At 60.0% G+C, this 56,070-nt stretch carries 56 protein-coding genes and 2 pseudogenes (2 of these 58 only partly in view); 31 read left to right on the top strand and 27 right to left on the bottom strand.

All coding sequences use genetic code 11. The features are described 5' to 3' along the window. A protein-coding gene (locus NL123_RS07080) for a dermonecrotic toxin domain-containing protein (protein WP_494357483.1) crosses the window boundary here: on the top strand, positions 1-2,124 show its end. The gene continues 3,774 nt to the left of window position 1, outside the view; the window shows 2,124 of its 5,898 coding nt (coding positions 3,775-5,898); its start codon lies off the left edge, out of view; it ends in the stop codon at positions 2,122-2,124. 9 nt (positions 2,125-2,133) lie between these two features. Here NL123_RS07080 and argR read toward each other — a convergent pair whose 3' ends face one another. The 7 genes from argR to acs form a co-directional block, all read right to left on the bottom strand. Next, positions 2,134-3,114 (bottom strand): transcriptional regulator ArgR, encoded by a 981-nt coding sequence (argR, locus tag NL123_RS07075; RefSeq protein WP_122576195.1) that lies wholly within the window; start codon positions 3,112-3,114, stop codon positions 2,134-2,136. A gap of 145 nt (positions 3,115-3,259) precedes the next feature. Continuing rightward, the gene (locus NL123_RS07070) at positions 3,260-4,024 is read right to left on the bottom strand and encodes an ABC transporter ATP-binding protein (RefSeq protein ID WP_003214336.1); all 765 of its coding nucleotides are present in this window, start codon (positions 4,022-4,024) and stop codon (positions 3,260-3,262) included. 27 nt (positions 4,025-4,051) lie between these two features. Next, entirely contained in the window at positions 4,052-5,164 is a 1,113-nt protein-coding gene (locus tag NL123_RS07065; RefSeq protein ID WP_494357482.1) for a succinylglutamate desuccinylase/aspartoacylase family protein, read from the bottom strand. A gap of 1 nt (position 5,165) precedes the next feature. Next, the gene (locus NL123_RS07060; RefSeq protein ID WP_124418298.1) at positions 5,166-5,864 is read right to left on the bottom strand and encodes an ABC transporter permease; all 699 of its coding nucleotides are present in this window, start codon (positions 5,862-5,864) and stop codon (positions 5,166-5,168) included. After that, entirely contained in the window at positions 5,861-6,550 is a 690-nt protein-coding gene (locus tag NL123_RS07055; protein WP_010208305.1) for an ABC transporter permease, read from the bottom strand. Before NL123_RS07055 ends, NL123_RS07060 begins: the two co-directional genes overlap by 4 nt. Positions 6,551-6,641: 91 nt before the next feature. Then, positions 6,642-7,427: an ABC transporter substrate-binding protein gene (locus NL123_RS07050; protein WP_084301307.1), complete on the bottom strand. Its 786-nt coding sequence runs from the start codon at positions 7,425-7,427 to the stop codon at positions 6,642-6,644. A gap of 651 nt (positions 7,428-8,078) precedes the next feature. Further along, a complete protein-coding gene (acs, locus tag NL123_RS07045; RefSeq protein WP_248483826.1) occupies positions 8,079-10,034 on the bottom strand; it encodes an acetate--CoA ligase in 1,956 nt (651 codons plus the stop codon). A gap of 413 nt (positions 10,035-10,447) precedes the next feature. Here acs and NL123_RS07040 point away from each other — a divergent pair, with 413 nt between their 5' ends. From NL123_RS07040 to NL123_RS07025, 4 genes and pseudogenes are all read left to right on the top strand, one after another. Further along, entirely contained in the window at positions 10,448-10,717 is a 270-nt protein-coding gene (locus tag NL123_RS07040; RefSeq protein WP_092242420.1) for a DUF2790 domain-containing protein, read from the top strand. Between the two features lie 555 nt (positions 10,718-11,272). Further along, positions 11,273-12,523 carry a ribonucleotide-diphosphate reductase subunit beta gene (locus NL123_RS07035; protein WP_093529834.1) on the top strand — a complete coding sequence of 417 codons (1,251 nt, stop codon included), beginning with the start codon at positions 11,273-11,275 and terminating at the stop codon, positions 12,521-12,523. 71 nt (positions 12,524-12,594) lie between these two features. Next, positions 12,595-12,759: pseudogene (locus NL123_RS07030) on the top strand (HNH endonuclease); the annotation flags it as partial. 72 nt (positions 12,760-12,831) lie between these two features. Beyond that, entirely contained in the window at positions 12,832-13,476 is a 645-nt protein-coding gene (locus tag NL123_RS07025; RefSeq protein WP_248483828.1) for an HAD-IB family hydrolase, read from the top strand. Positions 13,477-13,555: 79 nt separating this feature from the next. Here NL123_RS07025 and NL123_RS07020 read toward each other — a convergent pair whose 3' ends face one another. Further along, positions 13,556-15,100: a Fic family protein gene (locus NL123_RS07020; RefSeq protein ID WP_248483830.1), complete on the bottom strand. Its 1,545-nt coding sequence runs from the start codon at positions 15,098-15,100 to the stop codon at positions 13,556-13,558. Between the two features lie 271 nt (positions 15,101-15,371). Further along, entirely contained in the window at positions 15,372-16,331 is a 960-nt protein-coding gene (locus NL123_RS07015; protein ID WP_494357481.1) for a LysR family transcriptional regulator, read from the bottom strand. Positions 16,332-16,524: 193 nt separating this feature from the next. Between NL123_RS07015 and argH the strand changes: the two genes are divergently transcribed. From argH to NL123_RS06985, 6 genes are all read left to right on the top strand, one after another. Continuing rightward, positions 16,525-17,952, top strand: a complete 1,428-nt coding sequence (argH, locus tag NL123_RS07010; protein ID WP_494357480.1) for an argininosuccinate lyase — start codon at positions 16,525-16,527, stop codon at positions 17,950-17,952. 105 nt (positions 17,953-18,057) lie between these two features. Further along, entirely contained in the window at positions 18,058-18,936 is an 879-nt protein-coding gene (locus NL123_RS07005) for an amino acid ABC transporter permease (RefSeq protein WP_248483836.1), read from the top strand. A gap of 24 nt (positions 18,937-18,960) precedes the next feature. Further along, positions 18,961-19,725, top strand: coding sequence for an amino acid ABC transporter ATP-binding protein (locus tag NL123_RS07000; RefSeq protein ID WP_016974699.1), 765 nt, complete (start codon positions 18,961-18,963; stop codon positions 19,723-19,725). A 25-nt stretch (positions 19,726-19,750) separates the two neighbouring features. Next, positions 19,751-20,572, top strand: a complete 822-nt coding sequence (locus tag NL123_RS06995; RefSeq protein ID WP_248483839.1) for an ABC transporter substrate-binding protein — start codon at positions 19,751-19,753, stop codon at positions 20,570-20,572. Between the two features lie 148 nt (positions 20,573-20,720). Beyond that, on the top strand, positions 20,721-21,890 hold the full coding sequence (locus NL123_RS06990) for an MFS transporter (RefSeq protein ID WP_494357479.1): 1,170 nt from the start codon (positions 20,721-20,723) through the stop codon (positions 21,888-21,890). A 54-nt stretch (positions 21,891-21,944) separates the two neighbouring features. Further along, positions 21,945-22,892 carry a hypothetical protein gene (locus tag NL123_RS06985; protein WP_248483843.1) on the top strand — a complete coding sequence of 316 codons (948 nt, stop codon included), beginning with the start codon at positions 21,945-21,947 and terminating at the stop codon, positions 22,890-22,892. 6 nt (positions 22,893-22,898) lie between these two features. Here the strand turns inward: NL123_RS06985 and NL123_RS06980 are convergent, their stop codons facing one another. After that, on the bottom strand, positions 22,899-23,549 hold the full coding sequence (locus NL123_RS06980) for a DUF6933 domain-containing protein (RefSeq protein ID WP_494357478.1): 651 nt from the start codon (positions 23,547-23,549) through the stop codon (positions 22,899-22,901). A 377-nt stretch (positions 23,550-23,926) separates the two neighbouring features. On the opposite strand from NL123_RS06980, the gene NL123_RS06975 reads away from it, so the two are divergent. Next, the gene (locus NL123_RS06975; protein WP_494357477.1) at positions 23,927-24,307 is read left to right on the top strand and encodes a helix-turn-helix domain-containing protein; all 381 of its coding nucleotides are present in this window, start codon (positions 23,927-23,929) and stop codon (positions 24,305-24,307) included. A 113-nt stretch (positions 24,308-24,420) separates the two neighbouring features. Here the strand turns inward: NL123_RS06975 and NL123_RS06970 are convergent, their stop codons facing one another. The 3 genes from NL123_RS06970 to NL123_RS06960 all read right to left on the bottom strand — a co-directional run bounded on the left by NL123_RS06970 (position 24,421) and on the right by NL123_RS06960 (position 27,933). Continuing rightward, complete coding sequence (locus NL123_RS06970; protein ID WP_494357476.1) at positions 24,421-25,920, bottom strand: amidase family protein; 1,500 nt, start codon at positions 25,918-25,920, stop codon at positions 24,421-24,423. Positions 25,921-26,034: 114 nt separating this feature from the next. Further along, positions 26,035-26,526, bottom strand: a complete 492-nt coding sequence (locus tag NL123_RS06965; RefSeq protein ID WP_494357475.1) for a hypothetical protein — start codon at positions 26,524-26,526, stop codon at positions 26,035-26,037. Between the two features lie 357 nt (positions 26,527-26,883). Continuing rightward, positions 26,884-27,933 (bottom strand): MBL fold metallo-hydrolase, encoded by a 1,050-nt coding sequence (locus NL123_RS06960; protein WP_248483854.1) that lies wholly within the window; start codon positions 27,931-27,933, stop codon positions 26,884-26,886. Positions 27,934-28,056: 123 nt separating this feature from the next. Between NL123_RS06960 and NL123_RS06955 the strand changes: the two genes are divergently transcribed. The 5 genes and pseudogenes from NL123_RS06955 (at position 28,057) to NL123_RS06935 (ending at position 32,111) form a co-directional block, all read left to right on the top strand. Beyond that, positions 28,057-28,683, top strand: coding sequence for a TetR/AcrR family transcriptional regulator (locus NL123_RS06955; RefSeq protein ID WP_494357474.1), 627 nt, complete (start codon positions 28,057-28,059; stop codon positions 28,681-28,683). Positions 28,684-28,876: 193 nt separating this feature from the next. Next, positions 28,877-29,935, top strand: coding sequence for a diguanylate cyclase (locus NL123_RS06950; RefSeq protein WP_494357473.1), 1,059 nt, complete (start codon positions 28,877-28,879; stop codon positions 29,933-29,935). Between the two features lie 261 nt (positions 29,936-30,196). Then, positions 30,197-30,919, top strand: a pseudogene (locus NL123_RS06945) (PAS domain-containing protein); the annotation flags it as partial. A gap of 117 nt (positions 30,920-31,036) precedes the next feature. Continuing rightward, on the top strand, positions 31,037-31,516 hold the full coding sequence (locus NL123_RS06940) for a methyl-accepting chemotaxis protein (protein WP_375166119.1): 480 nt from the start codon (positions 31,037-31,039) through the stop codon (positions 31,514-31,516). Between the two features lie 76 nt (positions 31,517-31,592). Then, positions 31,593-32,111, top strand: a complete 519-nt coding sequence (locus NL123_RS06935; RefSeq protein ID WP_058427265.1) for a DUF1003 domain-containing protein — start codon at positions 31,593-31,595, stop codon at positions 32,109-32,111. On the opposite strand, the gene NL123_RS06930 is transcribed toward NL123_RS06935, so the two are convergent. Next, positions 32,108-32,986 (bottom strand): LysR family transcriptional regulator, encoded by an 879-nt coding sequence (locus tag NL123_RS06930; protein ID WP_494357472.1) that lies wholly within the window; start codon positions 32,984-32,986, stop codon positions 32,108-32,110. The two genes, NL123_RS06935 and NL123_RS06930, sit on opposite strands and share 4 nt — an antisense overlap. A gap of 80 nt (positions 32,987-33,066) precedes the next feature. On the opposite strand from NL123_RS06930, the gene NL123_RS06925 reads away from it, so the two are divergent. Beyond that, positions 33,067-33,768, top strand: a complete 702-nt coding sequence (locus NL123_RS06925) for a CTP synthase C-terminal region-related (seleno)protein (protein WP_494357471.1) — start codon at positions 33,067-33,069, stop codon at positions 33,766-33,768. Further along, the gene (locus NL123_RS06920) at positions 33,765-34,088 is read left to right on the top strand and encodes an antibiotic biosynthesis monooxygenase family protein (protein WP_494357470.1); all 324 of its coding nucleotides are present in this window, start codon (positions 33,765-33,767) and stop codon (positions 34,086-34,088) included. The genes NL123_RS06925 and NL123_RS06920 overlap by 4 nt, the downstream gene beginning before the upstream one ends. Here the strand turns inward: NL123_RS06920 and NL123_RS06915 are convergent. Beyond that, on the bottom strand, positions 34,085-34,408 hold the full coding sequence (locus NL123_RS06915; RefSeq protein ID WP_032891062.1) for a DUF2025 family protein: 324 nt from the start codon (positions 34,406-34,408) through the stop codon (positions 34,085-34,087). The genes NL123_RS06920 and NL123_RS06915 overlap by 4 nt on opposite strands. Positions 34,409-34,640: 232 nt before the next feature. On the opposite strand from NL123_RS06915, the gene NL123_RS06910 reads away from it, so the two are divergent. Then, entirely contained in the window at positions 34,641-35,768 is a 1,128-nt protein-coding gene (locus tag NL123_RS06910; protein ID WP_248483866.1) for a glycerophosphodiester phosphodiesterase family protein, read from the top strand. A gap of 86 nt (positions 35,769-35,854) precedes the next feature. Beyond that, positions 35,855-36,163: a PepSY domain-containing protein gene (locus NL123_RS06905; RefSeq protein WP_494357469.1), complete on the top strand. Its 309-nt coding sequence runs from the start codon at positions 35,855-35,857 to the stop codon at positions 36,161-36,163. A gap of 46 nt (positions 36,164-36,209) precedes the next feature. Here the strand turns inward: NL123_RS06905 and NL123_RS06900 are convergent, their stop codons facing one another. Next, a complete protein-coding gene (locus tag NL123_RS06900; RefSeq protein ID WP_494357468.1) occupies positions 36,210-37,838 on the bottom strand; it encodes a methyl-accepting chemotaxis protein in 1,629 nt (542 codons plus the stop codon). Between the two features lie 263 nt (positions 37,839-38,101). Between NL123_RS06900 and NL123_RS06895 the strand changes: the two genes are divergently transcribed. Together NL123_RS06895 and NL123_RS06890 are read left to right on the top strand one after the other, a co-directional pair. Continuing rightward, on the top strand, positions 38,102-39,124 hold the full coding sequence (locus NL123_RS06895; protein WP_058423173.1) for a transporter: 1,023 nt from the start codon (positions 38,102-38,104) through the stop codon (positions 39,122-39,124). A 173-nt stretch (positions 39,125-39,297) separates the two neighbouring features. Further along, complete coding sequence (locus tag NL123_RS06890) at positions 39,298-40,914, top strand: inorganic phosphate transporter (protein ID WP_494357467.1); 1,617 nt, start codon at positions 39,298-39,300, stop codon at positions 40,912-40,914. A 49-nt stretch (positions 40,915-40,963) separates the two neighbouring features. On the opposite strand, the gene NL123_RS06885 is transcribed toward NL123_RS06890, so the two are convergent. The 3 genes from NL123_RS06885 to NL123_RS06875 are packed head-to-tail and all read right to left on the bottom strand — an operon-like array spanning position 40,964 to position 43,630. Beyond that, positions 40,964-41,938 carry a 5-oxoprolinase subunit C family protein gene (locus tag NL123_RS06885; protein WP_248483872.1) on the bottom strand — a complete coding sequence of 325 codons (975 nt, stop codon included), beginning with the start codon at positions 41,936-41,938 and terminating at the stop codon, positions 40,964-40,966. Beyond that, positions 41,935-42,813 carry a 5-oxoprolinase subunit B family protein gene (locus NL123_RS06880; protein WP_494357466.1) on the bottom strand — a complete coding sequence of 293 codons (879 nt, stop codon included), beginning with the start codon at positions 42,811-42,813 and terminating at the stop codon, positions 41,935-41,937. The genes NL123_RS06885 and NL123_RS06880 overlap by 4 nt, the downstream gene beginning before the upstream one ends. Positions 42,814-42,871: 58 nt before the next feature. Beyond that, a complete protein-coding gene (locus tag NL123_RS06875; RefSeq protein ID WP_494357465.1) occupies positions 42,872-43,630 on the bottom strand; it encodes a 5-oxoprolinase subunit PxpA in 759 nt (252 codons plus the stop codon). 120 nt (positions 43,631-43,750) lie between these two features. Here NL123_RS06875 and NL123_RS06870 point away from each other — a divergent pair, with 120 nt between their 5' ends. Beyond that, on the top strand, positions 43,751-44,668 hold the full coding sequence (locus tag NL123_RS06870) for a LysR family transcriptional regulator (protein ID WP_494357464.1): 918 nt from the start codon (positions 43,751-43,753) through the stop codon (positions 44,666-44,668). Here the strand turns inward: NL123_RS06870 and NL123_RS06865 are convergent. After that, positions 44,665-45,561, bottom strand: a complete 897-nt coding sequence (locus NL123_RS06865) for a LysR family transcriptional regulator (RefSeq protein ID WP_494357463.1) — start codon at positions 45,559-45,561, stop codon at positions 44,665-44,667. The two genes, NL123_RS06870 and NL123_RS06865, sit on opposite strands and share 4 nt — an antisense overlap. Before the next feature lie 106 nt (positions 45,562-45,667). Between NL123_RS06865 and NL123_RS06860 the strand changes: the two genes are divergently transcribed. Beyond that, positions 45,668-46,426 (top strand): SDR family NAD(P)-dependent oxidoreductase, encoded by a 759-nt coding sequence (locus tag NL123_RS06860; RefSeq protein ID WP_248483882.1) that lies wholly within the window; start codon positions 45,668-45,670, stop codon positions 46,424-46,426. Here NL123_RS06860 and NL123_RS06855 read toward each other — a convergent pair. Beyond that, a complete protein-coding gene (locus tag NL123_RS06855) occupies positions 46,325-46,837 on the bottom strand; it encodes a multidrug/biocide efflux PACE transporter (RefSeq protein ID WP_071496625.1) in 513 nt (170 codons plus the stop codon). The genes NL123_RS06860 and NL123_RS06855 overlap by 102 nt on opposite strands. A gap of 89 nt (positions 46,838-46,926) precedes the next feature. Here NL123_RS06855 and NL123_RS06850 point away from each other — a divergent pair, with 89 nt between their 5' ends. Beyond that, positions 46,927-47,781: a LysR family transcriptional regulator gene (locus NL123_RS06850; RefSeq protein WP_494357462.1), complete on the top strand. Its 855-nt coding sequence runs from the start codon at positions 46,927-46,929 to the stop codon at positions 47,779-47,781. A 413-nt stretch (positions 47,782-48,194) separates the two neighbouring features. On the opposite strand, the gene NL123_RS06845 is transcribed toward NL123_RS06850, so the two are convergent. From NL123_RS06845 to NL123_RS06830, 4 genes are read right to left on the bottom strand one after another with little or no spacing between them, the layout of a single operon-like run. Continuing rightward, positions 48,195-49,403, bottom strand: a complete 1,209-nt coding sequence (locus NL123_RS06845) for an RNA polymerase sigma factor (RefSeq protein ID WP_494357461.1) — start codon at positions 49,401-49,403, stop codon at positions 48,195-48,197. After that, positions 49,400-49,876 carry an SRPBCC family protein gene (locus NL123_RS06840; RefSeq protein ID WP_248483893.1) on the bottom strand — a complete coding sequence of 159 codons (477 nt, stop codon included), beginning with the start codon at positions 49,874-49,876 and terminating at the stop codon, positions 49,400-49,402. The genes NL123_RS06845 and NL123_RS06840 overlap by 4 nt, the downstream gene beginning before the upstream one ends. Positions 49,877-49,910: 34 nt before the next feature. Next, the gene (locus tag NL123_RS06835; protein ID WP_016978318.1) at positions 49,911-50,255 is read right to left on the bottom strand and encodes a YciI family protein; all 345 of its coding nucleotides are present in this window, start codon (positions 50,253-50,255) and stop codon (positions 49,911-49,913) included. 42 nt (positions 50,256-50,297) lie between these two features. Further along, complete coding sequence (locus NL123_RS06830; protein WP_494357460.1) at positions 50,298-50,717, bottom strand: YybH family protein; 420 nt, start codon at positions 50,715-50,717, stop codon at positions 50,298-50,300. 148 nt (positions 50,718-50,865) lie between these two features. Here NL123_RS06830 and NL123_RS06825 point away from each other — a divergent pair, with 148 nt between their 5' ends. From NL123_RS06825 to NL123_RS06810, 4 genes are read left to right on the top strand one after another with little or no spacing between them, the layout of a single operon-like run. Next, the gene (locus NL123_RS06825; RefSeq protein ID WP_494357459.1) at positions 50,866-51,384 is read left to right on the top strand and encodes a GNAT family N-acetyltransferase; all 519 of its coding nucleotides are present in this window, start codon (positions 50,866-50,868) and stop codon (positions 51,382-51,384) included. Between the two features lie 42 nt (positions 51,385-51,426). Beyond that, on the top strand, positions 51,427-51,681 hold the full coding sequence (locus NL123_RS06820; protein ID WP_248483899.1) for a helix-turn-helix transcriptional regulator: 255 nt from the start codon (positions 51,427-51,429) through the stop codon (positions 51,679-51,681). After that, on the top strand, positions 51,674-52,882 hold the full coding sequence (locus NL123_RS06815) for a type II toxin-antitoxin system HipA family toxin (protein WP_494357458.1): 1,209 nt from the start codon (positions 51,674-51,676) through the stop codon (positions 52,880-52,882). The genes NL123_RS06820 and NL123_RS06815 overlap by 8 nt, the downstream gene beginning before the upstream one ends. 38 nt (positions 52,883-52,920) lie before the next feature. Continuing rightward, on the top strand, positions 52,921-53,526 hold the full coding sequence (locus tag NL123_RS06810; RefSeq protein WP_248483903.1) for a pyridoxamine 5'-phosphate oxidase family protein: 606 nt from the start codon (positions 52,921-52,923) through the stop codon (positions 53,524-53,526). Between the two features lie 41 nt (positions 53,527-53,567). Here NL123_RS06810 and NL123_RS06805 read toward each other — a convergent pair whose 3' ends face one another. Continuing rightward, a complete protein-coding gene (locus NL123_RS06805) occupies positions 53,568-54,050 on the bottom strand; it encodes a GyrI-like domain-containing protein (RefSeq protein ID WP_248483905.1) in 483 nt (160 codons plus the stop codon). A gap of 195 nt (positions 54,051-54,245) precedes the next feature. On the opposite strand from NL123_RS06805, the gene alaC reads away from it, so the two are divergent. Further along, on the top strand, positions 54,246-55,463 hold the full coding sequence (alaC, locus tag NL123_RS06800; protein WP_494357457.1) for an alanine transaminase: 1,218 nt from the start codon (positions 54,246-54,248) through the stop codon (positions 55,461-55,463). A gap of 119 nt (positions 55,464-55,582) precedes the next feature. Here the strand turns inward: alaC and NL123_RS06795 are convergent, their stop codons facing one another. Then, positions 55,583-56,070: the 3' portion of a GntP family permease gene (locus tag NL123_RS06795; RefSeq protein WP_058423189.1), read on the bottom strand. 865 nt of this gene lie beyond the right edge of the window; only the last 488 of its 1,353 coding nucleotides appear in the window; its start codon lies beyond the right edge, outside the window; its stop codon occupies positions 55,583-55,585.

Raw genomic sequence — 56,070 nt, 5'->3', positions numbered from 1 at the left:
AGTATCGAGGCCCTGCCTGAACTGGTCGCCCTGGACCTGTCAAATACCGGCATCGAGCGCCTGCCGGCCGGCCTGCTAAGCCGTACGGAGCTACAAGCCGCTATCTTGAACGACAACCGGATCAGCACGTTGCCGCAGGCCATGTTCGAATTGTCGGCCGAGTCCAGCCGCCGTTTCGACCTGTCGCGCAACCCGCTCTCACGGGCGACGCTGGAGAAGGTCAAGACCTACTACCAGGCACACGGCACCTACCTGGAGGCCAATGCCCTGCCCGCCGACATGCGTGACGCACAACGGCTGTTTCCGACGTTCCGCGACGAGCAGATCAACCGGTTCATCTTCGACCTGCCGGGCGACATCGAGGCCGGCAGAGTGGCCCTGGCGCAATTGGCCGCCGACTATCAGACCCTGACCGAGGAACTCCAGACCTGGGCCCGGGCCCCCGCCCTCTCCGACGTAGAGCGCGGACGCCGAACCGTGCTCAAGGAACTGCTGGAACGCAGTTGGCGGCGCGAAACCCCGCAACAGACCCGCTGGCTCAACTCCCTGGAAATCTCAAGCGCCCTGGCCGGTGAGCTACCGCAGTTGAGCATCCGCTTCGAGCATATCGGCGGCATTCGTATCGAGGGTAACGGTCGCCCCCTGCACCTGGATCACTTCCTGTCCAGCTTCAACAAGCTGAACGTTGTCGACATCAGCGACGCGCCGCTGGGGGATATCCCCGCGCCGTTGTTCAACCTGCAACGCCTGGAGTTTCTCGGCCTGCCCCGATGCTCGATCACGCTGTCCGCCACTTCCGTGCGGGGGCTGGAAGGGTTGAACCGCCTGGCGTTCCTGGACCTCAACCACAACCCACTGGGACTCATGCCGGACTTCAACCGACTCCCTCAACTGAGCCGCGTGCACCTGCGCAACACCGGCCTGCGCGAAGTGCCGACCGGCCTGCTGAGCAGCGAACTGCATGCGGCGGTTGACCTGAGCAACAATGCCATTGAGGACCTGCCTGCGAGCCTCTCTGATTTGCCCGACGCGATCGCCCGGGGCGTTGACCTGTCGGGCAACCCGTTGTCCGGGCAGGCATTGGAACGGATCAAGGCCTATTGCCAACGCACCGGAGAGTTCTTCAGAGCCAGGGTTTCCGACGCTCAGCGCGCACGCGTGCAACAGCTCTACCCGACCTTCATCGCCAGCGAGGCCGATCGTTTCAGCTTCAAACTGCCAGGCACGATGAGCGACATAGACGCTGAAATGCGCGAGCTCGAAGAGGAATACCGCCAGCTGGACACCGACCTGGATGAATGGATTGTCGATGTGCCGACGCACCACCCGATCCTCGACATCCCCCTGGACGAACAGACACGCGCCGAACAGCAATTGGTAAGGCGCAATTTCAAGACATTGCTCAAACAAGCCTGGCGTTATGAAAGCCCCGAAGACGAAGAGAGCCTCGATGACGATCTGACCCATGCAGTGACACTCGAAACGCCGATACTCGGCGCACTGCCACAACTCAATGCGCGCTTCGAGCATGTGACTTCGTTCGAACTGATCAGCGACGGCACAACCACCGAAGTCGACGGCACCCTCAGGGGGTTCCCCGAGCTGCAGACACTGACCCTCAACAGATGCTCATTGCAAACCCTGCCGACGTCGATTTTCAGCATGCCGCACCTGTCCTCCCTGGACCTTGCCGAATGCCGACTGAGCTTGACGCCCGAAAGTGCGCGCTCACTGGAAAACTTGAATGGCATTGAATTCCTCGACCTGAGCAACAACCCTCTGGGCCACGCGCCAGCTGTCAGCCGTTTGTATCAGCTGAGCTCGCTGCACCTGCGCGATGCCCAATTGCGTGAGGTTCCCGAGGGAGTATTCCAACTACCGTCCCTGCATACGCTGGACCTGAGCAACAACCTGATCGAGACGTTGCCCGAGGCCATACTGGAAGTCGCAACAACCCTCGACAACGACTCCGACCTGCGCGGCAACCCGCTGTCTGAGCACAGTCTGGAATTGTTGCGGCAGTACTACCTGCGCACCGGTTTTGCCCTGTATGTCCAGGCGGCTACACGGGATGCCGCGGGCAACCGGTTGATTCCACCGCAGGGCCCGCCAGAAGAGGAGTGAAGCAGGCGTTCAACCGCGTTCCGACGGCACCGATGACAGTTCGAACGGGCTGCTGCTGCGCCGCTGGTTGCGGTCTTCACGGGGGGTGGCGCCGAAGAAATTGCGGTAGGCGCTGGAGAAATGCGGCCCCGAGGAGAAGCCGCACGACAGGCCGATCTGGATGATCGACTTGCTGGTTTGCATGAGCATCTGGCGGGCCTTGTTCAGGCGCAGTTCCAGGTAGTACTGGCTGGGGACGCGGTTGAGGTATTGCTTGAAGATGCGTTCCAGTTGTCGTCGCGACACGCAGACGTGCTGGGCAATTTCGTCGGTGGTCAGCGGTTCCTCGATGTTGGCTTCCATCAGCAACACCGCCTGGGTCAGCTTCGGATGGCTGGAACCCAGGCGGTTTTGCAGCGGGATACGCTGGCGTTCGCCGCCTTCGCGGATACGCTCTACCACCAGTTCCTCGGACACCGCACCGGCCAGTTCCGCGCCGTGATCACGGGCCAATACCGCCAGCAACAGGTCGAGCACCGACATGCCACCGCAGGCGGTGAGACGGTCGCGGTCCCAGTCGAACAGATGGCTGGTGGCGATGACCTTGGGGAAGCGCTCGGCGAAATCGTCCTGCCAGCGCCAATGCACGGCAGCACGGTAGCCATCGAGCAGGCCGAGCTGGGCCAACGGATACACACCGGCCGACAGACCACCGATCACACACCCGGCTCGCACAAGCTGCTTGAGCGCAGTGCTCAGTTGCGAGGCAATGACAGTAGGTGGCTCATCCGCCAGCAGGAACAGCTTCTGGAAACCCTCGAGCTTGCCGGCCCACGGCTCGCCCGGCAGTTGCCAGGCACCTTCGGTGGCCGGTTCTGCAAGCAGGAACGACAGCTCGTAGACCACATCCGGATGCACCCGCTGGGCAACGCGCAAGGCCTCCTCAGCCAGCGCAAGCGTCAGGGCTTTTGTGCTGGGCCAAATCAGGAAACCAATTTTGTGGGCGGTCATGGAGTGCTATCCGAAGCCAGTAACAGTAATGAAGACAAGGGCCAATGCTAGCCCGTAATCGAGTACAAATCTCAAAAACGATGCATATCCAATGTGGGAGGGGGCTTGCCCCCTCCCACAGGGGTTACCTATTCACAGGAGGTCATTATTTCAGGCTGCCGGACAGGAACTGTTGAAGGCGCTCGGACTGCGGGTTCACCAGCACTTCCCGCGGGTTGCCACGCTCTTCGACGATGCCTTTGTGCAAGAACACCAACTGGTTCGACACCTCACGGGCAAAGCCCATTTCGTGGGTCACCACCACCATGGTGCGGCCTTCCTGGGCCAGGTCCTGCATCACTTTGAGCACTTCGCCGACCAGTTCCGGGTCCAGCGCCGAGGTGGGTTCGTCGAACAGCATCACCTCCGGTTCCATCGCCAGGGCGCGGGCGATGGCCACGCGTTGCTGCTCGCCGCCGGACATGTGGCCGGGGAACGCATCCTTGCGATGACCCACGCCGACCTTGGCCAGGTAGTGTTCGGCTTTTTCACGGGCGTCTTTCTTCGACATGCCCAGCACGTGCACCGGCGCTTCCATCACGTTTTCAAGCGCGGTCATGTGCGACCACAGGTTGAAATGCTGGAACACCATGGACAGGCGCGAACGCATGCGCTGCAACTGTTTAGGATCGGCAGCCTTCATGGCGCCGTCCTTGTTGGCCACCAGCTTCAACTCTTCGTTGTTGAGCAGGATCTTGCCGGCGTGGGGTTGCTCCAGCAGGTTGATGCAGCGCAAAAAGGTACTTTTGCCCGAACCACTGGAACCGATGATGCTGATCACATCACCGGCCGCAGCGGCCAGGGACACACCTTTGAGCACTTCATGACTGCCATAGCGTTTATGCAGGTCTTGGACTTCAAGTTTGTACATGCGGTCGGTTCTCACAAAAACAGGTGGTCAGTCGTTGAGCAAGCGCCCGTGACGCAGCGCTTCGCGCCCCGCCACCTTGGCCAGCCAGAAACCCGCTTGGGCATAACGTAGCCGTTCAACGGCAAACAGCACCCCCGAGGTGCCCGCGCAGATCGTGCTGACGCGGTCTTCCAGGGGGTCAATCACTTCAAAAATCGGCTCGCCTTTTTCGACCACATCACCGGCTTTACGCAGGTAACTGATCACCCCGGCATGGGGCGCGAACAACAATTCGGTGCCTTCAAACGGCAGGCCTTCGCACGGCTCGTACAGTGGCGCCGGCCATTCGCCCTTGATCAGGCCCTGCTCGGCCAGGAACGCGAGGATGCCTTCGGCGTGGAAGATCGCTTCGTCGCGGCCCGTGTCAGCCTGGCCACCCAACTCCAGTGTCGTTGCCAGGCAGGCCAGCGGGACCTGTGCCGCGGGAAACGCCTGGGACAAGCGCAGCCACGGCAGCGAGCAGGCTTCATCAAACGAACTGCCGCCGGAGTCTTCCGCCAGCAGGCCGACCTTCACATTCAAATGCGCCGACAGCGAACGCCACTGCGGCCAGTGCTGCGGCAGTGCATACATGTGCAGTGCGGCTTCGGCGTCGCAATGCAGGTCGAGCACCACATCGGCGGTGCAGGCGTGGCTCAGCAAGATGCGCTGCATGCCTTGCAACTGGCTGCTTGGCTCGGGCAACGCGCGGAGTACATCGCTCATCGCCTGACGGATCAAACGCACATTGGCGTGGGGGTCATCACCCAACCTGTCGCTGAGCAACGCGGCAACCGGCTCGCTCAACTCGACAAAATCACGGTTGAAGTTCTTGCCACTGCCCACCTCGAAACGCCCCTGGTGGCTGCCTTGCAGCAGTTGGCCCAGGCCCATCGGGTTGGCGACTGGCACCAGCTCGATCACGCCATTTAGCGCACCTTGCTGTTCCAGTTCGACGAGACGCTTTTTCAGCTCCCACGCGACGCGCATGCCGGGCAATTCGTCGGCGTGCAGGCTAGCCTGGATATAGGCCTTGCGCTCGCCCTTGCCGAAACGGAACACGCTCAGTTGGCGCTCGCAGCCCAGGTGACCCCAGGGCAACCGGTGATCGATACGTTCCATATCAGTGCTTCCGTGGCGCCAGGTAGCTCAGCCAGCGGCGCTCGGCCAACTTGAACAGGCGCACCAGGATGAAGGTCAGGCACAGGTAGAACACACCGGCGGTGATATACGCCTCGAACGGCAAGTAGAACTGCGCGTTCACGGTGCGTGCGGCACCGGTGATGTCGATCAGGGTGACGATGGAGGCCAGGCTGGTGGTCTGCAGCATCATGATCACTTCGTTGCTGTACTGCGGCAGCGCACGACGCAGGGCCGACGGCAGCAGGATACGGCGGTACAGCTTGTAGCGCGACATGCCCATGGCCTTGGCCGCCTCGATCTCGCCATTGGGCGTGGCCTTGAGGCTGCCGGCAATGATCTCGGCGGTGTAGGCGCTGGTGTTGATCGCAAAGGCCAGGCACGCGCAGAAGGTGGCGCTGGACAGCAGTGGCCACAGGAAACTCTCGCGCACCGCCTCGAACTGGGCCAGGCCGTAGTAGATCAAGAACAGCTGCACCAGCATCGGCGTGCCGCGAATCACGTAGGTATAGAGCCAGGCCGCACCATTGACGATCGGCTGCTTGGACACGCGCATCAGGCCCAGGGGCAAGGCCGCGAGCAGACCGAAGAACAGCGAGATGGCGAGCAGTTTCAGGGTGGTCACCAGGCCGCCGAGGTACAGCGGCATGGCCTCCCAGATGACGTTGTAGTCGAAGATCATAGATCAGCCGCCCTTACGCCTACCGAGTAGCGCTTCTCAAGATGACGCAGGGCCAGCAACGACACGCTGGTGATCACCAGGTACATCGCCGCCACTGCGAGGAAGAAGGTAAAAGGCTCGCGGGTGGCGTCTGCCGCCTGCTTGGCCTTGAACATCATGTCTTGCAGGCCCACCACCGAAATCAGCGCGGTGGCCTTGGTGAGTACCAGCCAGTTGTTGGTGAAACCGGGGATGGCCAGACGGATCATCTGCGGCACCATCACCCGGAAGAACACCTGGAAACTGCTCATGCCATACGCCAGGCCGGCTTCGGCCTGGCCCTTGGGAATGGCCATGAAGGCGCCACGGAAGGTTTCCGAGAGATAGGCGCCGAAGATGAAACCCAGGGTGCCGATACCGGCGGCCAAGGGGTTCAAGTCGATATAGTCGTCATAGCCGAGCATCGGCGCGACGCGGTTGAGCAGGTCCTGGCCGCCGTAGAAAATCAGCAGGATCAGTACCAGGTCGGGGATCCCGCGGATCACCGTGGAGTACAAGTCACCCAGCCAGGCCAACCAGCGCACCGGCGACAGGCGTAACGCGACCCCGATCAGACCCAGAACAATGGCCAAGGCCATGGACGACAAGGCGAGCTGAAGCGTCAACCATGCGCCATCGAGGATGACGGCCCCGTAGCCTTTCAACATGATTCAGGTCCTCGAAAAGGGGGATGAAAAAATGGCGCAAACCTCAGGAATTCTGTTGCTTGCGCCATTTGGGACAGACAGCTGCGACGAGTTACTTAGGGTCAGCGCCGTAAATATCGAAGTCGAAGTACTTGTCCTGGATTTTCTTGTATTCGCCGTTGGCACGGATCGCCGCGATGGCCGCGTTGATCTTGTCCAGTTCGGCCTTGTCGCCTTTACGCACAGCGATACCGATGCCGTCGCCGAAGTACTTGGCGTCGGTGAACTGCGGGCCCACGAACGCGTAGCCTTTACCGGCCGGGGTTTTCAGGAAGCCGTCTTGCAGCAGGGTGGCATCAGCCACGGTACCGTCGAGGCGACCGGCTTCCACGTCCAGGTAGATTTCGTTCTGCGAGCTGTAAGGCACAACCGTGACGCCTTTAGGGGCCAGGACTTCCTTGGCGAAACGATCGTGGATCGAACCACGTTGCACACCGATCTTCTTGCCTTTCAATTCATCCAGGCTGTCGCTGACGGTGGTGCCTTCCTTCATCACCAGCTGCGCTGGGCTCAGGTAGTAGCGGTTGGTGAAGTCCACGGACTTCTTGCGGTCGTCGGTGATGGACATGGACGACAGGATCGCGTCGATCTTGCGCACTTTCAGCGCAGGGATCAGGCCGTCGAATTCCTGCTCGACCCACGTGCACTTGACTTTCATCTCTGCGCACAGGGCGTTGCCGATGTCGTAGTCAAAACCGACGATGCTGCCATCCGGCGCCTTCGAGGCAAACGGAGGGTAAGCCGCTTCGATACCAATCTTCAGGGGCTTTTCATCAGCGAAAGCCTGCATGGACAGCACGGACAGCGCCAGGGCGCCCAACAGCACGAGTTTCTTCATCTTGGGACTCCATCGGTATAGGGCAAAACAGCAGTATGAGCCATGGCCCACGATGCGGCGTAAGGGAAACCGAATAGCGGTGCTGCGTCCTACACCGATTCAACATCGGAGACGACGAGCGAGTGATCGGCATTCTAACGACAGGCTGGAAGCCGATATTTCCTCAATGCGACAACAATTTACAGAAGCACCGAGAAAGCGGATCCAACTCATTGACAGCCTCTGGATTTTATGCAGAGACAAAAGACATTAAACCTGTAGACGCTGCAAATTGCGGGCCTATTATTCGCAAACCCTTCTGGCACGGCAAGTCTGGCGTTTAATCTTATTTCCTGGGGTGTCTGGAATGGGGTTTTTCGGGGCGCAGACGTAGCACATTGCCTCAGGTTTGGGCGCGAGGTTACACATTGAGGGTTGGCGGTAACATTCAGAAACGCCCTACACGAAAAACCGATATTTATTTGACTGGCGTGGATCCCATGTGGGAGGGGGCTTGCCCCCGATAGCGGTGTGTCAGTGAAAGGCATTTCAACTGAACCACGGCAATCGGGGGCAAGCCCCCTCCCACACTGGATCTCCGGTGCTTTTGAGGCCGCTCAAAAAAGCCCCACCCGGCTTACACCGGGTGGGGCGTTATCTGACTATCCCGCCTTACGCGACGTTCATGGTCTTGTGCGTCTCGATCAAATGCGCCACCACACCCGGGTCCGCCAGGGTGGAGATATCCCCCAGCCCGTCGTACTCAGCCGTGGCAATCTTGCGCAGGATACGCCGCATGATTTTCCCCGAACGCGTCTTTGGCAAGCCCGGCGCCCACTGGATCACGTCCGGCGAAGCAATCGGCCCGATCTCCTTGCGTACCCAGTTTTTCAGCTCCAGACGCAGCGCCTCGTTCGGCTCTTCGCCGTTTTTGAGGGTGACATACACATAGATGCCCTGGCCCTTGATGTCGTGCGGCACACCCACCACCGCCGCTTCGGCGACTTTAGGGTGGGCAACCATGGCACTTTCGATCTCGGCGGTGCCCATGCGGTGTCCGGACACGTTCAGCACGTCGTCCACACGGCCGGTGATCCAGTAGTAACCGTCTTCGTCACGACGCGCACCGTCACCGGTGAAGTACATGCCACGGAATGTCTTGAAGTAGGTGTCGACAAAACGGTCATGGTCGCCGAACAGGGTACGTGCCTGGCCTGGCCACGAATCGAGGATCACCAGGTTGCCTTCGGCCGCGCCTTCAATCAGGTTGCCCAGGTTATCCACCAACGCCGGCACCACGCCGAAGAACGGCCGTGCCGCCGAACCCGGCTTGAGCGCATGGGCGCCCGGCAGCGGGCTCATCATGTTGCCGCCGGTTTCGGTCTGCCACCAGGTATCGACAATTGGGCAACGGGATTGGCCGACGTTCTTGTAGTACCAGTCCCACGCCTCTGGGTTAATTGGCTCACCCACCGAACCGAGCAGGCGCAGGCTGGAGCCGTCTGCGCCTTCGCACGCAGCAGTACCGGACGCCATCATGGCGCGGATCGCGGTCGGGGCGGTGTAAAGGATATTGACCTTGTGCTTGTCGACGATTTTCGCCACCCGCGTGATGTCCGGGTAGTTCGGCACGCCTTCGAACAGCACGGTGGTCGCGCCGTTGGACAGCGGCCCGTAGACAATATAGGTGTGGCCGGTGACCCAGCCGACGTCGGCGGTGCACCAGTAGATTTCGCCCGGGCGGTAGTCGAACACGCGCTCGTGGGTCAGGCCGGCGTACAACAGATAGCCGCCGGTGGTGTGCTGCACGCCCTTGGGCTTGCCGGTGGAGCCGGAGGTGTAGAGGATGAACAGCGCTTCTTCAGCACCCATCTCCTTGGGCGCACACACAGTGCCCGCTACTTTCATCAGGTCTTCGTACCAGATGTCACGGTGCTGGTTCCACTTGATCTGGCCGTTGGTGCGCTTGCACACGATGACTTTCTGGATGCTGCTGGTTTCCGGGTTGGTCAGGGCGTCGTCGACGTTGGCCTTCAGCGGAATCTTCTTACCGGCACGAATACCTTCGTCGGCAGTGATCACCACCTTCGACTTACAGTCGATGATGCGACCGGCCAGGGCCTCCGGCGAGAAACCACCAAACACCACGGAATGAATCGCACCGATACGGGTACAGGCCAGCATGGCGACCACGGCTTCGGGGATCATCGGCATATAGATAGTCACCACGTCGCCGCGGTGCACATCCTGACCGCGCAGGGCGTTGGCAAACTTGCAGACTTCCTCGTGCAGCTCGCGGTAGGTGATGTTGCGGCTCTCGGCAGGGTCGTCGCCCTCCCAGATGATCGCAATTTGATCGCCACGCTCAGCGAGGTGACGGTCCAGGCAGTTGTAGGAAACGTTCAGGGTGCCATCGGCGAACCACTTGATGTCGACGTGGTGATCGTCGAAAGAGGTCTGCTTCACCGTGGTGAAAGGCTTGATCCAGTCAAGGCGCTTGGCTTGCTCGCGCCAGAAGCCATCGGGGTTGACCACCGACTGCTGGTACATGGCCTTGTAGGTCGCCTCGTCGGTCAGCGTGTTGGCTGCTACTTCGGGGCGAACGGGGTACAGGGAAGCCGCACTCATCTTTCTTACCTCGGTGACATAGTTGTTGTTGTATGGCCCTGTTGTAGCCGGGGCCGACCTATAGAACCATTCGACGATGGTAGTAACAAGCCCCTACAAATTGCCCTGATATCCCCGTTTGCACCTCTAGCCCGCGGGCCGTGGCGCTTTGCGGCTTTGTGAAAAAAGCTTTACCACAGGATTGTTACAAAAACCGCCAATAGTGTTTATCAAAAGCACGGGTATATGAATATAACGTGAGGGCCTAAAATCACTTCCGCCAACAAGGCACTGTAGTTAAATACAGCAGTGATTAACAACGCAACAGCCCCCACGAAGGCAACGTTAATCCGAACTTCCCAACTCTTAAGTTACACACGTGGCCTCACAAGGGCCCCGTGACCCCTTTCGCCCTGAAGAAGGTAAATAGAGAAATGAAAGCTTTAGTAGTTATGGCCCTCAGCAGCTTGTGCGCCACCGCCGCCCTGGCCGACGAAGCCCCGACTGACGTAGCTGGCAGCAACCCTCCGATCGTTGAAGACTACACTTACAGCACCCATCTGGATGTGGCAAAAGTACTGTCCATGAGCAGTATTCCGGAAGTGTGCGAAGTGGTACCGGTGAAGATGGAATATGAAGACTCACAGGGTCAGCGTCATATTCTTAATTACCACGTGATGGGCAACGGTTGTTCTAACGGATAATCACCTGATTAGTTCGAACTTATTCGCCGCAAGAAATTGTTCTTGCGGCAAAGCACCGACCCCGCCCCAATGTGGGAGGGGGCTTGCCCCCGATAGCGATAGCCGCCACACCACCTCTATAAAGCCTGACGCTTCACGCCTCTCTGCGCCCCACAAAAAACATCCCACCGCCCGTCAAAAAAATCCAACCCCAGCAAAGCCTTATAAATCCGCACTCTGGCCGAAAAACACGCCATTCTGGCCGCTCTCCGTGACCATCCGCGCCAACACAAACCGGTTTTTTTCCCCTACAATGCGCGGGTAAATCGGGCCTGCAATATCCCTTTACACTGGGACGAAAAGCCAGACCTGAGGCCCCCCGCGTGAGCTTGCATCTATCGCTCCGCACCTCAGCCTCAAGCAGATCACCCGTAGCCCTATTCCGTTTAATGCCTGCGCGAGCTGTTGCAACAAACGATTCCTTAAGATCCACCGCGGCCCTGGGGGCCGTGTGAACACCCAACCATCCGGTTTCACACGGGCACCTTTGAGCCCTCACGCAGGAGACGACACGTCATGCTGAGCTGGGACGAATTCGACAAAGAAGAAGAAGGCGAAGTGGCCACCAAAGGCGCCAACGCCGGCCACGCCACCGAAGCCAACATGGACCGCCTCGACGGTGCCGGCGCTGCCGCCGCCATCGAAGCCCGCGCCGTCACCGCCAGTGACTCCGCCGCCATCGTCCGCGCCAAGGCCGCCCTCGACAAACTCGACGTCGCCGAAGGCCTCGCCGAACTCGAAGGCGCCTCCGCCCGTGTCGCCGTTGACGAAAAGCGCATGATCAACTGCCGCGCCGACCTCAACCAACTCGTACCCTTCAAGTACGACTGGGCCTGGCAGAAGTACCTCGACGGCTGCGCCAACCACTGGATGCCGCAAGAGGTCAACATGACCGCCGACATCGCCCTGTGGAAAAACCCCGAAGGCCTGACCGACGACGAGCGTCGCATCGTCATGCGCAACCTGGGCTTCTTCTCCACCGCCGACTCCCTGGTTGCCAACAACCTGGTGCTGGCCGTGTACCGCCTGATCACCAACCCGGAGTGCCGCCAGTACATCCTGCGCCAGGCCTTCGAAGAAGCGATCCACACCCACGCCTACCAGTACTGCATCGAATCCCTGGCGATGGATGAAGGCGAGATCTTCAACATGTACCACGAGATCCCATCGGTCGCCAAAAAGGCCGCCTGGGGCCTGAAGTACACCCGCTCGATCTCCGATCCGAAGTTCGAAACCGGCACCGTCGAGACCGACAAAGAACTGCTGCGCAACCTGGTCGCCTACTACTGCGTGCTGGAAGGCATCTTCTTCTATTGCGGCTTCACCCAGATTTTGTCGATGGGCCGTCGCAACAAAATGACCGGCGTGGCCGAGCAGTTCCAGTACATCCTGCGCGATGAGTCGATGCACCTGAACTTCGGTATCGATGTGATCAACCAGATCAAGATCGAAAACCCACACCTGTGGGATGCCGAGATGAAGGAAGAAGCGACCCAGATGATCCTGCAAGGGACTCAGTTGGAGATTGAATACGCTCGCGACACTATGCCTCGCGGTGTATTGGGCATGAACGCGGCGATGATGGAGGATTACCTCAAGTTCATTGCTAACCGTCGTCTGTCGCAGATTGGCCTGAAGGAAGAGTATCCAGGCACGACCAACCCGTTCCCGTGGATGAGCGAGATCATGGACTTGAAGAAAGAGAAAAACTTCTTCGAGACCCGTGTGATCGAGTACCAGACTGGCGGCGCGCTGAGCTGGGATTGATTCCTAAGCCAAGCAACCCCATGAAGCCCTGACGTGTTCAGGGCTTTTTTGTGCGCGGTGAATTGCTACTTCTTGAAGCACATCAGGCTGACCACCTCGCCCAGAAGGGTTCGGATCGCACCACCAATGCTGTAGCCTTGTGCCCCAATTGCCATCAGCGTTGTCACCGGTCGAGTGACCGGGATGCCTTCACCGAAGGGCTTTACGCCAAAGTCGGAAGATTGGCACGGGAGTAGACTCCCGCTGTCACACCTGATGCACACTCAATAAATACCCGATAGGACCGAGGCCAACCCGTGAACCCAGACATGCTCGAAGCCGGCCCCGCTGACGCCAAAGTACTTTCCGTCTTTGACTTCGACGGCACCCTGACCCACCACGACAGTTTCGTGCCCTTCCTCAAGTTTGCCTTTGGCCCCGGCGAGTTCTACGGCCGGATGCTCAAGCTGGCGGTGCCGGGGCTGCGCTTTCTGGTGCGGCAGATCAGCCGGGATGAGTTGAAGGCGCAGTTGATCCGCACCTTTATGACCGGGGTGGAGAAGGCATGGGTGCAACAGAAAGCCGAGGAGTATTGCCAGAAGACTTGGGCGCGGCTGATGCGGCCGACAGGGGTGCTGTCGGTGGAGCAGGAGTTGGGATCCGGGGCGGAGGTCACGTTGTGTTCGGCGTCGCCGGCATTGGTGTTACAGCCGTTTGCCAATCGGCTCGGGATCAAGTTGATCGGCACTGAGCTTGAGGTGGTCGACGGGGTGTTGACCGGCAAGCTCACCGGGAATAACTGCCGATGCGAGAACAAGGTGCTGCGGCTTGAGGCGGTGTACGGGGATTTGGGCGACTATCGGCTGCGGGCCTGGGGCGATACGCGTGGGGATCGGGAGTTGCTGGCGGCGGCGCAGGATGCGCATTTTCGGCATTTTCATGCGAAGAAGAAGCGGGCTCGGTTGCAGCGATGATGCGGGTGGGTGGGGTTGGCGGGTAGACCGAGGGTCGCGCACTAGCATGGGGTGCCAGTGCGCGGATGGCCCATTCCGATCAATCGTCACCGCTACCCAATTCTTGATCTTCAAATGTGGATCGCACCGCTTCCACAACCCGTTCGGCTAGGTGAATCACTTCCAGCTGCGGATAAGCTTTCTTCAATTTCCCCGATACCTGCCAGCCATTTTCCTTTAACGACCGAATGACTCGGTTTGCGTCCTGATCAGGCATTTCCAGCACTTCTTTTAGCCGTTCCTGGGCGCGCTGAAAGATGACCAACACACGCGCTTCATCAGCCATCTCTATACGAACCGTGTGCGCCACTACCTGTGCCGTATACAAGACTTGTTCGGTCAAGTCGGGGTAGCGCCACGCGAATTGCGCATCGTCGTAGTCATCGAAGACCAGATTGCTGCGGGTTCCGTCCTCGTAGACTACAAGTTCTCCAAATCGATAGGAGCCAGCGTAGCGTTGCATGAATGGCCGCGAAAATGCCTCCAGCGTACGATCGTAACGCGCCCGGAAATCAATCGAACTTGTGATTGTGGCCGACACTGGCAAGATTACGCCTTCAGGCACCGCCTTATCACGGATCAAGGTATCGTTGATCAGAAAGCGATGGATCCGACCATTGCCGTCTCGCATGGGGTGGATATAGACAAAAGCAAAAGCGATTACAGCGGTCCGGGCCAGCGGCTCAGCGCCCCGTGTTGCCAACTCGAATGCTTTCAAGCCGTCGAGCAATTGCATTAGCACCTCAAATGGCGGCGCAATGTAGTGAACGATATCCTCGCGCATAGTGGCCTGCCCCACGAAGACCGGTGAGTGCCGCAAGCCCAGCCCTAGCGCCTCTTCCCCCAAAATACCGGCTTGCAAGGTGTGCAGGCTTTCATTACTCAACGGATTCTCGATGTGACCACAGTACTTGGCGATCACGTGGGCAAACCGCTGGATCCTGTCGGCTTTGTCTGCCTCTCTCTCGATCAAAAAGCTGGCACGCGACTCCTTGAACGTCAGCCAACTCGCCGTGCGCATCAGGATATCAGCGCCAAAGGTCTGGTTCAGCTCCCCCAGTGCTGCGCCCAGATCAAACTGCAACGCTTCTTGCACGGCTTCGGTGCGACGGATCAAGGGGGAGAACGCAGGTACGCCGGGAAGATTATCGTTGATGCGCCAGCGCCTTATACGCAAAGGCTCAACGCGGGTCAGGTAATGCTGTGATGAAACAGCATCGACATAGCCGCCATTGGTAACATCTGGTACATCAAGGTGCAGTCCGGTTAACCACTCGTACAGGAATCCGGTGCGGCGGGCATATTGACCAAAAGGCGTTTGCCGGCACCAGGCTTCGACGGGCTCAGGGCCGGCTGCAGCAAATAGGCGAGCGAAGAATTCGAGGTGAATTTCTTCGTACTTGAGCCCGAACTCGAAATGCCCTGCAAAGTCGTCCGAGGGTTGGTAGCTGAGGGGGTACTTACGCTCGACATGTCCATTGCTCTCGTGGCTCATGCGGGTCGTACCGATTGCCGATTCGACGCGCAGTGGCTGTGCCAGCGAGATACGGTAGCGGTCAGCGAGTGCCTTGAAGCCTACCTGCATGGTCGAATCCCCTAACGAACCCTAAAAAACGATAACTATTAGGGAATAGTAGGCGAAAACGATAATTTTGTGAGTACGAAAACGCTAATGCGCTCTTAAATTTGCTAACAAATCAGCAATTTCATTTGAAAACGATAACAACCTAAAGGGAAGCGATCCGAATGAATGGGGCCGTCAGGAGACCGAGGCGATCCCTTCGAAGCCTCGCTGGGGCTCGACAGCTCCCACAGTTGATCTCTGTCGCTCGGAGGGACGGTGTTCGGCTTGAGTGTTATGCCGTGGCTTTAAGGTCCACGCCCAACGCCGTCGCAAAGGCTTTTACCATCGGGCTGCGCGGGGCGTTGTGGCGCAAGATGAGGTTGAAGGCAGTGCTCAGGTGAACTTGCTCCGGGCACAGTGCGCGCAGGCGCCCTTCTCTTACCAAGGGCATAGCGTAGTGTTCGGGCAAGAAGCCGAGGAAACGGCCAGTAAGGATCAGGATCGCGACGGCTTCGACTTGTGAGGCCGAGGCGGACTGGCTGTCGTAGTTGACGAAGTTGGCCTTGTCGCGGTGGATCGCATACCGATGGTTCACCACTTCGTATTGGCGCAAGACCTCGGGCGTGAGGTCGTTTGCGTCGAAGAGTGGGTGTCCTACGGCACAGTAGGCGTGGGCCTTTTCTTCATACAGCGGGAAATAATCGAATTCTTCGCGGCGCTGGTACACCGGCACGATACCGACGATCAGCCGTCCTTCGACCACGCCGCGTTCAACTTCGTCCAATTGCGAGGCATGTAGGCGCAATCTAATTTTCGGCGACTCGCTATGTAATTTCCCCAGCGCAGTAATGAGTGGGGAATTAACGTCGGACACGGTGTTATCAATTACGCCCACACTAAGGTCGCCAATAAGCTCGTTTTGCGCCGAACTAAGCTTGTCGCGAAAACTGTCTACCGAGGTAAATAACTCGATGGACGCCTGATACACCAACTTGCCTTCTTCGGTCAGGCCAAACCCTTCTCGGCCCCGGGTGCACAGGCGCATGCCGATGCGGATCTCGAGGTCGGAGATCTGTTTACTGATGGCCGCCAGGCCCACGTTCAGCTCGTTTTGCGCGGCGCTGAAGCCGCCGGCTTCGACTACGGCCATGAACACGCGCAGCAATTTGAAGTCCAGCCCGCTCAGTTGCAGGGGCGGTCTTGTGCCGGGTTTGGGTGGCAGGTTTCCAGAAGTGGAAAGTGGGGTTTCCATAATACGCGTTGACCTCAAGTGCCATATTCAACAGGCTTCAACCCAATCCTTGAACATAGCCAGGCGGCGATAATGAACATAAACATCCGCCCTTTGCAACCTTGAATACGGCGCGTCAGACGCTGGTTCAGTCTAGTTGAAAACTTATTTTTACTGCCTCCGACTCTTCTAAAAACAAGCGTGAGGAACATCCATGTCCCAGCCCACCGACCGCCTTTGGGGCGCTCGTTTCAAGACCGGCCCATCTGCTGCATTGGCCGCGTTGTCGCGTTGCCCTGAGCGCTATTTCCGCCTGACGCCCTACGACCTGGCCGGCTCCCGCGCCCATGCCCGTGAGTTGCAACGCGCTGGTCTGCTGGATGAGTCGGAGACCCTGCGCACCCTCGACGCGCTGGACGGTATTGGTGCGGACTTCGCCGCCGGCACGCTGCATCCGACCCGGGATGACGAGGACGTGCACACCTTTATCGAACGCGTATTGACTGAACGCCTCGGCGTCCTGGGCGGCAAGCTGCGTGCCGGGCGTTCGCGTAATGATCAAACCGCCAATGACCTGCGCCTTTTCCTACGCGACCATGCGCGCACCATCACCACCGAGGTGTTGGGTCTGCAGCAGGCGTTGGTGGAACAGGCCGAGCAACATGTGGAAAGCATCTGTCCTGGGTTCACCCACTTGCAGCAGGCGCAACCGATTGTGTTCGCCCACCACTTGCTGGCTCACGCCCAGTCGATGTTGCGCGATGTGCAACGCCTGGTGGATTGGGATACGCGTACGGCGTTGTCGCCTTTGGGGGCGGCAGCGATGGCCGGTTCGGCGATTGCACGCCAGCCTGAGCATTCGGCCAAGGAAATGGGCTACACCGGGCCGTGCGAAAACTCCATCGACGCTGTCGCCAGCCGTGACCATGTGGCGGAGTTCCTGTTTGTGGCGGGCATGCTCGGGGTGAATATTTCGCGCCTGTCCGAAGAGTTTTGCCTGTGGTCTTCGCGGCAGTTTCGCTGGGTGGTGCTGGACGATGCCTACGCCACTGGCAGCTCGATCATGCCGCAGAAGAAGAACCCGGATATTGCCGAGTTGGCGCGGGGCAAGGCTGGGCGCTTGATTGGCAACCTGACCGGGTTGATGTCGACGCTCAAGTCATTGCCGCTGTCGTACAACCGCGATTTGAGTGAAGACAAGCACAGCGTGTTGGACAGTGTGGACACCTTGCTGCTGGTGCTGCCGGCGATGGCCGGGATGGTTGCGACCATGAAGGTGCAGGTGGAAGAGCTTAGGCGTCAGGCGCCGATGGGGTTCACCTTGGCAACGGAAGTGGCGGATTGGTTGGCCACTCGCGGCGTGCCGTTCAAGGAGGCGCATGAGATTACCGGCGCCTTGGTGCAGGCCTGTGAGAAGCATGAGATTGAACTGTGGGAAGCCTCGCCGGCGATGTTGGCGGAGGTGGACGCGCGGTTGACGCCGGAGGTGCGCGATTGCCTGACCCTGGAAGCGGCGATTGCAGCGCGCAGTGGGTGGGGTGGGACGGCGCCGGAGCGGGTTCGGGAGCAGATTGGGCGGTTGAAAGCGGCCTTGGCCGAACAGCAACAGTGGACAGAGAGTTACCAGGGATTTCGGATTTAAGCCTGCAACCCCGTGGTGTCTGGTCCGGCGCTTTCGCAGGCAAGCCAGCTCCCACATTGGACCGAGTACATCAGTACCAGCGTCATCAGTTTTTGGAGAGTCACCATGAGCCAAACCCCGGCCGAGCGCTTGGCAGCCGAGCGCAAGTTGTCCGAAAACCAGTTCGATATCACCCAGTACGAGCACGTACCGCGTCGATATTACGGGCGGATGTTTTTTGCCACGTTGATCGTGATCGTGTTGGCCGCGCTGTTGCGTGCCTTCGCCAACGGTCAGATCGAATGGTCCTACATCGGGCAGTTCCTCACGTCTGAAGCCATCCTCTGGGGCCTGGTCAACACCATCGTCATGTCGATCCTGGCCATGGCGCTGGGTGTGGTGATCGGGGTGATCACGGCAATCATGCGCATGTCGGCCAACCCGATCCTGCGCTATGTGGCCATCACCTACACCTGGCTGTTCCGCGGCACGCCGTTGATCCTGCAACTGCTGCTTTGGTTCAACCTGGCGCTGATCTTCCCGGTGATCGCGATTCCCGGCCTGTTCAGTATCGACACTGTCGACCTGATGACGCCGTTCGTGGCCGCCCTGCTGGGCCTGAGTATCAACCAGGGTGCCTACACCGCCGAAGTGGTGCGTGCCGGTTTGCTCTCGGTCGACACCGGCCAGTATGAAGCCGCCAAGTCCATCGGCATGCCGAGCCTGCAAGCACTGCGTAGGATCATTCTGCCGCAGGCGATGCGGGTGATCATTCCGCCTGTAGGCAACGAGTTCATCAGCATGGTGAAAATGACCAGCCTGGCCAGCGTGATCCAGTACTCGGAGCTGCTGCACAACGCGCAAAACATCTACTACGCCAACGCCCGGGTCATGGAGCTGCTGATTGTGGCCGGCATCTGGTACCTGGCGGTGGTGACTGTTCTTTCATTTGGCCAAAGCCGCCTTGAGCGCCGCTTTGCCCGCGGCGCCGGCAAGCGTTCGTAAGTCTGGGTTGAGGAGATTTGCCCCATGAGAAGCATCGTCAAGGCCGTCAACCTGAACAAGTATTACGACCAGTATCACGCGCTGCGCGATATCAATATCGAGGTCGAGCAAGGCGAAGTGATGTGCATCATCGGCCCGTCCGGCTCGGGTAAAAGTACCCTGCTGCGCTGCGTCAACCAGTTGGAAAAAATCGATAAGGGCGGTCTGTGGGTCGACGGCGAACTGGTGGGTTACCGGGTCGTCGGCAACAAGCTGCATGAGATGAACGAATCGCAGATTGCCCGCCAGCGGTTGGCCACCGGCATGGTGTTCCAGCGCTTCAATTTGTTCCCGCACATGACCGTGTTGCAAAACATCATCGAAGGCCCGTGCCAGGTGCTCAAGCGCTCGCCCAAGGAAGCCACCGAGGATGCCCTGGAGTTGCTGGCCCGCGTCGGCCTGGCGGACAAACGCAATGCCTATCCGGTGGAGTTGTCCGGCGGCCAGCAACAACGCGTGGCGATTGCCCGTGCACTGGCGATGCGCCCCAAGCTGATGCTGTTTGACGAACCCACGTCAGCCCTCGACCCGGAGCTGGTAGGAGAAGTGCTGTCGGTGATGCGCGATTTGGCCACCACCGGCATGACCATGATCGTGGTCACCCATGAGTTGGGCTTCGCCCGCGAAGTCTCCAACCGCATGGTGTTTATGGATGCCGGCCAGATTGTGGAAGCCGGCAGCCCCGAAGAAATTCTAATAAGCCCACAAAACCCGCGTACCCAAAGCTTTATTTCTGCCGTTCGCACTTAACTAAAAAACAAACGAGAACGCCCCCATGAAGAAAATGTTTATCCCCACGTTGCTCGCAGGCCTGATGGCCTCTTCCGTTGTTTTCGCGGCATTGCCGGCGGCAATCAAGGACAAGGGTGAGATCAGCGCGGCCATCGTGCCGAACTACCCGCCGATGGACTTCAAGGACCCGGCCACCAACAAGATCACCGGCCTGGATTTCGACTTGGGCAACGCCCTCGCCGAGCGCCTGGGCGTGAAGATCAAGTGGCAGGAAACCGGCTTCGAGCAGATGCTCAGTGGCCTGACCACCAAGCGCGTGGACATCGTGCTGTCGGGCATGACCGACACCGCCGAGCGCCAAAAGGCGGTGACCTTTATCGACTACTTCACCAGCGGCCCGCAGCTCTACACCCTGGCCAAGCGTGAAGACCTCAAGGAATTGACTGACCTGTGCGGTAAAAAAGTCGGCACCAGCCGTCGCACCACCTGGCCGTCGGAAATTGCCGCGTGGAGCAAGGAAAACTGCGAAGCCGCCGGTAAGCCGGCGATCGTGGTGATCGGCACTGAGGGCTCGGCAGATGCGCGGGCACAGTTGCAACAGAACCGTCTGGACGCTGCGATGCAGGGCAGCGAGACCATTCCTTATTTGATGTCGTTGGACAAGGGCAAGTACAAGCCGGTGGGGTTGGCGATTTCCAAGCAGTTCACCGGGCTTGGGATTGAGAAGAGCAATACGGAGTTGGTCACGGCGATCAGTGAAGCGTTGCAAGGCATGATCGATGACGGCACCTACGGCAAGATCCTGAAGAAGTGGGACCTGGAGCAAGGTGCGGTAGAGAAGATCACCATCAACTCCGGCCAATAACTCGATCTGAACAATGTGGGAGGGGGCTTGCTCCCGATAGCGGTCTATCAGCCAAGCATCTGGTGACTGAGCCACCGCCATCGGGGGCAAGCCCCCTCCCACCCTGGATTTTCGTTGTCCACAAAATAACAAGGACACCCGCCCCACCGTGGCCACCTACTCCCTGGTAATCCGCCGCCTGATGATTTGCTCGCTGACCATCGTGGTCAGCCGCGCCATGACCAGCCCGTTGCTGGCCCTGTTGCTGAGTACCCGCCTGGGCCTGAACCAGCAGGACATCGGCTTGCTGATGGGCATCGCGGTGTTTATCGCGACATTGCTGGGCCTGTACGGTGGCTACATCATCGACCGCCTGGAAAAGCGCAAGCTGCTGATCCTGGCCATGCTCTCCAGCTCCATCGGTTTTCTATTGCTGACCTTTGCCAGCAACCTCTACCTCACCACCCTGACCCTGGTCATCACCGAAGCGGCGTCGGCGCTGTTCCTGATTGGCTCAAAAGCCATCATCAGCGAGAACCTGCCGGTGGGCGAGCGTGCCAAGGTGTTTTCCCTGCGCTACACACTGACCAACGTCGGCTACGCCACAGGCCCGATGGTCGGCGTCGTGATTGCCGGCCACATGCAACTGGCACCGTTCCTGATCGCCAGTGCGATCGCCTTTGGCAGCCTGTTCCTGATGATTGGCATCCCGCCCACCCAACGGGATGACAGCAACAAGCCCTTGAGTTTCCTCACCACACTGCGCACCTTGCGCAACGACCGCACACTGATTCTGTTCACCAGCGGCAGCCTGCTGAGCACCATTGTCCACGGGCGCTATACCTTGTATCTGTCGCAGTTTTTGCTGGTAGCCTACAAACCCGCCGAGGCGCTGAAGATTCTGTCTGCGGTACTGGCCTGCAATGCCATCACTGTGATTTTGATGCAGTACCAGATCGGCCGTTTCCTCAAGCGTGAGCAACTGCGCTATTGGATCGTGCTCGGCACGCTGCTGTTCATGACCGGGCTTGTCGGTTTCAGCCTCGCAGACAGCCTGGTCACCTGGTGCATGGCAATGTTCGTGTTCACACTGGGCGAGATGATCATCTACCCCTCCGAGTTCCTGTTTATCGACACCATCGCACCTGATGCACTGCGCGGCAGTTACTACGGTGCACAGAACCTGGCGGCATTCGGCGGGGCAATGAGCCCGGTGATTTGCGGCTATCTGCTGATCAATGCCACGCCGGCCAGCATGTTCTATGCGTTGGGGGCACTGACTGCGGTAGGGGGCACCTTGTGTTTCTTGAGTGGGCGACGGGTAGCAGGTTCTTGCTGATATTTACGCAGGATCCCGCTATTAATAGCGAAACCTCTCACGGACCCGAGCCCCATGAAATTCGATACGGCCTACAGCCTGAGTCTCGACGACAAGCTGTCGATCTACGACGTACGAGACCTGAATTTCGACGAGACCGCCGACTTCGACTCCGACAAGGACCGTTTCCTGTGCCCCAACGATGAGTGCCGGGCAGCGTTTGATCCCGGCAATACCCTGAGCACCTTCAACGCTAAAAACGTCAATTACCTGCGTACGCCGCACTTCAAGAACAAGACCGGCACCCGGCATATCGACGGCTGCCGCTACGCCAGCACGCACAAGAGCGCAGCCGGCGAAAGCGACGACGAGCGCGAGGACAATTTCCCATCGGAATTAGTGCTCACCCGCCGTCAGTACGAGCGCAAGACCCCGCTGGCAGGCACCGAAGGAAACATCCCACAAGAGCAAACAAAGACACCCTCAAACCGCAGCTCCATTTCCCACAACGCCAGCGACACCACACCGGACAAAACCAGCGTGTTCGCCCACCCGGTGGAATGCTACGTGTCCAATATCGACGACAAGGACAAGCTCAAGTCCATGCCGTTGAAGATCGGCGATCACACCGCCACCTACTGGACGTTCTTCAAGAAGATCGAATACCTGCAGGACAACAAGGGCCTGATCTACTGGGGCAGGATCAAAGAAATCAAGGACTACACCAGCAGCTTTCGCATCGACTTCGAAAAGAAGGTGTGGCTCGACAAGAAGCCCTACTCGGTCAATGTCTACCTGAGCAAGAAACTCATCGAGAACTACCGCAAGCGCAAGGCGTTCCTGGAGCAGATCAAGGCGGCGGTGGACAGTGAGCGGGCGTTGTACTGCTTCTTCTATGGGGTGACGCCGGAACTGAAACAGGTGCCGAGCAAGAAAAACCCCGAGCAGACGTTCGGGGTGTTCAGCGCGAATATCGAGAACCTGGATCACCTGATCATTCGGGAGGCGCCGGGGGTGGAATAGTGCGCATCAGCGGCAGGACGCTTTGTATGCCCGATAGATTTCGCGTGTTTGTTGAGCCTTGGCGACACCTACGCCCCCGAAGGCTACCAACCAGTGGATCAGCATTTCCTCATCAGGAAACACATAGGTGTTTTGCCCTTTGAATCCTCTGGGTGTTCGATTGATTCCTGCGTCGTAGCGCAATGGACTCCAAGGCTGCGTTACAAAATCAAAATCCTCGGCATCCCATTTAAAGAACCGCAGTACTTCATTAAGGGTAGTCTGGCCACTGCGATCGCCACGTTGGACGAGGCAATAGGCTTGATCAGCCAACATCTGCTCCAGCACCTGAGGATCGACCCAATCCAGCACTGCGCATTTCAACGCATTATCTAGAATACCGGCCGTCCAACGCTCGAAAAACATCTGGAAAAATCGTTCGCTATCAGCTTTTTTCATATCGAAAAAGAGCATGCAGTAACGGGTTTTAAGATGCATAACCACTACCACATGCTTGCGTTTAACTGTCGCAGCATGCACCAGCCACTGATGGGGGTCGCTGTGAAGATCATAGCTCTCGACAGGCAGAGCAGGCCGTAGAACGGGTGTATGCTTTTTGCCTTTGTGTACTCGGCTGAAAAACTCACAGGCAGCTTGTGAGCAATTGAACGTCAGCATTGCAGTTGCTCCTTCATTTTACTTCCCACGCCAGCAACGAACCGTCCAGGTTTGTGATGAAGGGATATCCACCCATTCAATGTCATAAGGTTGTCGAGCGGCATACCTAATCGCATCCAGCGCCTCTCCAGTGAGAACTGCCAACTCGGAATCCGTCGGCAAGTCACGCGTGACCATCACAGCCAGGCCACTGAGTCGGTTCTTCAAATGCAGCTTTTTTGTACCTGTCATCGCCATCGTCTGGCAAATAGACTACTGCCAGGGCGCAGGAAATCGAACAAGGCCATGTCATAAAAAACCAGTTGATGAGCGGTCAAAACAACTGTACAAAAACACAGTATAGTTTGTCCTCCCCCGTCAAACCCTGGAGATACCCCATGTCCTCTCTGGCAATGAGCTCTTTCGTAGAACAGCAGATCGTCCTGCATCAATTCACCGCCAAGCACAGCGTACAGGCGCGCGCGATGCTGGGCTGGAGCCGGGAACGCCTGGCACACCAGGCTGGCGTGGCGGTTGAAGCCGTTCAGCAGTTTGAATGTCAATGCGACGTGGATGACGAAACCCGCCTGGCCCTGGCCTTTCGGCTGGAAGCTGAAGGCCTGGTGTTTTTCCCGGGGTTTGCGCCGGGGTGGGGGATGAGTACACGCCGCTTTGACACCGCCACAACCGAACACGCAGCGCAAGGGATCATCTCTCGCTTGATCGGCGCAACTTCGTCATCACTTGACTCACCCACTGCTCAAGCCAATGGTGCATAGCGGCCAGCCGTACCACCTTGCTGGCCAGCGCCTGGACGGGGTCCCATGCACTCCCCTCTCAACCGCGAAACGTCAGGCCTGCAGTTGCAATGCCTGACACGTCATTTGCGGCGTCAGAGCACCGGCTTGATTTGAGCACGGGCTGCCTGCTCATACCCATGGGCCACGGCCAGCAAGGTGGGTTCGGACCACTGGGTCCCGAAAAAATAGGCACTGGTTGGTAGCCCATTCTCATCCTTACCCGCAGGGACAGCGATGCCTGGGTAGCCGGCTGCTGCTGCCCCAAAATAGTCGTTAGTCTCAAAATCCGACACCATGGCGTCCAGACCCTCCGATTTGATCGGGTCGTCAATGGTAGCGCGAAAGTCTCGGATGAGCTCATCCCAAAAGGGTTTGCTCTGCTCAGGCGTCATGGTTTGGGCATTGATTTGGTTGAGGACTGTCTGGTGATCCACCTCCGCGCCATCACGTTTAATGTTGAACAGGGTCAGATCAGGCAGTGAATCGACTGGCAACCCTGAACGCTTGCCCACATAAGTATTCAATTCATTCTTTACGTCCGAGAACAACAAATCTACCCAACGCGAATCATCGGCCAGGCGCATCTCGACCGGCACTACTTCCGCGCCTTGCTCACGAAGCACGGCAAGTATCCGGCGGAATGACGCACTGTCCTTAGTGGGTGTGGGTTCGCCAGTTTCAGAAAACGTTGCGGGATAGCCGATACGCTTGCCTTTCAACGCGCCTGGAACCAGTAATTTCGTGTAATCGATACCTTGGGGCGCTCCCTGGCTCGCCGGATCCTTGGGATCGCTGCCCGACATGGCATTGAGCATCAGCGCCACATCAAATACCGAACGCGCCATCGGGCCAGGAGTGTCCTGGTGGTGACTTGCAGGAATAATTCCATTACGGTCCAGCAAGCCAACGCTGGGCTTGAGCCCGACAACCCCATTGCGCGCTGCTGGCACAATAATCGAACCACTGGTTTCAGTTCCCACCGCCAAGGGCGCCAACCCCGCCGCAACGGCGACGGCAGACCCGGAACTGGAACCCCCGACGTCGGCATCCGCACCATGTGGGTTACGGGTTTGTCCCCCCCTGCTGCTCCAGCCATCAGGACCACCACGAAACCCTGCCAGTTCGGTCATATTGGTTTTACCGAGGATCACCGCGCCCTGCTTGATCAGGTAGTCGACCAATGGGGCGTTCTTGCCGACAGGTGCCCCCACCAGGCCAAAAGCACCTGCACTGGTTTGCATGCCTTCAGTTTCGATGGTGTCCTTGAGCAAAACAGGAATGCCATGCAGGAGGCCACGCACGTTGCCGCTGGCTCGTTCACGGTCCAGTTCGCGTGCGGTTTCAAGTGCCTTGGGGTTGAGTTCGATGATGGACTTCAGTTTCGGGTCGACCCTGCGAATCCGCTCATGCAGGTACGTGACCAAGTCGGCTGAACCGAACCTGCCTTGGGCCATTTGCGCGCCAAGCTCATTGACATTGAGGTATTCGGTCCCCGGAGGGACTGCCTTTGAAACAACAGGTGAGTGGCCGTCTGCAAAAGACTGAACAAACTGCCGGACGATGGAGCCCATTCCATATGCGATACCGATCATAAAACCTCTCGAGGAGTAAGAAATGACGAAGGACCAACGTTGATCCGTGGGCCAGTCTAAAAACTCTTCTCCTGCCGGACAGCGCGACGCGTGCGGTTCACTGTGTGGGATAGTTCAACGCAACGGGTAGCCTTCCAAGGGGTCCATCAAACGACGGGAGCTTCGATACTCGCACACCATGGCCACCAACCACTCCTTCGCCCATCGTGCGCCGTAGAACCAAAGTGTCGCGCCATCCTCGAGCGGCTCACCCAGCCCCGGGTAACCACTCCAGCAAGCCCCATGGAAGGCGGTACTGCGGCTGTCGGATACCAAGGCATCCAGTCGATACTCATGCACAAGCTCATCGATTTCATTGCGAACATGCAGGGTGTCGATACGGTGCGCATGCACCGGTACCAGTACGGCGCCGGACCGAAGCAGGATGTCCAGCGCTTTCAGGAAGGAGGTGCGGTGCTCAATCAACTGATGTTCATGCCCCTCCACAAACCGCTCGGCAAATCCCAGGCGCCTGCCCTGCAACGCACTGGCGGCGGTAAAGGTCGTGTTGTTCTGCACCAGGGGCACTTCCACCATCACCGGCCCCGAGGGTTCAATACCACTCAATGCGATCAATGACAGCGACGGGTCACGCGAGGGTTTTAGAGGGAGTCCCGGGGCGTCATACCCCGGGACCGGGACGCTTTTCCCCAAGGCGCCATGAGCTTGGGGATCAGCACCGAAAGCGATACCACGCGAGCTTGTATGCTCTTGGGCTATCGTTGCCTGGCCAGACGAATCAGTGAGCGCAGACACCCGCTGCCCTGTCGGACAAGGCAACCCCGCCTGCCAATATTTCTTGCACGTGCTCTCCATAAAAGACGTCCCCCGACACATAAATTTTCGGGGATCATCGCACCGTTGCCTGGCGCCTGTCGCAGCTCTGAAACAGCTTGAAAACTCCTTTTTCCATAGCCTCCTCCGTCAGCCTGCGAGGTGTTCCTGCGCACCCTGGGCTTCCACCTCCAGCCACCACGCAACCCCACGCTCAGGCTGATTCAAGCTGAACGCCTGCCCCATCTGCGGCGTAGTGATGGACACGTTGCGCTCCCAGGCCAGGGCCATGATGCGGTCGAACGGCTCGTGCCAGGCATGGAACGCCAGGTCGAAAGTGCCGTTGTGAATCGGCAGCAACCAGCGGCCCTTGAGGTCGATATGCGCTTGCAGGGTTTGCTCTGGCTGCATATGCACGTGAGGCCAATCGACGTTGTAAGCACCTGTTTCCATCAGCGTCAGATCGAACGGACCGTACTGCTCGCCGATGCGTTTAAAACCGTCGAAGTAACCTGTGTCACCGCTGAAGAAAATTCGCCGAGGACCATCGATCATCACCCAGGAACACCACAGGGTCTGGTTCGCATCAAATAGGCCACGCCCGGAAAAATGTTGCGCAGGGGTGGCGACAAACCGAATGCCATCCACTTCGGTGCCCTGCCACCAATCCAGTTGGCGTACCTTGCTGGAATCCACGCCCCACTTGACCAGGATGTCGCCCACGCCCAGCGGCGCAAGAAAATAACGGACCTTGTCGGCCAATTGGACGACAGCTTTGCGGTCCAGGTGGTCGTAGTGGTTGTGGGAAAGAATCACCGCCTCCAGGGGCGGCAACTCTTCAAGGCTGATCGGTGGCTGATGGAAGCGCTTGGGGCCGGCCCAACTGAACGGTGAGGCGCGCTCGGCAAATACCGGGTCGGTTACCCAGAATTTACCGCGCATTTTCAGCAACACGGTGGAATGTCCAAGGCGGAACACGCTGTGATCCGGGGCCGCCAGCAATTGCTCGCGAGTCAGTGGTTGTACCGGGATCTGCCCCACCGGCCGCGTGCTGCGTGGTTTGTTGAACAACATGTTCCAGAAAATGCGCAAGGTTTTGCCGAAGCCACCGTGCTGCACGGGGGTGTCGTTGCTGAAGTGCCCTTGGCCTTGCTTGGGCGCTGCTGGCGAAGAATCGACGCGGGACGAGATCGTGGCCATTTCCGGGTGACTCCTACGGATCGCTTATAAATTACACTGCACAGTGTAGTTTCAAGATTGCAACAAAATCCGGAGCAAGTAAACTACCGAGTGTAATTTTCCTCCAAGAGCCGAGCGCCACCCATGACTGCACCTCAACGCCTCACCGACCGTAAACGCGAAGCCATTGTGGCTGCGGCCATCGCCGAGTTTCGCGAAAACGGTTTCGAGGTCACCAGCATGGACAAGATTGCCGCCACCGCCGGCGTATCCAAGCGCACCGTGTACAACCACTTCCCCAGCAAAGAAGAACTGTTCGCTGAAATTCTTCATCAACTCTGGGCCAGCAGCGTCGCCCAACTTGACGTCAGCTACACCAGCGACCGCCCGTTGCGCGAACAACTGCGCGGGTTGCTGGAGGCGAAGATGAAGATGATGTCGGACACCAATTTCCTCGACCTCGCTCGCGTCGCCATCGCCGCCACCATCCATTCGCCGGAGCGTGCGCAAGACATGGTCACCCGCCTGAGCCAGCGCGAAGAAGGCTTCACCCAATGGGTTCGCGCCGCCCAGGCAGATGGCCGGCTCAACTGCTCCGACCCCGGCTTCGCCGCCCACCAGATCCAGAGCCTGCTCAAGGCCTTCGCCTTCTGGCCACAAATCACTCTCGGCCAACCCACCCTGGATGCAGCCCACCAGGCCAGTGTGATCGAGTCGGCCATCGACCTGTTCCTCGCCGGCTACGAAGTCACCGCCCCCCGCCAGCCGTAAAAAACCTGTTGTGTGCGCGACATTCCAGGTCGTTTTTGACGCATTCACCCTCTGTTTTGCGCAAATGGCCTGGAAGGACACTGATTATTCCCACATGAATAACTGACAATATTCACAGTCGTTATCCGATCAACGGTTGATCCAGCGAACGCGCGCCACCGTATCTGTAAAAAAACAGCTGCCCCAGGAATTTATGGAAAACAGACAAGGCAAAGGGCTTTCATTTGCCAAGCGTATCTACAAGCCAAGGATCATCGGCCTTGCCATCGGTTGCATCAGTGTCAGCGGCGCCCTTTACCCCCTCGCCATGCCAGGCTGGGTGTGGGCACTCCTGCTGTTCAACGGGTTTGCCTGGGCGCATGTGGCGTATCAACTGTCGACCCGCTCGCAATACCCCTACCAGGCCGAACAACGCAACCTGCTGTATGACTCGCTGCTCGGCGGCTTCTGGGCCGCTGCCACGCAGTTCACGCCACTGACGGCAGTGACCATCCTGTCGATGATGACCATGAATAACGTGGCCGCCGGCGGCAAGCGCCTGTTCCTGCGTGGCCTGTGCGCACAAGGGCTCGGAATCGGCGTAGCCGGGGCGCTGTTCGGTATCCGGTTCAACCCTGATGTCAGCCTGCTGCAGGTCTACACCTGCCTGCCGATGCTGACGCTCTATCCCATGGCCATCGGCATGGTCTGCTATCAACTGGCAATCAAACTGTCCGAACACAAGCGCGCCCTGAGCGCCCTGAGCCGCACCGACAGCCTCACCGGGCTGCTCAATCACGGTTCCTGGAAGGACCTGCTGCACCTCAAGTTCCACAAGTGCCAGCAACAGCAAAGCCACGCCACCATTGCCTTGATCGACATCGACCACTTCAAGCAGATCAACGACACCCACGGCCATATTGTCGGCGATGCGGTACTGCGGCAGTTGAGCCTGGAGTTGCGGCGCAACCTGCGGGAAAACGACCTGGCCGGACGTTACGGGGGCGATGAGTTCTGTGTGATTCTTCCGCAAATGCCGCTGGAACAGGCCGCCCGGATCATGGAGCGCATGCGCGAAACCTTCAGCAATTACCGCAACCCGCAGATCCCCGAATTGCGGGTCAGCCTGAGCATCGGCCTGGCCGACTTCCAACCCTTCTTTAGCGATGCCGCGATGTGGCTGAATGCAGCGGATCGCGCGCTGTACGCCGCCAAGGACACCGGGCGCAACCGGGTCAATGTCAGCGACAAAGTGATCGCCCATTCCGCCTAAAGTCGTCCTACGACTACTCGTCCGAATCTTCCAGCCTGCCAGCCAGAAGAAAGCATAATGCCACCACTGGTCGCCTACCCAAAAAAGGTCCTCCCTCAAGGGCGAACTTCCTGCCAGGCTGATCACTCTGAACCCGTTGTCCCACCCCCTCTGTCAGCACAAGGAAGCTGGCAATGAGCAAGTCAACCGTAGGGCATATACCTTACGGGGGCAGGCGCATATCCAAGGAAACTCCAGAGTCTGCTTGCCCGAGCACCGCACATGCTATTCAACACGCATAAAAGAACGATCAACACCCTGCAACACACCGTCGCCCTACAGGCCAGCCTGCTGGACGCTATCGAGCGCTCCATGGCGGTGATCGAATTCGACCTGTCCGGCAATGTGCTGCGGGCCAATGCCAATTTCCTCCAGACCATGGGCTACCGCGCCGAGCAGGTCGAGGGCCAGCCCCATCGAATGTTCTGTACCCCGGCCTACACCCGCAGCCCTGAGTACAACCAGCTGTGGTCAAATCTGCGCAATGGCCACTCCCAGTCAGGCACCTTTGAACGGGTAGCCGGCGATGGTCAGTCGGTGTGGCTGGAAGCCAGCTACAACCCGGTGCGTGATGACGCGGGCCAGGTGACCAAAGTGGTGAAGTACGCGATGGATGTGACCCCGCGCCTGCAAGCCGAAAGCGAAGCCAATGCCAAACTGGACGCCATCGGTCGTGCCATGGCGGTGATCGAGTTCAACCTCGACGGCACCATCATCACCGCCAACGCCAACTTTTTGCAGCGCATGGGTTATACCCTGGCGCAGATCCAGGGCCAGCATCACCGAATGTTCTGCAGCGCGGCGCTGGCCAACAGCCCAACCTACAGCGACTTCTGGAAACGCCTGAACCAGGGAGAACTGTTCAGCGGCCAGTTCGAGCGGGTGGATAAAAACGGCCAGGTCGTGTGGCTCGAAGCCAACTACAACCCGGTGTACGACGCCAGCGGGCGGCTGTGCAAAGTGGTGAAGTTCGCCACGGACATCACCGCCCGTGTGCAACAGCATGCGGCGGACGCGCAGAGTGCGGCCCAGGCCTATCACCTGTCCCTGAGCACCCAGGACATGGCAGAGAAAGGTGCCGAGGTGATCCAGAAAACCGCCAATGGCATGCGCGAAATTTCTGCGGACATCGACGATTCCTCACAACTGATCGCCAAGCTCGGTGATCGCTCGCAACAGATCACTGCCATCGTTAACACCATTCGCGGTATCGCCGACCAGACCAACCTGCTGGCCCTCAACGCCGCCATCGAGGCAGCACGTGCGGGCGAACAAGGCCGTGGTTTCGCCGTGGTGGCCGACGAAGTCCGGCAACTGGCGGCACGCACCAGCGGCTCCACCACGGAGATTTCCAGCATGATCGCGATGATTCAGGCTGAAACCCGACAAGCCATCGACAGCATGGACGCCACCCGCGACCGTGCTGCCCAAGGGGTTGAAATGGCCAACCAGGCCGGCACGGTGATCCTGCAGATTCGCCAAGGCACCAGTGAAGCGGTGCAGGCGGTGAGTGCGTTCGCCAACGAGCGGGGCGGCAACTGACCCGATCTTCATACGGAGTGCCGGGGGCTCGGTCTATAGTGCTGGTTGTTCTTCAAGCATGAGATCCGAGCCCGCCATGACCCCAGAAAAGCCCGAAGCCACCCCCGTCGACCACCTGCGCTTCCACCGCCCCCACGCCCACCTGGCACCGACCTTCGGCAACGACACCTTTGCCCTCAAGGCCGAAGCCTTCGCACGCTTCTTCGGTACGCCGACCTTCCTCGGCGCACAAACCGCCATCGTGGTGTTGTGGGTGGTACTGAACATGACCGGCATCACGCATTTCGACGTGTACCCGTTCATCCTGCTCAACCTGGCGTTCAGCCTGCAATCGGCCTACGCCGCGCCCCTGATCCTGCTGGCCCAGACCCGCCAGGCCGCCCGCGACAAGGCGCAGTCCGACGCGGATGCGCAGCACCGCGAAGCCCTGGCGATTGCCAACACCGAGCGCCAGGCCCAGGCGGCGCAGACCACCAAGCAGTTGCTGGAACTGCTGGAACAGAACACCCGGCTCACGGAAATGACCAAACAACTGACTGAGCACATTGAAAGCCTGACCTGCGAAATGCATGAGCACTTTGTGCGAAAAACCTAAGGCAGTCGCACATGCCGTCCCAGCTCATCGAATAGGGTCACCACCGAGCGCAACGCTCGGCAGTCCGGGCGCGTGAGCAACCACAACGCGGTGTCATGCCCTGCCAACGCAGGGCCCAGCGATTGCAGGCCGTCGCCCAATAGAAAGTCCGGCAAGGCCGCCACGCCCAAACCGGCCCGTACCAGTTCGGTGACCGATAACATGCTGTTGCAGCGATAACTGGGGCGCACACCGGGCAGCTGCTCGCGACGCCAGGCGACCGTGGGGTGGTCGGGCAGGAAGTCATCCGGGGCGACCCAAGGCAGGTCGGCCAACTCACGGCCCGCGTGCTGACGGGCAAAATCCGCGCTGGCGCACACCTGATAAGCCACATTGCCCAGGCGTCGACCCACCAGATGCTCCGGGGGCGTGCGGGTCAGGCGCAGGGCGATATCCGCGTCACGGCGGCTGAGGTTGGCGAAGTCATTCGAGGTACTCAGCTCCAGGGTCAGTGCCGGGTAGTGCGGCATGAACTGCGCCAGGGCCGGCAACAGCAAACCTTGCAACACGGAGTCGGTACAGGTCAGGCGCACCGTACCGCTGATCACCTCACCGCCCTGCTCCACACCAATGCGCGCTGCTTCCAGGGCCTGTTCGGCACGCTCGGCCTGTTGCGCCAGGTTGCTCGCCAGGCTGGTGGGCAGGTAGCCGGCACGGCTTTTTTCAAACAACGTCTGGCCCAGCGCCGCCTCCAGGCGTCGCACCGCGCGGAACACCGTAGACACATCCACCCGCAATAACGCCGCCGCCCGTGCGAGCGTGCCGCCACGCACCAGGGCGAGGATCAGCGATAAATCAGGGTAATCCAGTGAATAGTGCGTAGCTGCATTGAGCATGTGGGTAAACGCCAATATTGATTGCGCGAACGCCAATCTATAGTGCGCCCCAGGACACCACAAGCCATGGGATGTACAGGATGAAAACCACACCGCTGCACCTCGCCCTGATCGGCGATTACAACCCCGCTGTCATCGCCCACCAAGCCATCCCCGTGGCCGTGCAACAGGCCGCCGAAATCATGGGGCTGAGCGTCCATGTCCAGTGGCTCGACACCGCTGCCCTGCCCCAGTCACTCCACGCTTACGATGGTTTCTGGTGCGTCCCCGCCAGCCCCTACCGCGACACCGATGGCGCACTGCGGGCGATCCGTTTTGCCCGCGAGCAACGCCGACCTTTCCTCGGCACCTGCGGCGGTTTTCAGCACGCGGTGCTGGAATATGCGCGCAACGTGCTGGGCTGGAAGGATGCCGAGCACGGCGAACTCGCGCCGCACGCCAAGCGCGCCGTGATCGCGCCACTGAGCTGTGCGCTGGTGGAAGCCACCGACACCGTGCGCCTGGTGCCGTACACGCGCATCGCCGAGGCCTACGACACCCTTGATCTGCAGGAGGGCTATCGTTGCCGCTACGGTGTGAACCCCGAGTTTCTCGATGCCCTGCTGGAAGGCAACCTGATCCCCAGCGGCCATGACTCGGCAGGCGATCTGCGGGCCGTGGAATTGCTCGACCACCCGTTCTTCGTCGCCACGCTGTTCCAACCCGAACGCGCTGCGCTAAAGGGTATTACGCCGCCCTTGGCAATTGCCTTGCTCAAGGCTTGCCAGGCAGTGTCGGCATGATCGCCCGCACACCCGCCCCGCCCTACTACGCGGTGATTTTCAGTTCACTGCGCACCGAGGGCGACCAGGGTTACGGCCAGGCCGCCAACCGCATGCTCGAACTGGCGCGCGGACAACCGGGATTTCTCGGCGTGGAATCAGCACGGGAAGACGGGTTGGGCATTACCGTGTCGTATTGGGACAGTGAGGCGGCGATCCTGGCCTGGAAGCAGCAGGCCGAGCACCGGGCGGTACGCGAACAGGGGCGCACCACTTGGTACTCGGCGTTCCAGACACGGGTGTGCAAAGTCGAACGGGCTTACAGCTTCGAGGCGAGCTAGCTCACCAGGCTGCGCAACGCACTGATCTGCGGAATCTCCACCCGCCGCATATACACCCGCAACGGCTCGGTGATGTTGATACGGTCGTCGATGTTCTGGTCCAGCAGCAACTGGATGCGCTCGCGGGACAGGGTCATGGTCTGTTCCGGGGCCGGCAGCCAGACGAATTCGGCAGTGGGAATGATGCCGTCATCGGCCACGTCCATGCCGAAGGAGTCTTCGCTGAAACGCACGATGTACTGGCCGGTCTTGCGGTTGAGGCCAACAAACCCGTGGAGTTGGTCGGCGGCCTGGCAGATAAGCTCGGAGGTGATGCGCATGGTAAACCTCACTGAAAAGTCCCACAGGGACTGGAAAGATGGTTTACACGCGTGGCACAAAGTACCGCCCTCTAACGGAGCAGCTTCGGGCAAGAGTACTGCAATGCCTGCAAAAAAAACTCAGAAAATTGAGGCGTGAGCACGTTAATGTCGGTTTGGTGATAGCGCCTTTCGCAATCAATTGTTAAAAAGGAGGCCTTCTCAAAGCTACCTCCACGAAAGGACTTCGCATATGCCTGTCACGTTTACCAAGAGTGCCTTGCTGCTCGCCCTGATGCTCGGCCTTGGCCAGGCACAGGCTGCCGACCCGATCAGCCCGGCTGAATTGGCAACCAACGAAGGCATTCCGTACCCCGCCGTGATCGCCCACCGTGGCGCTTCCTACGACGCTCCCGAATCCACCGCCGCGGCCTACAAAATTGCCCGCGACCTGGGTGCCGACTACCTGGAAATGGACCTGCAGCGCAGCAAGGACGGCGTGCTGTTCGCCCTGCACGACAACAACCTGCAGCGCACCACCGACGTGGCTACCAAGTTCCCCGACCGCAAGGACGCCCCGGCCAACGAGTTCACCTGGAAAGAGCTGCAAACCCTCGACGCCGGCAGCTGGTTCAACGCCGCCTACCCGGATCGCGCGCGTCCAGGTTTCGTTGGCCTGAAAATCCAGAGCCTGGACGACATCATCAAGATCGCCGAAGGCAACCCGCAGCACAAACCCGGCCTGTACATCGAAACCAAGGAGCCCAAGCAATTCCCGGGCATCGAAGCCGACCTGAAAAACAAGCTGCTGGACAAAGGCTGGCTGAGCTCCGCCGGTTCCAAACTGGGCAAGAGCAACACCGGTGTCGGCCAGGGCAAGGGCCGCGTCGTGCTGCAAACTTTCGAGGTTGCCAGCCTCAAAGAGCTGCAGAAAGAAATGCCCAACACCCCGAAGATCCTGCTGTTGTGGGTGGGTGAAGGCAGCATCGAGCCGAAAAACAAGCAGACGTTCGCTGAGTCCGGCGAAACCACCAAGGCCGCCTACTACGCCAAGCAGGAGCCGAAGGATGCCGCCGAGTTCGAAAAATGGGTCGACGAAGCCAAGAGCCTCGGCGCCATCGGCACCGGCCCATCGGCTGAGCTGACCAACCACGGCGACCAGAGCTATTCGGACCTGGTCAAACCGGAAATGAACAAACTGACCCACGACAAGGGCCTGCTGGTGCATGTCTACACCGTCGATGAGCCGGTGGACTTCGACAAAGTGATGAAGGCCGGCGTTGATGGCATCTTCACCAACCGCGCCGCCGAGCTGCTGAAGTTCTACAAGCGCTGGCCGTCGTCCAGCGTGCAAGACCTGCTGAACGACTATAAGTACTGAGTGGTCAGTGTGCCATTAAGGATGAGTTAAGTTGCGCCGGTTAATCTGGCGCCACTTAAACAGCTCACCGAAGAAGGACACACACCATGAAAACCTTGACCGCTCTGTTCGCCGCTACCGCCCTGACCCTGACCGCCGGCCTGGTCCAGGCGGATGTTCGCCCGGACCACATTGAAGGCCTGCTCAAGTCCGGCGCCGTGATGCCTTTCGAAAAACTCAACGCGGCTGCCCTGGCCAAACATGCAGGCGCCACCATCAATGACACCGAGCTGGACCACAACAACAGTGGTGTGCTGGTCTACGAAGTCGAACTGACCGACACCGCTGGCAAGAAGTTTGAAGTGAAGCTCGACGCCAAGACTGGCGCCGTGCTGGAAGACAAGCTCGATACTTGATTTGAACTAAAAAAAAGCCACCCTTGGGTGGCTTTTTTTTGCCTGATCAGGCGCTAAGACGCGCCGTCACCTCATTCAACTCACTCGACAACCCACGCAGGTCATGGCTCGCCGCTTCGGTGCGCTTCACATTGTCGAGGTTGGCCGTCGCCACCGTGGTGATCTGCGTGATGTTGCGCGAGATGTCCTCGGCCACTGACGTCTGCTCCTCCGCTGCCGTGGCGATCTGGCGGTTCATGTCGCGAATCGCCTCCACCGCCTGAGTGATGTGAGCCAGCATGGCGCCGGCTTGCGTGACCTTCTCCACACTCTCATCGCTACACGACTGGCCGCTCACAATCGCTTCAGCCGCGCCCACCGCACCGGTCTGCACCGCCTCGATAATCCCGTTGATCTCGATGATCGACGCCGCCGTGCGTTGCGCCAGGCTGCGCACCTCATCAGCCACCACCGCAAAGCCCCGTCCTGCTTCGCCTGCGCGCGCGGCCTCAATCGCCGCGTTGAGCGCCAGCAAATTGGTCTGCTCGGCGATGCCGCGAATCACTTCCAGCACTTTGCCGATGCGTACACTGTCGGTTTCCAGGCGGCGGATGATCGTGCCGGTGTTGAGGATTTCGTTGCGCATCTGGCCGATGGTGGCGATGGTGACTCTCATCACCTCACCGCCTTCGCGGGCCGAATGGTCCGCCTCGTCGGCCGCACGGGAAGCACTGGCGGCATGGCGCGCGACTTCCTGGGCGGTAGCGGACATTTCAGTCATGGCCGTGGCCACTTGGTCGGTGCGGTTGAATTGATCGTGGGTGCCCGTGGCCATCTGCCCGGCGATGGCGTTCAACTCGCCGCTGGCGCCGACCAGGTCGGTAGCGCTGCGCTGCAAGCGGCTGAAGGTTTCGGCAAGAAAGTCGCGCAAGGTATTGGCGGCGGCGGCCAAGTGACCCAACTCATCCTGGCGACGGCTGGCTACGCGCTCGGCGAACCGACCGTGGCTCAGTTGCGTCACGTAGTCGATCAGGCTGCGGATCGGCAGGATCAGGTTGCGGTTGATCAACCACAGGCTGAACAAGCCGATCAGCACACCGGACAGCAACATGATCGCCAACCCCACCAGCACGGTGCGCTCGGCGTAGGCACTGATGGCCTTGGATTGCTGGCTGCCTTGTTCACGCAGGTCACTGACCAGCGCACTCATCTGCTCACTGGCGGCGCGGTCTACGCCCTTCACCGCCGTATCGCCCGCGGTGGCATCGCCCCCTGCTGCCACATAGGCATCACGGCCCTTTTGGTAAGCCACACCGAGTTGCTGGTGCGCCTGGCGCAGGGTTTCGATGCGTCGACTCAGGCTCGGATCGCTGCCGGTCTGGGTGACCAGCCGAGTGAGAATGCCCTGCACATCGCGCTGGCGCTCCTGGAACTGGCCCCAGTATTTCTCCATGTCCTGAGGCTGCTTGCCGCGCAACAGGACGTTTTTCCATTCCTGCACCTGCACCTTGAATTGCAGGTTGGCCTCGTCAATCAGTTGCGAGGTCAGTAATGGCCCATCGATCAAACTGCGATAACTCTGCACCCCATTGGACAGGAAGTTGAAACAGGCCAGGGCGATCAACAGCATCGCCAACAGGCTGCCACCGAGCAGCGACAGGATTTGTGCTCTCAAGGAGGTTCGCAAAACATTCATCGGGGAAAAGCCTCGATACAAGGAAGTGGTGCATACACACGGAGACTTCCCTGTCATCAAAAGCACCGCCGATCCACAGCGGTTCTTAACACCTTGAATCGGCCGGGCCAGAGGCCTCTTGAACAGTTCCTGACAGGTGGTCAAATAAATGTCACCGCAACGAAATAAATCCAAAATCGTCACAAAACTGTCAAATTCCCTTGCAATGATTCGCGCATGCGAACCTGTGAAATCTCCTACAGGCGCTTTCCCTGCGAGCCCTCATGAACCACAGCATCGACCACAGCCACCAGGATTCCGACCTGTTCGGCTTGCTTTACGGTTTCCGTTTTCGCCCCGGTGAAAAGGGCGAGCAGATCGATTCGGCCACGGCCCTCCAGGCCTTGCGCCAACCGGCCGACCCGGACGAGTTTTTGTGGTTGCACCTGAACCTGGCTCATGCGGCGTGCGAGCGCTGGATGCAGGCGCATCTGGACTTGCCGGAAGAGTTCTTCGAAGCCCTGCATGAAGGCTCGCGCTCCACGCGTATCGAGCATGTTGACTCGGCCTTGCTGGCGGTGGTCAACGACGTGGTGTTCAACTTCAGCAGCATGGTCTCGTCGGATATTTCCACGCTATGGGTGTGCGCCCGCAGCCGCCTGCTGATCAGCGCACGCCTGCAACCGCTGCACTCGGTGGACAAGCTGCGCTCATCGGTGAAGGCCGGTGAAAGCTTTCGCTCACCGCTGGCCTTGCTTGTGCACCTGCTGCGTGACCAGGGTGAAGTGCTGACGCAGATCGTGCGCAAGACCAGCATCAGCGTCGACCATATCGAAGACCAGTTGCTGTCCTCACGCCTGTCCACCAACCGTGCCGAACTCGGTGCCGCACGCCGAGTGCTGGTGCGCCTGCAACGCTTGCTGGCGCTGGAGCCGGGCTCGCTGCTGCGCCTGCTCAACCGCCCGCCGCAGTGGCTGCAAAAGGAAGACGTGAAGGAGTTGCGCAAATCCACCGAAGAGTTTGCGCTGATCATCAACGACCTGATGGCCCTGGGCGAACGCATCAAGCTGTTGCAGGAAGAGATCGCCGCCAACCTCAACGAGCAAAGCAACCGCACGCTGTTTACCCTCACCGTGGTGACGGTGCTGGCGTTGCCGATCAACATCATCGCCGGTTTTTTCGGCATGAACGTGGGGGGTGTGCCGCTTTCCCAAGACCCGGAAGGCTTCTGGATCCTGGTGGCGTTGGTGGCAACGTTTACCTTGATTGCCGGGCGGTGGGCCTTCAGGAAGCGCAAAGACTACTGAGCTGCAACACCGTTGAACATGTGGGAGGGGGCTTGCCCCCTCCCACATAGGTTCTGCGGCGTATACAGGATCAGCGGCTATCCCAATTCCATCAAACACTGACCTATGGCAGCATCTCTGTAACATTCTGCAATGACTATGAACGACATCCTCCCCACACTGGATGCCCCGGCATGGCCACCCCTTCCCTGACTGCCTCCACCCACGCCTCACCCGCTGCCCCCAAACCCAGGCTGGACAAGAAACCCAGCCTGGTGACAGTGATCATCTTCTTCGCCGTGCTCGCCATGGGCCTGTTGTTCACCGCCTACAGCCTGATGCACGACATGCACGAAATGGGCGCCCAACTCACCACCTGGACGCCATTTCTGCTGCTGGGCGTGGCGCTGTTGATCGCCCTGGGTTTCGAGTTCGTCAACGGTTTCCACGACACCGCCAACGCCGTGGCGACAGTGATCTACACCAACTCGCTGCCGCCGCATTTTGCGGTGGTGTGGTCGGGCTTTTTCAACTTTCTTGGCGTGCTGCTCTCCAGCGGCGCGGTGGCGTTCGGCATCATTGCGTTGCTACCGGTCGAGTTGATTTTGCAGGTGGGTTCGTCGGCCGGTTTCGCGATGATCTTCGCCCTGCTGATCGCCGCGATCCTGTGGAACCTTGGCACCTGGTGGCTGGGCTTGCCGGCGTCGTCGTCCCACACGCTGATCGGTTCGATCATCGGCGTGGGCGTGGCGAATGCCTTGATGCACGGGCGTGACGGCACCAGCGGTGTGGACTGGAGCCAGGCGATCAAGATTGGCTACGCCTTGCTGCTGTCGCCGCTGATCGGCTTTGCCTTTGCGGCGATGCTGTTGCTGGCCCTGCGCGCCTTCGTCAAGAACCGCGCGCTGTACAAGGCGCCAAAAGGCGATACCCCGCCGCCGTGGTGGATCCGCGGCATGCTGATCGCCACCTGCACCGGCGTGTCCTTTGCCCACGGCTCCAACGATGGGCAAAAAGGCATGGGCCTGATCATGCTGATCCTGGTGGGCACCTTGCCGATGGCCTACGCACTGAACCGCACCATGCCGGCTGAGCAGTCATTGCAGTTCGCCGCCGTAGCCGAAGTCACCCAAGTCGCCCTGGTGAAAAGTGCACCGCAAGCATTGACCGGTGACCCACGACCGATCCTCTCCACTTACGTGCGCACCAAGGAAGCCACCCCGCAACTGGTCCCCGCCCTCGCAGCCCTGGCCGGGCAGATCGGTGATGAGGTGAAAGGCTACGGTTCCCTGGCCAAAGTGCCTGCCGAAGCCGTCGGCAACGTGCGCAACGACATGTACCTGACCAGCGAAACCATTCGCCTGATGGACAAGGGCAAGGTCGGCAACTTCGACGCCGACACCCAAGGGAAGCTGCAACTGTTCAAGCAACAGATCGACAATTCCACGCGCTTCATTCCGCTGTGGGTGAAGATCGCCGTGGCCATCGCACTCGGCCTGGGCACCATGGTCGGCTGGAAGCGCATCGTGGTGACCGTGGGCGAGAAGATCGGCAAGACCCACCTGACCTACGCCCAGGGCGCCTCGGCGGAAATGGTAGCGATGCTGACCATCGGCGCGGCGGACATGTATGGGTTGCCGGTGTCGACCACCCATGTGCTGTCGTCGGGTGTGGCGGGGACCATGGTGGCAAACGGGGGCGGGTTGCAGATGCGCACGATCCGCAATCTGGCGATGGCGTGGGTGCTGACGTTGCCGGCGGCGATTCTGCTGTCGGGTAGCCTCTACTGGCTGTTCACCCAACTCTTCTGACACAACAGTGATTGAACATGTGGGAGGGGGCTTGCCCCCTCCCACAGTTTTATCCTGCGAACAGCCCCGACATCAGCTTCAACCGCTTCTTGTACACCCGCCGCGCCTCCAACGCCTCTTCCAGCGTCACTGCCACAAACCCCGCCCGCTGGTTCGGTTGCATCTGCCCGATCAAATCCAGGTCGGCACTGATCACCGTGCCGATCATCGCGTAGCCACCACCCGACACCGCGTCCCGGTGCAACACAATCGGCTCCAACCCGGCCGGCACCTGGATCGAACCAATCGGGTAGCAACTGTCGACGATGTTCGACGGATCCGACCCCGCGCCAAACGGCTGCTCCCGTGGCTGGAAGCTCAACGCACTGCCGCCCTTGAAGCGATAGCCGATGCGGTCGGCTTCGGAACCCACGGTCCAGGGCTCGGCGAAAAAGCTGCTTTTTGCCGCGTCCGTTAGGCGCTCGTAATACAGCCCCGGCACCACGCGCAGGGTGACATCCCCGCCCACCGAACGGCGCAACGCCATCGGCAAACTGTTGCCCGCACGCCCCGTGCCACTGGCTTCACCGATGGGCAACTCGTCGCCTTCCTGCAAGCGCCGACCGTGAAAGCCGCCCAGCGCGCCGAGGGTGTAGGTGGCGCGGCTACCGAGCACCAGCGGCACATCGATGCCACCGGCCACCGCGAGGTAAGTCCGCGCCCCCGCCTTGGGAAACTCAAAGCGCAACACCTGCCCGGCACGCACCTGGAATGCCGTGTCTTGGTGCACCACTTCACCGTCCAGGCGCGGCGACATCAAGGCACCACTGAGGGCCACCAGCGCATCCTGTTGGAATTCCAGTTCGGGGCCGATCAGCGTGCACTCCAGGCCCGCTGCGCCCACCGGGTTGCCCACCAGATGGTTGGCCGCGCTCAGCGCGTATTGATCCAGCGCGCCCGACGGCGGGATGCCCAGGTGGTAGTAACCTTCGCGGCCAAGGTCCTGCACGGAGGTGGCGAGGCCGGGTTTGAGGACCTTGATCATGCCAGCGCCTCCTGCAGGGTTTTCGGATAGCCAATGGGGTCGGCGAGAAACGCGTCGAGGGAAAATTCCACCGGGCGGATGCGCAGGTCGAAACGTCCTGCATCCACTTGCGCTACTGCCTGATCGTAAGCGTCGCGGTCCATGGGTTTGAACTGCACGATATCGCCGGGGCGGAAGAACACCATGTGCTCCTTGAGGTACGCCAACTGCTGCGCCGGGTCGTAGATCGGCGCCGGGGTCACGCCGAACATCTGGTAACCGCCGGCACCGCGCACCGAGTAGATGCAACCAAAACAGCCGCCATGGCCGAGGGTGAGTTTCGGCGTATCGGTGCGTGGGCGCAGGTACTTGGGCACTTGCAATTGGCGCTCGCGCTCGACCATCTGGAACATGAACGGCAAGCCCGCGACAAACCCGACCATCGACACAAACCACGGCGCACCACTGTGGGCTGCGATAAACGCGTCGACATCAGCCAGGCCATTGATGCGTGCGGCGTACTCCAGGTCGGTGCCGCTGGGGTCCTGGTGGCGGTCGCGAAAACGCATCAGCGTTTCGTGCGTCCACGGGTCGTTGTACAGCACCGGGATTTCGATGATGCGCGTGTGCAGGGTGCGTTCGGCCACGGCCTGGGCTTCGGCGGTCTGCACCGCGTCGAGCAATACGTGAGGGGCAATGCGGTCGGGGTCAAAGCGAATCTGGAACGATGCATTGGCCAGGCACACATCCAGCACGCCTTCCAGCGCCAGGCGTTCCACGGCGCGGGTCACCGCCATGCCTTTGAAAAAGGCCTCCAGGGACATGCTGTCGCTGACCTCGGCAAACAGGTGTTCATCACCGCCAAAGCTGTAGCGGATGGGGGACGTTTCAGCCATGTCTGTTCCTCTTGGAATCGTTGTAGAAAGGCAGGCGAAAAAATAAGGTGATGATTTTTTATTGTGGTGTCTTGACCGTGATGCCCGCTTGGTCCAGCGCTTCGCGGGTGGCTTCCACCAGTTCCAGCGCACCCGGCGTGTCGCTGTGCAGGCAGATGGAATCGAATTCGATAAACAGGTCTTCACCTTCCACGGTGCGCACAAGCCCCGTCTGACAGGCCCGCAGGACGCGTGCCGCCACTGTTGCAGGATCCAGTGCCCGCACATTGCGGGTAAACACGATGGAGCCGGTCAGATCGTACTCACGGTCGGCATAGAACTCCCGCACAACCGGCTGCCCCAGTTCCGTGGCCGCACGCCAGATCACCGAATTGGGCATGCAGTACAGCAGCAAGGTCGGCTCGATGATTTGCAGGTTCTGCACCAGCAGCCGCGCAGCTTCTTCGTCGCGGGCCAGGTGCATGTACAGCGCGCCGTGGGGCTTGATGTGTTGCAGGGTCACGCCCTGGGCGCGGGCGATTTCCCGCAGGGCGCCGAGTTGGTAGAGCATGTCGTCCACCAGCTCTTGAGCCGGGGCGTTGATGTGGCGACGGCCAAAGCCGACCAGGTCGCGGAAGCCCGGATGCGCGCCGATGGCCACGCCCAATTGTTTGGCCCGCTCGACGGTGCGACGCATGGTGCCGGGGTCGCCGGCGTGGAAGCCGGTGGCGATGTTGGCCGAGCTGATATAGGCCATCAGTTCTGCGTCGACGCCATCGCCGATGGTCCAGGGGCCGAAGCCTTCGCCCATGTCCGAGTTGAAATCCACTGCCTGCATCGAAGTCGCTCCGCCTAAGTGATAGAGGAAAAGTAGGCTGCGGCTTGACCCCTTGGGAAGATCTATTATCAGATGACCCATCTTCTGAAAATCAGATAGCCCTATGTTATGGAGAGGCCGATGTCCCTGACCTTGCGCCAAATTCGTTATTTCGTCGCCACCGCCGAGATCGGCCAGATTTCCCAGGCGGCCATCCACCTGAACATATCCCAATCGGCGGTGACTACGGCGATCAAGGAGCTGGAGGGCATGCTCGGCGTGCAGTTATTCGTGCGCTCGGCCCAGGGCATGAACCTCACGGATGCCGGGCGGCATTTTCTCAACCGTGCCTACGTGATCCTGCGCAGTGTCGATGACGCGCTGAACAGCCCGCTGCCCGACTACCGCGCCAGTGGCGTGCTGCGCCTGGCCGCCAGCTACACGGTACTCGGCTACTTCCTGCCGCACCATTTGCAGCGCATGGAGCACTGGCACCCGGACGTGACCATCGAGGTCTTCGAGCAGGAGCGCCAGGCCATCGAACAGGGCTTGCTCGATGGCCAGTTCGACATGGCGGTGGTGCTCACCGCCAACCTCACTCACCCGGCCATCGTTTCGGAAATCCTCTTCAATTCGGAACGCCGCCTGTGGCTGCCCAGCCACCACCCGCTGTGCGAACGCGGCGCCGTGAGCCTGGCCGACGTGGCCCGCGAACCCTACATCCTGCTCACCGTCGACGAGGCCGAACACAGCGCCATGCGCTATTGGGAACAGGCCGGGCAAACGCCCCTGGTGCGGCTGCGCACCAGTTCGGTGGAGGCGGTGCGCAGCATGGTCGCCAACGGCAGCGGCGTGGCGATCCTGTCCGATCTGGTGCATCGGCCCTGGTCCCTGGAAGGCAAGCGTATCGAAACCCTCACCGTCACCGACCCCGTCACGCCGATGAGTGTGGGCCTGGCCTGGCACCGCGAGCGCGCCTTCACCCCGGCGATGCAGGCGGTGCGCAATTACTTCCACGACGCGTTCCTGGCGCCGCAGCAACTGTCGGCGCGGCGTTAGAGGTGGGCTTGCAGGGTGGCGGCCAACCAGTCCATGAACACCCGCACCCGCAACGGCAAATGCCGCTGGCCGGCATACAGCAGTGACACGTCCAGCGGCGGCGCCGGGTAGTCCGGCAGCAGCGCGACCAGCTCACCGCTGGCCAATAAATCAGCGATACCCAGGGCCGGCACCTGGGTAATCCCGAAACCGCCCAGGCATGCCGCCCTGTAGGCATCGGTGCTGTTGACCGTCACGCGCCCGGCCATGGGAACGCGGTGCACCTTGTTGCCCAGCAGGTATTCAAAGCCAGCCGAGCGCGCGCCCAGCGGCCGCACGTAATGCACCAACTGGTGCCGCGCCAGGTCGGCCAACGTCTCGGGCATGCCATGGCGTTGCAGGTACGCCGCGCTCGCGCAGTTGATCATCGGCATGCTGCACAGCAGGCGCGCCACCACGCTCTGGTCCGGTTGCGCACCGACGCGCAGCACGCAATCAAAGCCTTCGGCGAGCAGGTCGACCTGGCGATCGGTGGTGCTGATCTCCAGCTCGATCAGTGGGTGAGCATGCATGAATTCGGGCAGGCGCGGCAGGATCAATTCCCGCGCCATCACGTTGGGCATGTCCACCCGAATGCGCCCGCTCAGTTGCGCTTCATCCTGGCGAAACAAGCCCTCCAGCTCCTCCATATGCGACAGCAGATCCTTGCTGCGCTCATACAAAACCCGGCCGTCCTGGGTCGCCTGCACCTTGCGTGTGGTGCGTTGTAACAGGCGCGTGCCGAGCAGCTCTTCCAAGGCTTGCACATGCTCGGACACAGTCGAGCGCGGCAGGCCAAGGCTGTCGCCGGCCTGGGTAAAACTCGACAGTTCGGTGACACGCACGAAGGTGCGCAGCAGCTCAAGTTTGTTCATTTGATTGTTCGCCTAATCCGGCCAGTGATTCCGGTATAACGCTGTTTATCACGTTATGGGCGAATAAATACACTGGGTTCCACTGATCACCCACGAGGACTAGACCATGACCCGTAAAATCGCACTCATCACCGGCGCCAGCCGTGGCCTGGGCAAAAGCGCCGCGCTGCACCTGGCGGCACAGGGCGTTGACATCATCGGCACCTACCACAGCGCGGCGGCTGAAGCCCAAGCGGTGGTCGCACAGGTCCAGGCCCTGGGGGGCCGCGCCGCCATGCTGCAACTGGATGTGAGCCAGAGCGGCACCTTTGATGATTTTGTCGGCGAAGTCGGCACCGTGCTCAAAGACGTATTCGCACAGGACCACTTCAATTTTCTGATCAACAACGCCGGCATCGGTGCCCACGCCAGCTTTGCCGAGACCACCGAAGCGCAGTTCGACCAATTGGTGGCGATCCAATTCAAAGGCCCGTTTTTCCTAACCCAGAAGCTGTTGCCACTGATCAACGACGGTGGTCGTATCCTCAATATCTCCAGCGGCCTGGCGCGTTTCAGCCTGCCGGGCTATGCGGCGTATGCGTCGATGAAAGGTGCGATGGAAGTGCTGACCCGCTATCAGGCCAAGGAATTGGGCGGTCGTGGGATCACCGTGAACATCCTCGCGCCCGGCGCCATCGAAACTGATTTCGGCGGCGGCGCCGTGCGCGACAATGCGGCGCTCAATACGATGGTCGCCAACAACACCGCTCTAGGCCGGGCAGGCTTACCGGACGATATCGGCGGCGCCATCGCCGTCCTGCTGGCCGACGGTAGCAACTGGATCACGGGGCAGCGCATCGAGGCGTCGGGCGGCATGTTTCTGTAAAAACGTGTCGCGCAGTACGTCATAGCCCCAGTGATAGACATAGGTGTACGGCAGGAAAAACAGCAGTACACCGATGTCGAGCATGAACGCCTGCATCAGGCTGATGTTCAGCCAGGCCGCGATCAACGGCACGGCGACGATGATCAGCCCGCCTTCGAACATCAGCGCATGCAGCACCCGCGTCCAGCCGCCGTTGGACAGTTGCAGGCGCACCTTGAGGCGGTCGAACAGGCTGTTGAAGATGATGTTCCAGGTCAGCGCCAGCAGGCTCAGGCCCAGGGTCACCGCACCCATTTCCAGGGCCGGTCTGCCAGTGATCCATACCAGCAGCGGCGTACAGATCAACAGCGCCAGGCCTTCAAAACCCAGGGCTTGGCATACACGTTCAGTAATCGACTTGGTAGGGCTCATAACCTGTGCTCTGTGAAGGACGATGCTTGCCATGATTACCCTTTGAATCGATACTTCATAACTAATAACCATCGATCAAGGCGATAGTCATGGCCTCCCACGAAGTGCTGCAAGCGTTTGTCCAGGCCGCCACCCAAGGGTCGTTTTCGGCGGCGGCACGCAAGCTGGGCAAGAGCCAGTCCACCGTCAGCGCGGCCGTGGCGAGCCTGGAAATTGACCTGGATGTGCTGCTATTCGACCGCAGCAGCCGCAAGCCGACGCTGACTCCGGCCGGCCATGTGCTGCTGCAACGCGCCGAGCAGGTGCTGGAGGCCAGCAGCCGTTTGGAATTGGCAGCGAGCCAGTTATCCCAGGGGTTGGAGCCGAAACTGACCATCGCCATGTCGGATACCTACCAATCCGATCGTTTCGAGATCGCCCTCAAAGCCTTTGAGCAGCGCTACCCGGACCTTGAACTGGAATGCCTGATCGCCGAATGTGAAGACTTGATCGCCCTTGTGCAAAGTGGGCGTGCGCATATCGCATTTATCGAAAAGCAGGAGGTCTACCCACCCGACCTGACGGGCGCTCCGGTGGAAGAACGCACGGAAATCGCGCTGTTCGTCGCGCCGACACACCCACTGGCACACCTGCGCAACATCTCGACCGACACGCTGCAACAACACCGCGAATTGCGCCTGGCCAGCATTATCAACCCGACTGAAACCCGCCCAACCGGCCGGGTATGGTCGGCACCCAGTTATTTGATGCTGATGGAAATGGCGCAACTGGGCTTCGGCTGGGCGCCGATCCCGCGCTGGCTGGTGGAGCGTTTTGGCGGCGACCATCTGGTCGAACTCAAAGCCCGCAGTTGGCCACGCTCGGTGGCCGTGGATGCGCTGTGGTCACGGCACCACCCGCCAGGGCCGGCGGGGAGTTGGTTGCTCGGCAAGATGCTCGAGTAACTCTCCACCAGGACCAGCTCTTTCAAAGTCTTTGAAGAACCAGCCATATCTGGCTAATACCATTCCATTAAAGGCGAACACTGCAACTGTGGCGAGCGGGCTTGTCCCGCGTTGGGTTGCGAAGCGACCCTGGGAGGAGGAATGCAGTGAGTCAGGCAATCTTCGGCCGCTGGTGTTGGGGCCGCTTCGCAGCCCAACGCGGGACAAGCCCGCTCGCCACAGGGTGTTAATCGCCAGTTCTACCTAAAGACCTTGAAAGGGCTGACCTTAAGGACGCCATCGTCGGCAAGCCGGGCTCCTACAAAGTCAGGCGGCCTGAACCTGCGGCGGGCGGTTGTTCTGGAAGTATTCGTGCAGGGCACTCAATGCGGGCAGCGCCAATGTTTGCGCGGCGACGCGTCAGCAGCCTTGATTCAGAGTCCCGCCAAACGTTTTTCGATAAACCTGCGTTCGGGCGCCTGCTGGGTCAAGGCCAGCGCCCGCTCGTAGGCAGCGCGTGCCTCTTCGACACGCCCCAGTTGCCGACTAAACTCTCCCCGCGCCGAATGCGCCAAGTGGTAATCCAGCAACTCGCCACGCGCCAGAATCCCCTCCACCTGCTGCAAGCCCGCCAACGGTCCATCGCGCATGGCCAGCGCTACGGCGCGGTTCAGTTCGATCACCGGTGACGGCGTTGCCCTGAGCAATACATCGTAGAGACCGACGATCTGCGGCCAGTCCGTCTCATCCGCATGCGCCGCTTCGGCATGCACCGCTGCGATGGCGGCCTGCAGGCAATACGGGCCAAAGCGCCGGGTGCCCAGTGCGCGCTCCACCAACCCACAGCCTTCGGCAATCAACGACGCGTCCCACAGCGAGCGATCCTGTTCATCCAGCAGCACCAACTCACCCTCGGCCGAGGTGCGCGCCGGGCGGCGGGACTCGTGCAACAGCATCAACGCCAGCAAACCCATGACCTCCGGCTCGGGCAGCAACTCCAGCAGCAGGCGCCCCAGGCGAATCGCTTCGCGGGTCAACTCCTCGCGGGTCAGGTCAGCCCCGACGGACGCCGAATACCCTTCGTTGAACACCAGGTAAATCACCCGCAGCACCGCGTCCAAACGCTCCGGCAGCGCGTCCCTAGACGGCACCTGATAAGGGATTTTCGCCTCACGGATCTTGCCCTTGGCGCGCACGATGCGCTGGGCGATGGTGGCCGGCGTGGCCAGGAACGCCCGGGCGATTTCCTCGGTGGTGAGGTCGCAGATCTCACGCAAGGTCAGCGCCGCCTGGGCATCCGCCGCCAACGCCGGGTGGCAGCAGGTGAAGATCAGGCGCAGGCGGTCGTCTTCCACGTCTTCATCGCTCCAGTCAGCCGCTTCCAGCGTGTCGGCCTGCTCCTGCAACAACGGGGTAAAACGCGCCTGACGGCGCAGACGGTCGATGGCCTTGAAGCGCCCGGTCGACACCAGCCAGGCCCGTGGATTGGCCGGCACACCGTCCAGCGGCCAGCGCTGCACGGCGACGAAAAACGCCTCGTGCAGGGCTTCCTCGGCCAGGTCGAAGTCGCCCAGCAAGCGAATCAACGTGGCGAGCACCCGACGTGATTCGCTGCGGTAAAGGGCATCGACCGAGAGGGTCAATCGTGCATACCCTCGGTCACCAGCGTGACCAGCCGATCCAGGCTCTGGCCCCAGCCATCGTGAAAGCCCATGGCTTCGTGGGCCTGTTTGTCTTCGGCGCTCCAGTGCATGGCCCGGGCGGTGTAGAGCGTCTTGCCATCGACCTCTTCGAAGGTAACTTCAGCAGTCATGAACGGCTTGCCCGAGGGTATCCAGCCGGGCGTGAAGGCGTCGGTGAACACCAGCCGATTGGGCGCTTCGATTTCCAGGAATACGCCCTGGGTCGGGTATTCGGCGCCGTCCGGCGCACGCATCAGGGTACGAAACCGGCCACCGACCCACAGGTTCATTTCGCACTCGGGGGTGGTCATGCCGTGGGGGCCCCACCATTGCTGGAGCAAGGCGGGTTCGGTCCAGGCGCGGAACACCCGGCTGCGCGGTGCATCGATCAGGCGGCTGATGGACAGCTCAAACTCGGCAGGTTGCGTAGACATGGGGTAAACCTCTTGAGTCTTATGGTTGTTGTGTTCAGAGATTCAATTCACGCACGGGGCGCACTTCCACACTGCCGACCCGGGCCGCCGGAATACCACCGGCCACCTGGATCGCTTCGTTCAAGTCGCGGGCCTCGATCAGGTAGAACCCGGCGAGCTGCTCCTTGGTTTCGGCAAACGGCCCGTCGGTGATCGACAGCTTGCCATTGCGCATGCGCACGGTGGTGGCAGTGCTCACCGACTCCAACGGCTCGGCAGCCAGCATGCGACCGCTGGCCTGTACGGACTGCGCGTAGGCGAAGCATTCCGGGTCTGCCGGGCTGTCCGGCGAGGTGTGCAATACCTGTTCGTTGCTGTAGATCAGGCAGAGGTATTTCATGGGTTTCTCCGTTTTCGGACTACTGACTATAGTTCGCGGCGCTCACGGTTTCAGGTCGAACAGACCGGCGCCGGTTTCCATGTCAAAAGGCGCGGACCAGTGCTCATGCACCACCTTCCACTGTCCGTTGATGCGCTGGTAACCGGCGCTGACCCGCATCCAGCATGTCTTGAGCACGCCATCCGGCCCGGCGCCACCACAGTGGGCGAGCCAGTGGGCAAAGGCGCTGTCTTCTCCGGCAACGATATGCAGCTCATGAAAGTCGAAAATACCGGGGCCGGGGCAAAACTCCATGCAGGCCTTCCAGTGCGCCTGGTAGGCAGCCTTGCCTTTGAATTGCAGGGCGCCAACGGCGTCGAACGCGACGATATCATCGGCGTAAAAGCTGACAATCTTGTCGACATCCTTGGCCGTGACGGCGTATTTCCATTGTTCGATCAGGGTGTTGATTGCAGTGCTCATGGCGATACTCCTCGGGGTAGAAAACTCACGGAAGACCCCCCTAGTCGAATGGCCCTTCGGCAAATCGACAACCCGCTTAAAAATAATTTCGCCCTCGGCAAACCCGCTAGAATCCACGCCTCTTTGTAGGATTTCGGATGCACCACCGATGGAAACCCGCCTCGTCGCCTATGAGACGCTGAGCCTTGCGCAGAAACAGCAACTCGACACCCTGCAAGTGCATCCCGAGCAACTGCCGTATTCCGGCGATATCTACTGTGCGCTGAACAGCCTGCTGGTCAACCCCAGCCCCGGCGCCATCAAGGGCTTCGCCCTGCTCGCCAACGAAATACCGGTGGCCTTCCTGCTGCTCAAACGCCCACCATGCCTGCCCCATTGGGCCGATGAACATAGCGCGACCTTGCATGCGTTGCAGGTGGACCGGCATCAACAAGGGCGCGGGTTTGGCAAGGCGTGCTTGCAGGCGCTGCCGGCGGCGGCACTGGCTGCGTGGCCGCAGATCAAGGGCCTGGAGTTGTCGGTGGACGCGGACAATGTGGCGGCGATGGGGTTGTATCTGAGGGCTGGGTGGCTGGACAGCGGGGAGGCGTATAAGGGGCGGATTGGGTATGAGCGGAGGTTGAGGTGGGTGTTTGGTCAGGCCAACCTTGACACGCTCAAAATGTAACGTATACATAACTTAACAACAGCCAAGTAATAAATACGTGACATGGATACTTCTGTAATCACTCATCGACTCGGCATCCAACTACGTTCCCTGCGCCTCAACCGTGGCTATAAGCAGGCCGATTTGGCGAAACTGGCCGGAGTTACCCGACAAAAACTGATCGAAATCGAGAAAGGCAGCCTCTCGGTCTCGATGAATGCCTATGCCCGGGTGACTGCAGCACTGGGCAGCGAATTCAAATTAGTGCCTGTGACCCTGCCGACCCTTGAGGAAGTGGAGGATCTATTTAATGACTAATCCCAGGTTGCGTGTTCACACACCTCAAGGTGATAGCGGCAGCGTATTGATGGGTGCCGATGACTATCTGTTTCGCTACGGCGATAACACGCAAGCGCATAGCGCAGTCAGCCTGTTGATGCCGGTTCGCACAGAAGAATATCGCCGCCGAGAACTCCACCCCATCTTCCAGATGAACCTGCCGGAAGGCTACGTCCTGGAGCAACTGCGCAATCGGCTCGCCAAAACGGTCAGAGTCGACCCGATGTTGCTGTTGGCACTCTCGGGCAGTAGCGCGCCGATCGGCCGGGTTTTCGTGTCTTCGGATCAAGTAAATGAGCTGATCCATCGCAACAGCTCTCCGGCAACCGGAGAAAGTCTTGACGAAATTCTCGCCTGGGATGGCGCAGAAGACCTGTTCGTCGAACTGGTGGATCGCTACATCCTGCGAGCAGGCATTTCTGGCGTGCAGCCCAAGGTGCTGGTGCCGGAAAAGCCGCTGACACCCGAACAGAAATTCACCTCGAAAACCAACGACCTGATTATCAAGAGCGGGCGCGACGAGTTTCCGGGGTTGGCCATCAATGAATACCTGTGCATGTCCATTGCCCGCGATGCAGGTCTGCCCGTGCCGCCGTTTTACCTGTCACAAAACCATAAGCTGTTCATCATGCGGCGCTTTGATCGTGACGAACACCTCAACCCACTGGGTTTTGAGGACATGACTACACTGATGGGCCTGTCCGCCGAACAAAAGTACACCAAGAGTTACGCCGCCATCGCCAAGGCCGTACGTGTGTTCTGTGCCCCGGCCTATCAACGCAGCTCACTCGATCAATTGTTTGATAGCGTGGCGCTGAGCTGCATCGTGGCTAACGGCGATGCGCACCTGAAAAACTTCGGCGTGCTCTATAGCGACCCCGCGCAATCGGATACACGTTTGGCGCCTGCTTACGACATCGTCAACACCACTGCTTACACTCCTGAAGACACATTGGCGCTGGACCTGAGTGGAAACAAATCGCTGTTCGCCTCACGCCTGGGCATCCTCGAATTTGCCAGAACCTGCGAAATAGAAAATCCCGAAATGCGCATCCAGGCGCTCCTGCAGACGCTTGAAGTCGTGCTCAAGCGCGAAGACGATTACTGTCGATTAGCGCCTGAGGTCGCGAAAGCCATTCGGCGATCCGCTCAGGGTTACCAACACAGCTTTGGCGGCTGAACACGCGCCCGTATTCATCCAAGGACAAGGTGACTCTCATGCTGACAACTCTCGAACAACTCGAAACCCTCTACGGCCTCCCCCACGAGCGCGCCGTACGCAAGGAAATCCCGTTTCTCAATGAGGACTACCAGGCGATGGTGCGGGCTTCACCGCTGGTGGTGGTGAGTTCGTCCGGGCCGGACGGCATCGACGGTTCGCCACGCGGGGATGTGCCGGGGTTCGTGCGGATCGTGGATGAGCGCACCCTGGCGATTCCGGATCGGCCGGGAAACAACCGCCTGGATACCTTGCGCAACCTGGTGCAGGACCCGCGCATTGCGTTGCTGTTCATCATCCCCGGGATCGGTGAGACGTTGCGGGTGAATGGGCGGGCGCAGATTTGCATTGAGCCGCAACTGCTGGAGAGTTTTGCGGTGAATGGCAAGCCGGCGCGCTCGGTGATTCTGGTGCAGGTGGAAGCCGCGTATTTCCACTGCTCCAAGGCGTTTGTCCGCTCGGACTGCTGGAACCCGGAGAAACACCTGGACCGTTCGGCGCTGCCCTCGGCGGGAGCGTTTCACAAGCGGCTCAATGATGGGCAGTTTGACGCCGAGGCGTATGACCGGGAGATGCCGGAGCGGGTCAGAACCACGCTGTACTGATACCTCTGTATGAGCCGGCTTGCCGGCTCATACACGGGCAATCAGCCTCTTTCTCCCACCGGCAACCAGATCTCCACCGTCCCGGTGCCCTTGCGCCCGTCAAAATCCGCGCTGTAGCGCTCGAAATCCGCGCCCATCACCTTGTAGCCCGAGTGCGGCAACCACTCGAACATGATGCGTTCGTACGTTTGCTCAAGCGCCTGCACCGGCCCGTAATGCGGGAACACGGCATAGTTGAGCGGCGGAATCTCGATAGACTGGAAGTTGCTTGGCACGTCGGCTTTTGTAAGGACTTCAACCCCGGCCATGTAGTCGAATTCGCCATGGTTGGGGTTATGGCAAACGCCATAGGTCACACCGCCCACGCGCTTCTTGATGTCCTTGATGCAGGTGTCGAACAACTCCCACAGCTTAGGGATATCGCCCACGGTGGCCTTCGAATAACGCCCTTGTACACCGGCAATCACCAGGGCCTTGCCCGCTTCCATGCGTGGCTCCAACGGTTGTTTTGTCTGCTGATCCATACGAACAGTCTCCTTCTTATGAGGGAACAAACCCGTATCGAGTATAGGGGCATATCCACGCGGTACTCCATGCAGAAAATTTCCTACACATCTGGACAACTGGCCATCATCGACCGTATTGTCTGCCCCGCAGGTCACCGCAGTGGCCGACGTCGCTCGGACGGTTCCGGGCGCTTACGTACTCTCGAGGCAACAATGGCCGACCAAGGTTCGCCGCGCCGCTTTGCGCGCATAGATCGACTCCCCCCGTATGTTTTCAATATCACTGCCGAGCTGAAGATGGCTGCGCGTCGGCGCGGCGAAGACATCATCGACTTGAGCATGGGTAACCCCGACGGCGCCACGCCTCCCCACATCGTGGAGAAGATGGTCACCGTCGCCCAGCGTGAAGACACCCACGGCTACTCCACCTCCAAAGGCATTCCGCGTCTGCGCCGGGCGATTTCGCGCTGGTACAAGGACCGCTATGAAGTGGACATCGACCCCGAGTCGGAAGCCATCGTCACCATTGGTTCCAAGGAAGGCCTGGCGCACTTGATGCTGGCCACCCTGGACCAGGGCGACACCGTACTGGTGCCCAACCCGAGCTACCCGATTCACATCTACGGTGCGGTGATTGCCGGCGCCCAGGTGCGTTCGGTGCCGCTGGTGCCTGGCGTGGACTTCTTCGCCGAACTGGAACGGGCGATTCGCGGCTCGATCCCCAAGCCGAAGATGATGATCCTCGGTTTCCCGTCCAACCCTACCGCGCAGTGCGTGGAGCTGGACTTCTTCGAACGCGTGATCGCCCTGGCCAAGCAGTACGACGTGCTGGTGGTGCATGACCTGGCCTACGCCGACATCGTCTACGACGGCTGGAAAGCCCCGTCGATCATGCAGGTGCCCGGCGCCAAGGACATTGCGGTGGAGTTTTTCACCCTGTCCAAGAGCTACAACATGGCCGGCTGGCGCATCGGTTTCATGGTGGGTAACCCGGAACTGGTCAACGCCCTGGCGCGGATCAAGAGCTACCACGACTACGGCACCTTCACCCCGCTGCAAGTCGCCGCCATTGCTGCACTGGAGGGCGACCAGCAGTGCGTGAAGGACATCGCCGAGCAGTACCGCCAGCGCCGCAATGTGCTGGTCAAGGGTCTGCATGAACTGGGCTGGATGGTGGAAAATCCCAAGGCGTCGATGTACGTCTGGGCGAAAATCCCCGAGCAGTATGCCGCCATGGGCTCGCTGGAGTTTGCCAAGAAATTGCTGCTGGAAGCCAAGGTGTGTGTGTCGCCGGGCATCGGCTTTGGCGAGTATGGCGATGATCACGTGCGCTTTGCGCTGATCGAGAACCAGGACCGGATTCGCCAGGCGGTGCGCGGGATTCGTGGGATGTTCCGGGCGGATGGCCTTGCCCCCAAAACCGGCGTCTGACTCAGCCTAAATGTGGGAGGGGGCTTGCCCCCGATGGCGGTGGATCAGTCACCAGATGCTGTGACTGACACTCTGCTATCGGGGGCAAGCCCCCTCCCACATTTGTTCCGCGGTGTGGCTTAGACCACCAGCGACAGCAGCATGATGAAAATCAACGCGACCACAGACAGAATCGTCTCCATCGCCGTCCAGGTCTTGAACGTCTCGGCCACGGTCATGTTGAAGTACTGCTTCACCAGCCAGAACCCCGCATCGTTGACGTGAGACAGGATCAACGAGCCCGCCCCCGTCGCCAGCACCAGCAGTTCACGGTTAACCCCCGGAATCATGCCCACCACCGGCACCACGATGCCCGCGCCGGTAATGGTCGCTACGGTAGCCGAACCGGTCGCCACACGAATCACCGCCGCCACCAGCCACGCCAGCAAAATCGGGTTGATCTGTGCGTTCACCGCCATGTGGCCGATCACATCACCCACGCCACTGGTCACCAGCATCTGCTTGAAGCCACCACCGGCACCGATGATCAGGATGATCGCGGCAGTCGGCGCAAGGCTGGCGTCGAGCAGCTTGAGGATCTGCTTGGAGTGGATGCCCTGCCGATGGC

It is taken from the genome of Pseudomonas sp. FBCC-B1565 (genome assembly GCF_059133265.1).
The sequence above is the reverse complement of the archived record's forward strand: the minus strand, read 5'-3'. Positions and strand labels throughout refer to the sequence as shown.

What these genes read in the sequence shown, in the direction of transcription:
- argR (WP_122576195.1), bottom strand. Translation starts at nt 3,114, where the DNA reads ATGACCGCCCACAAAATTGGTTTCCTGATTTGGCCCAGCACAAAAGCC.
- NL123_RS07070 (WP_003214336.1), bottom strand. Translation starts at nt 4,024, where the DNA reads ATGTACAAACTTGAAGTCCAAGACCTGCATAAACGCTATGGCAGTCAT.
- NL123_RS07065 (WP_494357482.1), bottom strand. Translation starts at nt 5,164, where the DNA reads ATGGAACGTATCGATCACCGGTTGCCCTGGGGTCACCTGGGCTGCGAG.
- NL123_RS07060 (WP_124418298.1), bottom strand. Translation starts at nt 5,864, where the DNA reads ATGATCTTCGACTACAACGTCATCTGGGAGGCCATGCCGCTGTACCTC.
- NL123_RS07055 (WP_010208305.1), bottom strand. Translation starts at nt 6,550, where the DNA reads ATGTTGAAAGGCTACGGGGCCGTCATCCTCGATGGCGCATGGTTGACG.
- NL123_RS07050 (WP_084301307.1), bottom strand. Translation starts at nt 7,427, where the DNA reads ATGAAGAAACTCGTGCTGTTGGGCGCCCTGGCGCTGTCCGTGCTGTCC.
- acs (WP_248483826.1), bottom strand. Translation starts at nt 10,034, where the DNA reads ATGAGTGCGGCTTCCCTGTACCCCGTTCGCCCCGAAGTAGCAGCCAAC.
- NL123_RS07040 (WP_092242420.1), top strand. Translation starts at nt 10,448, where the DNA reads ATGAAAGCTTTAGTAGTTATGGCCCTCAGCAGCTTGTGCGCCACCGCC.
- NL123_RS07035 (WP_093529834.1), top strand. Translation starts at nt 11,273, where the DNA reads ATGCTGAGCTGGGACGAATTCGACAAAGAAGAAGAAGGCGAAGTGGCC.
- NL123_RS07025 (WP_248483828.1), top strand. Translation starts at nt 12,832, where the DNA reads ATGCTCGAAGCCGGCCCCGCTGACGCCAAAGTACTTTCCGTCTTTGAC.
- NL123_RS07020 (WP_248483830.1), bottom strand. Translation starts at nt 15,100, where the DNA reads ATGCAGGTAGGCTTCAAGGCACTCGCTGACCGCTACCGTATCTCGCTG.
- NL123_RS07015 (WP_494357481.1), bottom strand. Translation starts at nt 16,331, where the DNA reads ATGGAAACCCCACTTTCCACTTCTGGAAACCTGCCACCCAAACCCGGC.
- argH (WP_494357480.1), top strand. Translation starts at nt 16,525, where the DNA reads ATGTCCCAGCCCACCGACCGCCTTTGGGGCGCTCGTTTCAAGACCGGC.
- NL123_RS07005 (WP_248483836.1), top strand. Translation starts at nt 18,058, where the DNA reads ATGAGCCAAACCCCGGCCGAGCGCTTGGCAGCCGAGCGCAAGTTGTCC.
- NL123_RS07000 (WP_016974699.1), top strand. Translation starts at nt 18,961, where the DNA reads ATGAGAAGCATCGTCAAGGCCGTCAACCTGAACAAGTATTACGACCAG.
- NL123_RS06995 (WP_248483839.1), top strand. Translation starts at nt 19,751, where the DNA reads ATGAAGAAAATGTTTATCCCCACGTTGCTCGCAGGCCTGATGGCCTCT.
- NL123_RS06985 (WP_248483843.1), top strand. Translation starts at nt 21,945, where the DNA reads ATGAAATTCGATACGGCCTACAGCCTGAGTCTCGACGACAAGCTGTCG.
- NL123_RS06980 (WP_494357478.1), bottom strand. Translation starts at nt 23,549, where the DNA reads ATGCTGACGTTCAATTGCTCACAAGCTGCCTGTGAGTTTTTCAGCCGA.
- NL123_RS06975 (WP_494357477.1), top strand. Translation starts at nt 23,927, where the DNA reads ATGTCCTCTCTGGCAATGAGCTCTTTCGTAGAACAGCAGATCGTCCTG.
- NL123_RS06970 (WP_494357476.1), bottom strand. Translation starts at nt 25,920, where the DNA reads ATGATCGGTATCGCATATGGAATGGGCTCCATCGTCCGGCAGTTTGTT.
- NL123_RS06960 (WP_248483854.1), bottom strand. Translation starts at nt 27,933, where the DNA reads ATGGCCACGATCTCGTCCCGCGTCGATTCTTCGCCAGCAGCGCCCAAG.
- NL123_RS06955 (WP_494357474.1), top strand. Translation starts at nt 28,057, where the DNA reads ATGACTGCACCTCAACGCCTCACCGACCGTAAACGCGAAGCCATTGTG.
- NL123_RS06950 (WP_494357473.1), top strand. Translation starts at nt 28,877, where the DNA reads ATGGAAAACAGACAAGGCAAAGGGCTTTCATTTGCCAAGCGTATCTAC.
- NL123_RS06940 (WP_375166119.1), top strand. Translation starts at nt 31,037, where the DNA reads ATGGCAGAGAAAGGTGCCGAGGTGATCCAGAAAACCGCCAATGGCATG.
- NL123_RS06935 (WP_058427265.1), top strand. Translation starts at nt 31,593, where the DNA reads ATGACCCCAGAAAAGCCCGAAGCCACCCCCGTCGACCACCTGCGCTTC.
- NL123_RS06930 (WP_494357472.1), bottom strand. Translation starts at nt 32,986, where the DNA reads ATGCTCAATGCAGCTACGCACTATTCACTGGATTACCCTGATTTATCG.
- NL123_RS06925 (WP_494357471.1), top strand. Translation starts at nt 33,067, where the DNA reads ATGAAAACCACACCGCTGCACCTCGCCCTGATCGGCGATTACAACCCC.
- NL123_RS06920 (WP_494357470.1), top strand. Translation starts at nt 33,765, where the DNA reads ATGATCGCCCGCACACCCGCCCCGCCCTACTACGCGGTGATTTTCAGT.
- NL123_RS06915 (WP_032891062.1), bottom strand. Translation starts at nt 34,408, where the DNA reads ATGCGCATCACCTCCGAGCTTATCTGCCAGGCCGCCGACCAACTCCAC.
- NL123_RS06910 (WP_248483866.1), top strand. Translation starts at nt 34,641, where the DNA reads ATGCCTGTCACGTTTACCAAGAGTGCCTTGCTGCTCGCCCTGATGCTC.
- NL123_RS06905 (WP_494357469.1), top strand. Translation starts at nt 35,855, where the DNA reads ATGAAAACCTTGACCGCTCTGTTCGCCGCTACCGCCCTGACCCTGACC.
- NL123_RS06900 (WP_494357468.1), bottom strand. Translation starts at nt 37,838, where the DNA reads ATGAATGTTTTGCGAACCTCCTTGAGAGCACAAATCCTGTCGCTGCTC.
- NL123_RS06895 (WP_058423173.1), top strand. Translation starts at nt 38,102, where the DNA reads ATGAACCACAGCATCGACCACAGCCACCAGGATTCCGACCTGTTCGGC.
- NL123_RS06890 (WP_494357467.1), top strand. Translation starts at nt 39,298, where the DNA reads ATGGCCACCCCTTCCCTGACTGCCTCCACCCACGCCTCACCCGCTGCC.
- NL123_RS06885 (WP_248483872.1), bottom strand. Translation starts at nt 41,938, where the DNA reads ATGATCAAGGTCCTCAAACCCGGCCTCGCCACCTCCGTGCAGGACCTT.
- NL123_RS06880 (WP_494357466.1), bottom strand. Translation starts at nt 42,813, where the DNA reads ATGGCTGAAACGTCCCCCATCCGCTACAGCTTTGGCGGTGATGAACAC.
- NL123_RS06875 (WP_494357465.1), bottom strand. Translation starts at nt 43,630, where the DNA reads ATGCAGGCAGTGGATTTCAACTCGGACATGGGCGAAGGCTTCGGCCCC.
- NL123_RS06870 (WP_494357464.1), top strand. Translation starts at nt 43,751, where the DNA reads ATGTCCCTGACCTTGCGCCAAATTCGTTATTTCGTCGCCACCGCCGAG.
- NL123_RS06865 (WP_494357463.1), bottom strand. Translation starts at nt 45,561, where the DNA reads ATGAACAAACTTGAGCTGCTGCGCACCTTCGTGCGTGTCACCGAACTG.
- NL123_RS06860 (WP_248483882.1), top strand. Translation starts at nt 45,668, where the DNA reads ATGACCCGTAAAATCGCACTCATCACCGGCGCCAGCCGTGGCCTGGGC.
- NL123_RS06855 (WP_071496625.1), bottom strand. Translation starts at nt 46,837, where the DNA reads ATGAGCCCTACCAAGTCGATTACTGAACGTGTATGCCAAGCCCTGGGT.
- NL123_RS06850 (WP_494357462.1), top strand. Translation starts at nt 46,927, where the DNA reads ATGGCCTCCCACGAAGTGCTGCAAGCGTTTGTCCAGGCCGCCACCCAA.
- NL123_RS06840 (WP_248483893.1), bottom strand. Translation starts at nt 49,876, where the DNA reads ATGTCTACGCAACCTGCCGAGTTTGAGCTGTCCATCAGCCGCCTGATC.
- NL123_RS06835 (WP_016978318.1), bottom strand. Translation starts at nt 50,255, where the DNA reads ATGAAATACCTCTGCCTGATCTACAGCAACGAACAGGTATTGCACACC.
- NL123_RS06830 (WP_494357460.1), bottom strand. Translation starts at nt 50,717, where the DNA reads ATGAGCACTGCAATCAACACCCTGATCGAACAATGGAAATACGCCGTC.
- NL123_RS06825 (WP_494357459.1), top strand. Translation starts at nt 50,866, where the DNA reads ATGGAAACCCGCCTCGTCGCCTATGAGACGCTGAGCCTTGCGCAGAAA.
- NL123_RS06820 (WP_248483899.1), top strand. Translation starts at nt 51,427, where the DNA reads ATGGATACTTCTGTAATCACTCATCGACTCGGCATCCAACTACGTTCC.
- NL123_RS06815 (WP_494357458.1), top strand. Translation starts at nt 51,674, where the DNA reads ATGACTAATCCCAGGTTGCGTGTTCACACACCTCAAGGTGATAGCGGC.
- NL123_RS06810 (WP_248483903.1), top strand. Translation starts at nt 52,921, where the DNA reads ATGCTGACAACTCTCGAACAACTCGAAACCCTCTACGGCCTCCCCCAC.
- NL123_RS06805 (WP_248483905.1), bottom strand. Translation starts at nt 54,050, where the DNA reads ATGGATCAGCAGACAAAACAACCGTTGGAGCCACGCATGGAAGCGGGC.
- alaC (WP_494357457.1), top strand. Translation starts at nt 54,246, where the DNA reads ATGGCCGACCAAGGTTCGCCGCGCCGCTTTGCGCGCATAGATCGACTC.